This is a genomic window from Actinoplanes sp. NPDC051859 (assembly GCF_044452725.1).
Lineage (GTDB): Bacteria > Actinomycetota > Actinomycetes > Mycobacteriales > Micromonosporaceae > Actinoplanes.
The window spans coordinates 57,672-115,342 of sequence record NZ_JBITBX010000006.1 but is presented as its reverse complement, the minus strand read 5'-3'; the positions used below and the strand labels follow the sequence as shown (position 1 = coordinate 115,342).

44 protein-coding genes, 1 pseudogene and 1 riboswitch (2 of these 46 cut by a window edge) are annotated in these 57,671 nt (G+C 69.3%); of the genes and pseudogenes, 15 read left to right on the top strand and 30 right to left on the bottom strand.

Annotation, left to right across the window (positions count from 1 at the left end; translation table 11 throughout):
* On the top strand, nt 1-56 hold the 3' portion of the coding sequence (locus ACIA1L_RS17250; RefSeq protein ID WP_396073702.1) for an STAS domain-containing protein. 274 nt of this gene lie to the left of the window's left edge; the window shows 56 of its 330 coding nt (coding positions 275-330); its start codon lies off the left edge, out of view; its stop codon occupies nt 54-56.
* Here ACIA1L_RS17250 and ACIA1L_RS17245 read toward each other — a convergent pair.
* Complete coding sequence (locus ACIA1L_RS17245; protein WP_396073701.1) at nt 53-601, bottom strand: two-component system response regulator; 549 nt, start codon at nt 599-601, stop codon at nt 53-55. The genes ACIA1L_RS17250 and ACIA1L_RS17245 overlap by 4 nt on opposite strands.
* Nucleotides 594-4,997 carry a HAMP domain-containing protein gene (locus tag ACIA1L_RS17240; protein WP_396073700.1) on the bottom strand — a complete coding sequence of 1,468 codons (4,404 nt, stop codon included), beginning with the start codon at nt 4,995-4,997 and terminating at the stop codon, nt 594-596. Before ACIA1L_RS17240 ends, ACIA1L_RS17245 begins: the two co-directional genes overlap by 8 nt.
* 113 nt (nt 4,998-5,110) lie before the next feature.
* Here ACIA1L_RS17240 and ACIA1L_RS17235 point away from each other — a divergent pair, with 113 nt between their 5' ends.
* Complete coding sequence (locus tag ACIA1L_RS17235; protein WP_396073699.1) at nt 5,111-7,120, top strand: SpoIIE family protein phosphatase; 2,010 nt, start codon at nt 5,111-5,113, stop codon at nt 7,118-7,120.
* A 56-nt stretch (nt 7,121-7,176) separates the two neighbouring features.
* On the opposite strand, the gene ACIA1L_RS17230 is transcribed toward ACIA1L_RS17235, so the two are convergent.
* Entirely contained in the window at nt 7,177-7,434 is a 258-nt protein-coding gene (locus ACIA1L_RS17230) for a MafI family immunity protein (RefSeq protein ID WP_396073698.1), read from the bottom strand.
* A gap of 10 nt (nt 7,435-7,444) precedes the next feature.
* Nucleotides 7,445-11,611 (bottom strand): polymorphic toxin-type HINT domain-containing protein, encoded by a 4,167-nt coding sequence (locus ACIA1L_RS17225; RefSeq protein ID WP_396073697.1) that lies wholly within the window; start codon nt 11,609-11,611, stop codon nt 7,445-7,447.
* Between the two features lie 232 nt (nt 11,612-11,843).
* On the opposite strand from ACIA1L_RS17225, the gene ACIA1L_RS17220 reads away from it, so the two are divergent.
* The 3 genes from ACIA1L_RS17220 (at nt 11,844) to ACIA1L_RS17210 (ending at nt 14,577) form a co-directional block, all read left to right on the top strand.
* On the top strand, nt 11,844-12,350 hold the full coding sequence (locus ACIA1L_RS17220) for a hypothetical protein (RefSeq protein ID WP_396073696.1): 507 nt from the start codon (nt 11,844-11,846) through the stop codon (nt 12,348-12,350).
* 11 nt (nt 12,351-12,361) lie between these two features.
* Nucleotides 12,362-13,897, top strand: a complete 1,536-nt coding sequence (locus tag ACIA1L_RS17215; RefSeq protein WP_396073695.1) for an RICIN domain-containing protein — start codon at nt 12,362-12,364, stop codon at nt 13,895-13,897.
* A 98-nt stretch (nt 13,898-13,995) separates the two neighbouring features.
* On the top strand, nt 13,996-14,577 hold the full coding sequence (locus ACIA1L_RS17210) for a dihydrofolate reductase family protein (RefSeq protein WP_396073694.1): 582 nt from the start codon (nt 13,996-13,998) through the stop codon (nt 14,575-14,577).
* On the opposite strand, the gene ACIA1L_RS17205 is transcribed toward ACIA1L_RS17210, so the two are convergent.
* Nucleotides 14,549-15,301, bottom strand: a complete 753-nt coding sequence (locus ACIA1L_RS17205; RefSeq protein WP_396073693.1) for a poly-gamma-glutamate hydrolase family protein — start codon at nt 15,299-15,301, stop codon at nt 14,549-14,551. The genes ACIA1L_RS17210 and ACIA1L_RS17205 overlap by 29 nt on opposite strands.
* Before the next feature lie 86 nt (nt 15,302-15,387).
* On the opposite strand from ACIA1L_RS17205, the gene ACIA1L_RS17200 reads away from it, so the two are divergent.
* The gene (locus ACIA1L_RS17200) at nt 15,388-16,002 is read left to right on the top strand and encodes a dihydrofolate reductase family protein (protein ID WP_396073692.1); all 615 of its coding nucleotides are present in this window, start codon (nt 15,388-15,390) and stop codon (nt 16,000-16,002) included.
* Between the two features lie 4 nt (nt 16,003-16,006).
* Here ACIA1L_RS17200 and ACIA1L_RS17195 read toward each other — a convergent pair whose 3' ends face one another.
* Nucleotides 16,007-17,152 (bottom strand): FAD-binding oxidoreductase, encoded by a 1,146-nt coding sequence (locus tag ACIA1L_RS17195; RefSeq protein WP_396073691.1) that lies wholly within the window; start codon nt 17,150-17,152, stop codon nt 16,007-16,009.
* Between the two features lie 116 nt (nt 17,153-17,268).
* Between ACIA1L_RS17195 and ACIA1L_RS17190 the strand changes: the two genes are divergently transcribed.
* Entirely contained in the window at nt 17,269-19,341 is a 2,073-nt protein-coding gene (locus ACIA1L_RS17190) for a S9 family peptidase (RefSeq protein WP_396074065.1), read from the top strand.
* A gap of 43 nt (nt 19,342-19,384) precedes the next feature.
* Here ACIA1L_RS17190 and ACIA1L_RS17185 read toward each other — a convergent pair whose 3' ends face one another.
* Genes ACIA1L_RS17185 through ACIA1L_RS17140 form a run of 10 tightly spaced genes read right to left on the bottom strand, consistent with a single transcriptional unit; the run spans nt 19,385 to nt 28,124 of the window.
* Nucleotides 19,385-20,863 carry an FtsX-like permease family protein gene (locus ACIA1L_RS17185; protein ID WP_396073690.1) on the bottom strand — a complete coding sequence of 493 codons (1,479 nt, stop codon included), beginning with the start codon at nt 20,861-20,863 and terminating at the stop codon, nt 19,385-19,387.
* Entirely contained in the window at nt 20,860-21,522 is a 663-nt protein-coding gene (locus ACIA1L_RS17180) for an ABC transporter ATP-binding protein (RefSeq protein ID WP_396074064.1), read from the bottom strand. The genes ACIA1L_RS17185 and ACIA1L_RS17180 overlap by 4 nt, the downstream gene beginning before the upstream one ends.
* A 23-nt stretch (nt 21,523-21,545) precedes the next feature.
* Entirely contained in the window at nt 21,546-22,082 is a 537-nt protein-coding gene (locus ACIA1L_RS17175; protein ID WP_396073689.1) for a PadR family transcriptional regulator, read from the bottom strand.
* A gap of 44 nt (nt 22,083-22,126) precedes the next feature.
* Nucleotides 22,127-22,510 carry a VOC family protein gene (locus tag ACIA1L_RS17170; protein ID WP_396073688.1) on the bottom strand — a complete coding sequence of 128 codons (384 nt, stop codon included), beginning with the start codon at nt 22,508-22,510 and terminating at the stop codon, nt 22,127-22,129.
* Between the two features lie 13 nt (nt 22,511-22,523).
* The gene (locus ACIA1L_RS17165) at nt 22,524-24,068 is read right to left on the bottom strand and encodes a SpoIIE family protein phosphatase (protein ID WP_396073687.1); all 1,545 of its coding nucleotides are present in this window, start codon (nt 24,066-24,068) and stop codon (nt 22,524-22,526) included.
* The gene (locus ACIA1L_RS17160; RefSeq protein ID WP_396073686.1) at nt 24,065-25,408 is read right to left on the bottom strand and encodes a sensor histidine kinase; all 1,344 of its coding nucleotides are present in this window, start codon (nt 25,406-25,408) and stop codon (nt 24,065-24,067) included. The genes ACIA1L_RS17165 and ACIA1L_RS17160 overlap by 4 nt, the downstream gene beginning before the upstream one ends.
* Nucleotides 25,405-26,436 (bottom strand): ATP-binding SpoIIE family protein phosphatase, encoded by a 1,032-nt coding sequence (locus tag ACIA1L_RS17155; RefSeq protein WP_396073685.1) that lies wholly within the window; start codon nt 26,434-26,436, stop codon nt 25,405-25,407. The genes ACIA1L_RS17160 and ACIA1L_RS17155 overlap by 4 nt, the downstream gene beginning before the upstream one ends.
* On the bottom strand, nt 26,433-26,840 hold the full coding sequence (locus ACIA1L_RS17150; RefSeq protein ID WP_396073684.1) for an ATP-binding protein: 408 nt from the start codon (nt 26,838-26,840) through the stop codon (nt 26,433-26,435). Before ACIA1L_RS17150 ends, ACIA1L_RS17155 begins: the two co-directional genes overlap by 4 nt.
* A complete protein-coding gene (locus tag ACIA1L_RS17145; protein WP_396073683.1) occupies nt 26,837-27,253 on the bottom strand; it encodes an STAS domain-containing protein in 417 nt (138 codons plus the stop codon). Before ACIA1L_RS17145 ends, ACIA1L_RS17150 begins: the two co-directional genes overlap by 4 nt.
* A 4-nt stretch (nt 27,254-27,257) precedes the next feature.
* Nucleotides 27,258-28,124, bottom strand: a complete 867-nt coding sequence (locus ACIA1L_RS17140) for an STAS domain-containing protein (RefSeq protein WP_396073682.1) — start codon at nt 28,122-28,124, stop codon at nt 27,258-27,260.
* Nucleotides 28,125-28,310: 186 nt separating this feature from the next.
* Between ACIA1L_RS17140 and ACIA1L_RS17135 the strand changes: the two genes are divergently transcribed.
* The gene (locus ACIA1L_RS17135; RefSeq protein ID WP_106126981.1) at nt 28,311-28,664 is read left to right on the top strand and encodes an anti-sigma factor antagonist; all 354 of its coding nucleotides are present in this window, start codon (nt 28,311-28,313) and stop codon (nt 28,662-28,664) included.
* A 153-nt stretch (nt 28,665-28,817) separates the two neighbouring features.
* Nucleotides 28,818-29,261, top strand: a complete 444-nt coding sequence (gene mscL, locus ACIA1L_RS17130; RefSeq protein WP_396074062.1) for a large conductance mechanosensitive channel protein MscL — start codon at nt 28,818-28,820, stop codon at nt 29,259-29,261.
* Between the two features lie 230 nt (nt 29,262-29,491).
* Here the strand turns inward: mscL and ACIA1L_RS17125 are convergent, their stop codons facing one another.
* From ACIA1L_RS17125 to ACIA1L_RS17115, 3 genes are all read right to left on the bottom strand, one after another.
* Nucleotides 29,492-29,725 (bottom strand): hypothetical protein, encoded by a 234-nt coding sequence (locus ACIA1L_RS17125; RefSeq protein WP_396073681.1) that lies wholly within the window; start codon nt 29,723-29,725, stop codon nt 29,492-29,494.
* A gap of 316 nt (nt 29,726-30,041) precedes the next feature.
* A complete protein-coding gene (locus tag ACIA1L_RS17120) occupies nt 30,042-31,184 on the bottom strand; it encodes a zf-HC2 domain-containing protein (protein ID WP_396073680.1) in 1,143 nt (380 codons plus the stop codon).
* A 236-nt stretch (nt 31,185-31,420) separates the two neighbouring features.
* Entirely contained in the window at nt 31,421-32,050 is a 630-nt protein-coding gene (locus tag ACIA1L_RS17115) for a CGNR zinc finger domain-containing protein (RefSeq protein ID WP_396073679.1), read from the bottom strand.
* Nucleotides 32,051-32,158: 108 nt separating this feature from the next.
* On the opposite strand from ACIA1L_RS17115, the gene ACIA1L_RS17110 reads away from it, so the two are divergent.
* Nucleotides 32,159-33,037 (top strand): L,D-transpeptidase family protein, encoded by an 879-nt coding sequence (locus ACIA1L_RS17110; protein ID WP_396073678.1) that lies wholly within the window; start codon nt 32,159-32,161, stop codon nt 33,035-33,037.
* Here the strand turns inward: ACIA1L_RS17110 and rho are convergent.
* The 3 genes and pseudogenes from rho to ACIA1L_RS17095 all read right to left on the bottom strand — a co-directional run.
* Nucleotides 33,034-34,152 (bottom strand): annotated as a pseudogene (gene rho / locus ACIA1L_RS17105) (transcription termination factor Rho); the annotation flags it as partial. The gene ACIA1L_RS17110 and the pseudogene rho overlap by 4 nt on opposite strands.
* A 342-nt stretch (nt 34,153-34,494) precedes the next feature.
* Nucleotides 34,495-35,031 (bottom strand): TIGR03086 family metal-binding protein, encoded by a 537-nt coding sequence (locus ACIA1L_RS17100; RefSeq protein ID WP_396073677.1) that lies wholly within the window; start codon nt 35,029-35,031, stop codon nt 34,495-34,497.
* Nucleotides 35,032-35,152: 121 nt separating this feature from the next.
* The gene (locus ACIA1L_RS17095; protein WP_396073676.1) at nt 35,153-36,745 is read right to left on the bottom strand and encodes a diguanylate cyclase; all 1,593 of its coding nucleotides are present in this window, start codon (nt 36,743-36,745) and stop codon (nt 35,153-35,155) included.
* A gap of 332 nt (nt 36,746-37,077) precedes the next feature.
* Here ACIA1L_RS17095 and ACIA1L_RS17090 point away from each other — a divergent pair, with 332 nt between their 5' ends.
* The gene (locus ACIA1L_RS17090; protein WP_396073675.1) at nt 37,078-39,441 is read left to right on the top strand and encodes a SpoIIE family protein phosphatase; all 2,364 of its coding nucleotides are present in this window, start codon (nt 37,078-37,080) and stop codon (nt 39,439-39,441) included.
* On the opposite strand, the gene ACIA1L_RS17085 is transcribed toward ACIA1L_RS17090, so the two are convergent.
* Nucleotides 39,438-40,175: a response regulator transcription factor gene (locus tag ACIA1L_RS17085; protein WP_396073674.1), complete on the bottom strand. Its 738-nt coding sequence runs from the start codon at nt 40,173-40,175 to the stop codon at nt 39,438-39,440. The genes ACIA1L_RS17090 and ACIA1L_RS17085 overlap by 4 nt on opposite strands.
* Before the next feature lie 145 nt (nt 40,176-40,320).
* Here ACIA1L_RS17085 and ACIA1L_RS17080 point away from each other — a divergent pair, with 145 nt between their 5' ends.
* Nucleotides 40,321-43,962, top strand: a complete 3,642-nt coding sequence (locus tag ACIA1L_RS17080; RefSeq protein WP_396073673.1) for a BTAD domain-containing putative transcriptional regulator — start codon at nt 40,321-40,323, stop codon at nt 43,960-43,962.
* Here ACIA1L_RS17080 and ACIA1L_RS17075 read toward each other — a convergent pair.
* Nucleotides 43,959-44,954: a ribonucleotide-diphosphate reductase subunit beta gene (locus ACIA1L_RS17075; protein WP_396074060.1), complete on the bottom strand. Its 996-nt coding sequence runs from the start codon at nt 44,952-44,954 to the stop codon at nt 43,959-43,961. The genes ACIA1L_RS17080 and ACIA1L_RS17075 overlap by 4 nt on opposite strands.
* Before the next feature lie 56 nt (nt 44,955-45,010).
* Nucleotides 45,011-47,389, bottom strand: coding sequence for a ribonucleoside-diphosphate reductase subunit alpha (locus ACIA1L_RS17070; protein ID WP_396073672.1), 2,379 nt, complete (start codon nt 47,387-47,389; stop codon nt 45,011-45,013).
* A gap of 129 nt (nt 47,390-47,518) precedes the next feature.
* A riboswitch (cobalamin riboswitch) is annotated at nt 47,519-47,728 on the bottom strand.
* 153 nt (nt 47,729-47,881) lie between these two features.
* Here ACIA1L_RS17070 and ACIA1L_RS17065 point away from each other — a divergent pair.
* Nucleotides 47,882-48,697, top strand: coding sequence for a HEAT repeat domain-containing protein (locus tag ACIA1L_RS17065; protein ID WP_396073671.1), 816 nt, complete (start codon nt 47,882-47,884; stop codon nt 48,695-48,697).
* A gap of 117 nt (nt 48,698-48,814) precedes the next feature.
* Here the strand turns inward: ACIA1L_RS17065 and ACIA1L_RS17060 are convergent, their stop codons facing one another.
* From ACIA1L_RS17060 to ACIA1L_RS17050, 3 genes are all read right to left on the bottom strand, one after another.
* Complete coding sequence (locus ACIA1L_RS17060) at nt 48,815-49,003, bottom strand: DUF397 domain-containing protein (protein WP_396073670.1); 189 nt, start codon at nt 49,001-49,003, stop codon at nt 48,815-48,817.
* A gap of 169 nt (nt 49,004-49,172) precedes the next feature.
* Nucleotides 49,173-49,361 carry a DUF397 domain-containing protein gene (locus ACIA1L_RS17055; protein ID WP_396073669.1) on the bottom strand — a complete coding sequence of 63 codons (189 nt, stop codon included), beginning with the start codon at nt 49,359-49,361 and terminating at the stop codon, nt 49,173-49,175.
* Nucleotides 49,362-49,378: 17 nt separating this feature from the next.
* Nucleotides 49,379-50,248 carry a Scr1 family TA system antitoxin-like transcriptional regulator gene (locus ACIA1L_RS17050; protein WP_396073668.1) on the bottom strand — a complete coding sequence of 290 codons (870 nt, stop codon included), beginning with the start codon at nt 50,246-50,248 and terminating at the stop codon, nt 49,379-49,381.
* A gap of 272 nt (nt 50,249-50,520) precedes the next feature.
* On the opposite strand from ACIA1L_RS17050, the gene ACIA1L_RS17045 reads away from it, so the two are divergent.
* Nucleotides 50,521-50,685, top strand: coding sequence for a hypothetical protein (locus ACIA1L_RS17045; protein WP_396073667.1), 165 nt, complete (start codon nt 50,521-50,523; stop codon nt 50,683-50,685).
* A gap of 5 nt (nt 50,686-50,690) precedes the next feature.
* The gene (locus ACIA1L_RS17040; RefSeq protein ID WP_396073666.1) at nt 50,691-50,960 is read left to right on the top strand and encodes a hypothetical protein; all 270 of its coding nucleotides are present in this window, start codon (nt 50,691-50,693) and stop codon (nt 50,958-50,960) included.
* A gap of 541 nt (nt 50,961-51,501) precedes the next feature.
* On the opposite strand, the gene ACIA1L_RS17035 is transcribed toward ACIA1L_RS17040, so the two are convergent.
* Together ACIA1L_RS17035 and ACIA1L_RS17030 are read right to left on the bottom strand one after the other, a co-directional pair.
* A complete protein-coding gene (locus ACIA1L_RS17035; protein ID WP_396074059.1) occupies nt 51,502-51,846 on the bottom strand; it encodes a hypothetical protein in 345 nt (114 codons plus the stop codon).
* Nucleotides 51,847-51,973: 127 nt separating this feature from the next.
* Nucleotides 51,974-57,671, bottom strand: the 3' portion of a protein-coding gene (locus ACIA1L_RS17030) for an IPT/TIG domain-containing protein (RefSeq protein ID WP_396073665.1). 98 nt of this gene lie beyond the right edge of the window; 5,698 of the gene's 5,796 nt are visible here — the last part of the coding sequence; its start codon lies off the right edge, out of view; it ends in the stop codon at nt 51,974-51,976.

The window sequence follows — 57,671 nt, the reverse complement described above, 5'->3', positions numbered from 1 at the left end:
TTCTGGACATCACCGGGCTGCGGTCCGCATTGATGATTTCCTCGACCGCTTCCTAATTTCCCCAGCGCGCCTTCTCCAGCAGCTCCAGCGCTTCGGCGGGGGCTTCCGGGGCGCCCGCGCGCAGTTTGCGGGCCGCTTCGTCCACCAGGTCGGTCAGCCGCTGCCACTGGGCGTCGCGCTCGCGGGCGGTATCGGCCTGGGCCTTGAGCTGCTGCGTCTTGGTCCACAACTCGACGAAGATCGACACCTTGGCCCGGAGCACCCACGGGTCGAAGGGCTTGGTCAGGTAGTCCACCGCGCCGACCGCGTAGCCACGCAACGCCAGCTGGGCGTCCCGGTCCGCCGCGGTGAGAAACAGGATCGGGACGTGTCGGGTCCGCTCGCGGCGCTTGATGTGGCTGGCCGTCTCGAAGCCGTCCATGTTGGGCATCTGGGCGTCGAGCAGGATGACCGCGAAGTCATCGGTGAGGAGCTGCTTGAGGGCTGCCTCCCCGCTCTCCACCGCCACGGCCTGCACGGGCAGGCCCTGGAGGATGGCCTCCAGGGCCAGCAGGTTGTCGCGCCGGTCGTCGACCAGGAGGGCCTTCGCTCGGTCAGCCACGCTCACTCTCCGTTCCGGAGCTGTCGGACGCGTTCACCCAGCGGGCCATCAGCTCGATCAGCCGGTCCAGGTCCACCGGCTTGGTGATGTAGTCGCTCGCGCCCGCGGCCAGAGCCGACTCGCGGTCGCCGGGCATCGCCTTTGCCGTGAGGAACACTACCGGTAGGTCCTGGAAACGCTGATTGCGGCGGATTCCGCGGGTGGTCTCGTAGCCGTCCTGGTCCGGCATCATCGCGTCCATCAGCACGATGTCGACCTCGGGATGCTCGGCCAGCAGCCGCACCCCGTCGACGCCGTTGTCCGAATAGAGGACGTGCAGGCCGTGCATCTCCAGGGCGCTGGTCAGGGCGAACACGTTACGGACATCGTCGTCGACGATGAGCACCGTGGCACCGTCGAGCTGGCGGCTCGCCGGCGTCACCGAGTGCGGCTCCTCGACCTGCGTCGTCAGCAGCGGGAGGTCCAGCGAGTTGAGCGCCGGACGCGCGGGAAGCGCCGGAAGCGCCGCCTCCACCGGCAGCGGCGGCATCGGCAACTGCACCGAGTCGGGGACCAGCGCGTCCGGCATGTAGAGGGTGAACGTCGAGCCCTCCCCCGGCGCCGAGGCGACCACGATGGTGCCGCCGAGCAGGGCAGCGAACTCCCGGCTGATCGACAAGCCCAGGCCGGTGCCGCCGTACTTGCGGCTGGTCGTGCCGTCCGCCTGCTGGAACGCCTCGAAGATCAGGCTGAGCTTCTCGTCCGAGATGCCGATGCCGGTGTCGGTCACCGCGAGCGCCACCACCTGGTTGGCCGCGGACAGCGACGGGATGTCGAACTCGCTGTCCGGGGCAGCCGGGAAAATGCTCAGCGTGACCGAGCCGGTGTCGGTGAACTTGACCGCGTTGGAGAGCAGGTTGCGCAGGATCTGCTGGAGGCGCTGCGCGTCGGTGACGATCGACCGGGGCAGCTCGGGTGAGACGTCGACTCGGAACTCCAGGCCCTTCTCGTCCGCCTGTGGCCGGAACGCCTGCTCGACGTAACCGCGCACCTCCTCGAACTCGACCTGATCGGGCTCGACGTCCATCCGGCCCGCCTCGATCTTGCTGAGGTCCAGGATGTCGTCGATCAGCGACAGCAGGTCCGAGCCGGCGCTGTGGATCGTCCGGGCGAACTCGATCTGCTTGTCGGTCAGGTTCTTGTCCGAGTTCTCGGCGAGCAGCCGGGCCAGCAGCAGCAGCGAGTTCAGCGGCGTCCGCAGCTCGTGGCTCATGTTCGCCAGGAACTCCGTCTTGTACGCCGAGGCCCGGGACAGCTGCTGCGCCTTCTCCTCCAGCCCCAGCCGGGCCAGCTCGATCTCCCGGTTCTTCGTCTCGATGTTGCCCTTCTGCTCGCTGAGCAGCTGCGCCTTGTCCTCCAGCTCGGCGTTGGTGCGCTGCAACTCCGCCGACTGGTCCTGCATTTCGCGCGCGAGGCGCTGCGACTGGGCGAGCAGTTCTTCCGTACGCCGGTTGGCCTGGATGGTGTTGAGCGCGATGCCGATCGTGGCGACCAGTCGTTCGAGGAAGGTCAGGTGGAGTCCGCTGAACGCGGCAACGGACGCGAACTCGATGACGCCGAGCATCTCGCCCTCGAACAGCACCGGCAGCACGACGAGGTCGCCGGGCGGCATCGACATCAGGCCGGAGCGCATGGTCAACGCCCCGTCGTGGGTGGCGCGGACCCGGATGGTGCGCCGGGAGACCGCCGCCTGGCCGACCAGGCCTTCGCCGGGGCCGAACGTCACCTCGTGGTTGCGGGCGACGTAGCCGTACGAGGCGGCGAGGCGTAGGCGCATGACCGCTTCCTCGTTGTCGACCAGGAAGAACGCGCCGAGCTGGGCGTCGACCAGCGGGGTCACCTCGGTCATGATCATGCGGCAGACCTCGCCGAGGTCGCGCTGGCCCTGCAGCAGGCCACCGATCCGGGCCAGGTTGGAGTCCAGCCAGCCCTGCTCGGCGTTCGCCTTGGTGGTCTCGCGCAGGGTCACGATCATCTGGTTGATGTTGTCTTTGAGCTCCGCCACCTCGCCCTGGGCCTCGACGGCGACGCGCTGAGTGAGGTCGCCGCGGGTCACCGACGTGGACACCTCGGCGATGGCGCGGAGCTGGGTGGTGAGCGTGGAGGCGAGCTGGTTGACGTTGTCGGTGAGGTCTCGCCACGTACCCGAAACGCCCTTGACCTGGGCCTGGCCGCCCAGCTTGCCCTCGATGCCGACCTCGCGGCCGACCCGGGTGACCTCGGTCGCGAACGACGAGAGCTGGTCCACCATGGTGTTGACGGTGTCCTTCAGCTCCAGGATCTCGCCCCGGGCGTCGACGGTGATCTTCTGCGACAGGTCACCCTTCGCCACCGCGGTGGTGACCGAGGCGATGTTGCGGACCTGGGCGGTCAGGTTGGATGCCATGTAGTTGACGTTGTCGGTCAGGTCACGCCACGTACCCGCCACGCCGCGCACCTGGGCCTGACCGCCGAGCTTGCCCTCCGAGCCGACCTCGCGGGCCACTCGGGTGACCTCGTCGGCGAACGACGAGAGCTGATCCACCATGGTGTTCACGGTCGACTTCAGCTCCAGGATCTCGCCCTGGGCGTCGACGGTGATCTTCTGCGACAGGTCACCGCGGGCAACGGCGGTGGAGACCTGGGCGATGTTGCGAACCTGGGCGGTCAGGTTCGACGCCATCGAGTTGACGTTGTCGGTCAGGTCGCGCCACGTGCCGGCGACGCCGCGCACCTGCGCCTGACCGCCGAGCTTGCCCTCGGTGCCCACCTCGCGGGCCACCCGGGTGACCTCGTCGGCGAACGACGACAGCTGGTCCACCATCGTGTTCACCGTCGACTTCAGCTCCAGGATCTCGCCCCGGGCGTCGACGGTGATCTTCTGGGACAGGTCACCGAGGGCCACCGCGGTGGTGACGGAGGCGATGTTGCGGACCTGGCTGGTCAGGTTGGAGGCCATGTAGTTGACGTTGTCGGTGAGGTCTCGCCACGTACCCGAAACGCCCTTGACCTGGGCTTGGCCGCCCAGCTTGCCTTCCGAGCCGACCTCGCGGGCGACTCGGGTGACCTCGTCGGCGAACGACGAGAGCTGGTCCACCATGGTGTTCATCGTGTTCTTGAGCTGCGCGATCTCGCCGCGCGCGTCGACCGTGATCTTCTGCGACAGGTCGCCCTTCGCCACCGCCGTCGACACCTGCGAGATGTTCCGCACCTGGTCGGTCAGGTTGGCGGCGAGCTGGTTGACGTTCTCGGTGAGGTCGCGCCACGTACCCGAAACGCCTCGGACCTGGGCCTGACCACCCAGCCGGCCTTCCGTGCCCACCTCGCGGGCCACGCGGGTCACCTCGTCCGCGAACGACGAGAGCTGGTCCACCATGGTGTTGACGGTGTCCTTCAGCTCCAGGATCTCGCCCTGCGCGGCCACCGTGATCTTCTGCGACAGGTCGCCCTTCGCCACCGCCGTCGACACCTGGGCGATGTTGCGGACCTGACTGGTCAGGTTGGACGCCATCGAGTTCACCGAGTCGGTGAGGTCCTTCCAGGTGCCCGCCACGTTCGGCACGTCCGCCTGGCCGCCCAGCTTGCCCTCGGTGCCCACCTCGCGGGCCACCCGGGTCACCTGCTCGGCGAACAGCCGCAGCGTGTCCGTCACGCCGTTCATCGTGTCGGCCAGCTCGGCCACCTCGCCCTTGGCCGAGACGGTGATCTTCTGCGACAGGTCGCCGCGGGCCATCGCCGTCGCCACCTGGGAGATGGACCGCACCTGGTGGGTCAGGTTCGACGCCATCGTGTTCACCGAGTCGGTGAGGTCCTTCCAGGTGCCGGCGACGCCGCGGACGTCCGCCTGGCCGCCCAGCTCACCCTCGGTGCCCACCTCGCGGGCCACCCGGGTCACCTCGCTGGCGAACGACGACAACTGGTCCACCATCGTGTTCACCGTGCGGCCGATCCGCAGGAATTCACCCCGCAGGGGTCGCCCATCCATCTCCAAAGCCATGTGCTGCGAGAGGTCACCCTCCGCCACGGCAACGATGACCCGGGAGATCTCCGTGGTCGGCCGGCCCAGGTCGTCGATGAGAGCATTGACCGAGCGCACGGAGTCGGCCCACGCGCCGTCGAGGCCTTCCTCGTCGAGGCGATCGGTCAACCGCCCCTCCCGGCCGACCGTCCGGCTGATCCGCCGAAGATCCAGATTTTGTCGCTCTTGCAGGGAAACGACCTCGTTGAACGCGTCCACCAGCTCGCCGAACGAGCCGCCGCGCCGGGCCAGGCGCACCTTGAGATCGCCGCGCCGAACCCGACGCAGGGCCTCGGCGACCTCACCGAGCAGGGCAGTCTCGTCGGTCACGCCGACGCCGACCTCATTCGCCGCAGTCATGCTGTCCTCACTCGCTGTCCACCGGCCGGGGGCGTTCCATCATCTCTCGCCCGGCCGGGTCATTGCGAGTGATGGCTTTGTGCATATCGCCATCAACAGGAGAGGATGCATGCGTGTCGGTGGAGGCAGGAGGCGCGGCGGGCGCGCTCGTACGGCGGGTGCGGCTGCCCAACGACCGGCGGACGCCCGCTGCGGCCCGCGCGCTGGTGCGCTCCGTGCTGGAGGAAACCGGGCTGGATGCGCTGATCAACGAGGCGTTGCTGCTGACCACGGAGCTGTCCACCAACGCCGTGGTGCACGCCGGCACCGAGCTCGACATCGAGGTCTCCGCCGACCCGAGCGGACTCACGGTGACGGTCACCGACTTCGCGCCCGGACCGGTCGAAGAACTGGCAGTCGGTCCAAGAAATGATAAATCCGACATCGGCGAGGTCGCCGAGCGTGGCCGCGGACTGTTACTCGTGGACCACTTCGCCAGCCGCTGGGGCACCGTGCACGAAGGCTCCGGCAAGGGCGTCTGGTTCCGCCTGGAAATCCACACCACACCGGCCGCCGCCGCGCTGCCGGTAACCGAAGGCGAAGCAGCTCCCAGCGTCGGCGAACTCACCGCCCTGCTGCAGGCGGATCCCGAGCGGCACACCGACGAGGCGCTCGCCGACTTCGCCGCCGACCTGCTCGCCCGACTCGCCCGACTCACCGGCGCGACCGGCGGCATCCTCCGGCTCGACCGCGGCGACGGCGGCGGTCGGCAACTGCTGGCCCGGCACGGCCGCACCCCGCGCACGGACTCCGCGACCATCCGGGTGCCCCTCGCCGTGCAGCGACCGTACGTGGGCGAGCTCGAGTTGGACGCCTCCCCGGACGGCTACGCGCAACCGCTCGCCGCGATCGTCGCCGAACGGCTCTCGCTGCACCTCGAAAACGACCGGCTGCGGCGTACCGACCTGCGCCGGCAGACCTGGCTGACGTTCCTGGCCGAGGCGAGCGAACTCCTCGCCCAGTCGCTCGACGTCAACCTGACCATGGCGCTGATCCCGCAACTCGTCGTACCGCGGCTGGGCCAGTGGTGCGCGGTGCACACCACGGACACCTGGGGGCGGCTCCAGCTGTCCGCGGCGACCCACGCCGACGAGGCGGCCGTCTCCCAGCTGTACGGCACCCTGTCCGAGACCGGTCCCGACTCCATCCTGGCCCGGCTCGAAGAGGCCTCCCGGCTCGGTCAGCAGGTCATGTTCGGCTCCCCCTCCGAGGGCTTCGCGGTGCCGTTGGTGGCCCGCGGGCAGCGCCTCGGCACCCTCGCTGTCGGCCGGCACCTCAAGCACCGGCACGACGTGGACGAGGTGGCCGTCCTTGAGGACGTGGCCCGCCGGGCAGCGCTGGCCATCGACAATGCGCGCATCCACGACGAACGGCGGCGGGTGGCCCGTACGCTGCAGGCCTCGCTCCTGCCGCCCGCCCTCCCGCACGTGACCGGTGTGGGCTTCGCCGCCGAGTACGTCCCGACCGGCTCCGAGGTCGGCGGCGACTTCTACGACGTCGTACCCAACGACGAGGGCTGGATCGTGGTGGTCGGCGACGTCTCCGGCAAGGGGGTGCAGGCGGCCACGGTGACCGGGCTGGTCCGCGACGTCATCCGGATCCTGGTCGACGACGGCAAGCCGATGAAGGAAGTCCTGCACCGGGTCAACCGCACCCTGGTCCAGCGGGGCGGTGGCCGCTACTGCACGTTGGCGATGGCCTCGGTGACCCGCAACGGCACGGACCTCGACGTCTGCCTGCACCTGGCCGGCCACGACCGCGCGGTGCTGGTCCGGGCGGACGGCAAGGCGACCTTCGTGGGCGAGGGCGGCACAGCACTGGGGCTGCTGGAAACAATCGCCAGTCCGGATGCGGCGATAGCCCTGCACCCGGGCGACTCGCTCATCTTCTACACCGACGGCGTGACCGAGCGCCGGCGCGGCCGGGAGCTGTTCGGCACGACCCGCCTCCGCGACGCAGCGGCGCCGTTGGCCGGCTACCCGGCCGAAGTGATCGCCGCCCGGCTGCGGTCCACGACGATCAACTTCTCGGTCGAAGAACCGCGCGACGACATCGCCATCCTCGTCTTGCGCAACGACGCCTGATCGCGGACCTTCCGCACGAGAAAGGGACCGCCAACCGGCGGCCCCTTTCTTCGCACTCAGTCGCGGATCAGTTCGTCCAGACGATCCATCGGTTCCGGCATCTCGAGCTGCGCCGACAACGTGCTCAACCGCTGGTACAGCGCACGCGAGATAGGCAGCTCGTCCTCGTACAGCCACGAGCACAACGTGTCGAAAGCATGTCCGATCTCGCCGACCTGCACGAACTCGCGAACGTTGGCCACGACGGAGTCGCGCACGATCGGAGAGTCGCGCAGGACCGCAAGAATGTCGGCCTGTGCCTGCCGGAAGTCCAAGGGAACGCTCCTACTTACACGGGTATCCGGAGATGATGCGATCGCTCACCGGTTCGAAGATGGCACAGATCTTGATGCCCTCCACCATGTTCGTGATCTTCACCCGTGCGGGCTCCCCTGCGCGGGTGTGCGTGGATCCTTGGGCACCCTTGGTCCATTGCCAGTTGCTGGACGGGTTGGTCGCCACCTCGGCAACGGTGTCCAGAATCTTGTCCGTGTCCCAGTCCAACGGGAACAGGGTCTTTTCGGGCTGGCCCGGCCACTTGTGCCCACCTCCCGTCAGGTTGCCGGAGATGATGTGGAACTGGGCGTTACCGTCGATCAGCTCCCTGCCAGGCCCGCAGTTGTGCACCAAGAGCGGCGTTCTACCGGCAGCGACGTAGTAGGTGGGGACATCCCTGATCGTGAGGTTGTGCACCCGCGTCCGCACTGCGCGGGGGACGACCTTCTCGATCCGGACACGCTTCGCGCTGGGAGTACGGAGGAACTGCCCGGCCTTGAGGTTCTGCGCCGGCACCCATGAAGCGGTGTCCCATACCCAGAACGGGTGGTTGTAGGTGGACCTCACGGTAGCGGTCTTGGTACCGGCACGCCCGTCCACGTCGATCGTGAGGTCGACGAGCTCCTTGGCGCCAAAAGTGGTGATCGTGGCCTTCACTGGCTTGGCCACGGTCGTGTTGGTGGCCGGGTCGGTTGCGACGACCGAGTCGCCGATCTCGACGTCTTCGATCCTCTCGTACCGGCCGCCGGCCAGCAGCACCTTGGTGCCGGGCACGAAGCTACTGGTGCGTTTGCAGCCCTTGGCCAGGTCTTCGACAACATTCTTGATGGTCCGCAGCTTGTCGGCGTCCCGAGCCGTCTTCGCGCCCCGGGAGAGGCTGCCCGCTCCGGGGATCATGGCGCCCAGGGAGAGCAGCCCACCGGCCCAGTCGCCTCGTTTGAAGGAGATGGCCGCGTCGATTCCGTCGCATACCTCACCGGCCCCGGGGATGAGGCCGCACCCACCCAGGACGAACTGCAACATGTCCATGAGGACGTCGGGATTCTTCTTCGCGAAGTCCTTGAGGTCCTGCAGCATGGTGCAACCGGCGGAGTCCTTGTTCGCCGGCGAGCTGCACTTGGCCTGGTTCACCAACGCCCCGGCGAACTCCTTGTAGACGCTGACGCACTGCTCCGACACGTCGAAGTCGGTCAGGCAGCCCCACGTCTTGTGCTGCTCCATGGCCGTGCCTTTGCCACCGGTCCCGCTCCCTGGGGCGGTATTGCGCTGTTCGATCTCGAACTTCTTGAGTGCATCGAGGTAAATCTGCCCTGCCTCGGTCGCTGCCGCGTTGGCCGCCGCGGCATCCCGGCCCGCGGCGCGAGCGTCTGCGCGAGCCTGCCGCTTGGCCTCGAACGCGACCTCCGCCTCGAGACGTGCCCTGCGCGAGGCGGCGGTGGCGGTGGCGGCCGACCTGGCCGCGCTGTTCGCGCTCGCCTGAGCGGAGTTGGCGGCGTTGCGCGCCGTCTCCGCGGATTTCGCCGCCTGATCCGCCGACTTCTTGGCACTTTCGGCAGAGGCCTGAGCCGCCGCAGCCGACTCGCGGGCTTCCGCCGCGGAGTTCTGCGCCTGCTGGGCGTACTTGGCTGCCTCGGCCGCCTTGTTTGCCGCCAGCAGCGCCGATTCCCCGGCCTTAGCGGCATCCGCGAGGGCATCCTGCGCGTACTGCTGGGCCCTGGCGATCAAGGCCTGCACCGATGCGACGTGGGCTGCCTGCTCCTCGTCCCGCTGCTGAGCCTGGTGCCGGCCGGCGGCGAGGAAATACGAGATGTACGACGCCGGACCGGCGAGAGCGACCGTCCCGGCTGCCTTGACCTCGGGACCACCGGTCTCCATGATCCGGTAGACCTCGAGCCGCTCATCAGCGGTACGAGCCGCGTGCTGCCCGGAGCGCAAAAACGCGTGAACGTCCGAGGGAGTCCCGGCGAGAGCCTTCTCGCCGGCGGCCTTCACGGTCGGCCCCGCATCCTGCAGGACCGCGTAGGCCGCACGCCGATCGGCGGCCACCTTGCCGGAATAGTTACGGGTTCGCAGGAACTGCTGTACCGCCGCGTCGTCTCCGGCGAGCGCAGTCTGCGCCGCCTTCTTCTCGGTACCGTCCGGCAACGTGTCGACCAGGTGCCACACGCGCGCCCGGTCGTCCTGCGCGGCGGCGACCTTGCGGTCCGTGATCAACCACGACCGCAGCTGAATCTCGTCACCGGCGAGCGCTTCGTCGGCGGCGGCCTTGGACCACTCGCCGCCGGTGGCCCGCAGGGCCAAGGCGGCACGTCGGCCACGGTCCAGGACCTGCTCGGCGGATGCTCCCGGCGCTGTCGCATCGTTCAGCAGGGTCCGGGTGGAAGCTTCGACGCGGTCCTCCTCGGCCGTGTCCCAGGCCAGTTTGCGGTTCCAGGAGGCGAGCTCGCCCGCCACCGCCTTCGCGTCGTTCTCCTCGGCCAAGGCCTCCTGTGCAGCCAGGACTCCCTGGGCAGTCGCGTCTTCCAACCGGTCCGCGTCGTCCTGGCGAGCCAGTTTCTCCACTTCGGCGGCCAGCGTCGCCGCATTGACCGCAGTGTTCGCCGCAGCAACCGCCGCATCGGCGTGCTTTTTGGCCTCGACGGCCGCGGTGGCGGCGTTTCCGGCCGCGTTGGCCGCCGCGATCGCCGCAGCCGCAGCCCGGTCGGCATGGTCGGCCGCCTGCTTCGCGTACTCGAGGGCCTGGTCGGCGGCCTTGGCGGCGGCTTTCGCCAGCCGCAGTGCGCGGTCTGCGGCCCGAGCCGCTGCCGCGGCCTGCGCACGGGCTTGTTCGGCAGCGGCACGTGCCCGCTGCGCCTGCTGCTCCGAGACGCCGGCTTGGGCTCCCGCGTCGTCGGCCGCAGCCGCAGCCGCGTCGGCGTTGCTGCTGGCCCGCTTGGCTGCCTGACCGGCCGCCTCGGCCTCCGTGATCGCCCGGCTGTACTGGGTTCGAATTTGCTCCAGCTCGCGCGCCTTGGCCGCCGCATCGCGTGCCAACTCGGCGGCCTGCCGCGCCGCGGCAGCGTCGTTCTTGTTCCGCCGGGCCGCGGCCGCGGCCTGCTGTGCCCGCGAGGCCGCCTGAGCGGTCAGCGACGCAGCAGCCGTTGCCTTGCTTGCGGCGTCCGAGGCGATGCTTGCTGCCCGCATTGCGGCGTTCGACGCGCCGATGGCGTCGCGGGCGGCGTCGGCGGCACCCTTGGCGGCATCGGCTGCGCGCCCGGCGGCGGCATCCGCCTTCGCTGCGGAACCACCAGCGGCCCGCGCCTCGGCGGCAGCCACCTGCGCGTACTTCTTCGCCTCCTCAGCCGCGTTCGCCGCCCTCGTCGACGCCTGGGAGGCCGCCAGAGATTCCCGCGCCGTCGTCTCGCTCGCCTGCCGTGCCTGCTCGGTCAGGCTCTTGACCGAAGCCAGCTCCTTGTCCCTGGCACGGGCGACGTATTGTCCCGACTTCAGAAACTCGCGCAAGTCCTCGGCGGTGCCGGCAAGCGCCTTCTGGGCTGCCGCATGGAGCACCGGTCCGCTGTTGTTGGGGCCGCCGGTGAGCATCCGGGTCGCCGAGAGCCGATCGTCGGCGTGCTCCGCCGCCTGCCGCCCGGAGGAGAGGAAATCGTTCAGGTCCTGTTCGGTGCCGTCGAGCGCCTTCTGCGCCGCAGCCTTCACCGTCGGCCCGCCGGTCTCCATCAACCGGTACGCCCGAACGCGCTCGTCAGCGTCCCAGGACGCGTCGAAACCGCCCTTGATGAACGCCCGGACGTCAGCCGGCGACTTCGCGAGCGCCTGCAATGCGGCCGCACGCATGGCCGGACCGTCCATACCGGCCAGTACCTGTGCTGCGGCTCGCTCGTCAGCCTCGCGCGCGGCGGGCCAACCGGTGTCGATGAAGTCCCGGACAGTGTCCTCGGAACCCCGCAGCGCCGTCGCCGCCGCCCGCTGCACCGAGGGACCACCGGTCTGCAGTGCATAGACCGCGGCGGCGCGGTCGGAGTCCTCGAACGATTCCGCGGCCGATGCCGGCGACGGCGGTGCCAGCAGCGACCCGGCGAGCGCCAGGATCGCGAACCCCGAGAAGGAGCGGCGCCACCGCGCCGTACCCGGACCGTACCGCGATCGGCCAGCAACGTATTTCGACGGTCTCATCATCGCAATTCCCCCATGTCGGCGAACGGGAACACTCCTCAGCCACGCCTTGTACTCGGCGAACGCCGAGCACCCTACGGGCGGCGTGGATCGATGACCATCGGCGATGAGGTTGGCCACATCGAGCGCCTGAGGGACTATCGGGGTGGTGCCGGACCAGGGTCATCGATTAGATTCCGCCCGCCGCGGCGGGACTGATCGAGCCGGCCGCATCACCAACCGAAACGGGGAAAACTTGAAGAAGCTTGCCTGGGCGGCGGCGGGTGTTCTCACCCTCACCGCCGGTCTGACTTTCGTCAACGCCACCGGCGCGGCTGCCGAGAACGCGGCCGACGCCCCGTCCTCGCTGGTGGAGGACTTCTCGTACCCGGGCGCCGACACGATCCTGAAGGACTTCGGGTTGAAGGTCTTCAAGGGCGACGGGCACATCACCTTCACGACCCGTAAGTCGTACGACGACGGCCAGTGCGCCGCGAACGAGATCCAGGTCGAACGCTCCCTCGACGTCGAACCGTACGGCTACTACTACTGCTTCAAGACCGTCGGCACCACCGGCCTGCTGACGCTGGAGGTTCCGGGCACGTTCGGCGTCCGGGCCGGCAGCACCGACGTACAGGCGAAGGCCAAGCTGCCCGAAGGCACGAAGACGTTCGAGATTCCGGCCGGCAAACCCGTGCCGATCGACCCCGGTTCGGACAACGAGCTGCCCAAGGCCGTTCTCGTGGAACTTCGACTCTCGTGAGCCGGGGCCGGATGTTTTCCAGTGTGATGGTGGCCGTCCTCGCGGGCGGCTCAGCGACGATCGCCCTGGCCGCTCCGGCGGCTGCGGCGGACGCTTACCCGTTCGCCGCCCGGGTGACCGTGGGTGCGGCGGGTTCCGGGGCCGGCTGTTCGGGTGCGTTGGTGGACCCGCGGTGGGTTCTGACGGCAAAGCAGTGCTTCGTCGTCGACGGCCAGCCGGTGACTGCCGGACCCCCCAAGCGTGCGACGACGGTGACGCTCGGCGGCGTGGCGATGTCCGCGACGCATATCGCGCCACATCCGCAGCGTGACGTAGTCATGGTGCAGCTTGCCGCGGCAGTCGACACCGTGACACCAGTGCCGTTGGCGGCAAGTGGGCCGGTGCCCGGTGAGACGCTGCGGCTCGCGGGCTTCGGGCGTACCAAGACCGAGTGGGTGCCCGATGCACTGCACACCGGCGAGTTCACGGTGTCCGGCGTCGCCGGCGACCTGGTGCAGGTGGCCGGCAAGGACGCCGACCAGGTCGGCCCCTGCAAGGGCGACGCGGGCGGCCCTGGACTGCGGGTGACCGGCAACCGCGCGGAGCTGGTCGCCCTCACGGCGACCGGCGGCCAGGGCGGCTGCTTCGGCGGCCCCGCGGACGGCGGCAAGAGCGCGACGCAGACCCGCGTCGACGACCTGGGCGGCTGGGTTCGTGAGCAGGTGGCGGCGACCGAAATCGCCCTCATCGCCAACGAGAACAGCAAGAAGTGCCTGGGCATCGGCAGCGGCTCCACCGAGAACGCCGCACATGCCATTCAATGGCAGTGCAGCGGCGCGACCGACCAGGACTGGCGGCTCCACCTCCGCGCGGACGGTAAGTACGAGATCCGCAACGACAACAGCAACCAATGCCTGGGCATCGAGCGTGGCTCGAAGGAGAACTCCGCACACGCGATCCAGTGGCCGTGCCGCGATGCGACCCTGGACCAGAAGTGGTTGCTTGAGCGGACCGGCACCTCCACACGGCTGCGGAACGCCAACAGCAACCAGTGCCTGGCGATCGGCGGGGGCAACGTCGAGAACGGCGCCCACGCGTTGCAGTGGCCGTGCACCAGCAACCGCGACCAGTGGTGGACCGTCAAGACCCGCGTCCAGGGTCGGGACGTGCGCAACGAGCACAGCGGACTGTGCGTCAGCACCGTCGACTGGACCGGCAAGGGCTCGCATGCGGTGCAGGCGGCCTGCAGCAACGCCAACAGCGCCGAGTGGCAGATCCACGCCACTACCGACGGATACGCGCAGGTGCGCAACGACCGCAGCGGTCAGTGTCTGGCTATCGGCGACAGCTCGACCGCCGACGGCTGGCATGCCCTGCAGTGGCCATGCGCCGACACCAACAACGACCAGCAGTGGCGGGTCGACGTTGCCGCCAACGGTCTGACCCAGCTGCGGAACCGCAACAGCGGCAAGTGCCTGACGATCGACGGTGGCGTCAAGACCGCCGGCGCTCACCTGGTGCAGCAGCCCTGCAACAGCGCCAAGACGGACCAGTTCTGGCGCCTGTAAGCGGAAACGGAGAACGCACGGCACGGACCGGTGGTCCGAGCCGTGCGTTCTTCTTTCGGCTCCGGCATTCTGTCGCACCCCCGTGGCAGGGTGACTTCATGGCGAAAACGCAGTACTACACGGCGACCAGCATCGACGGTTTCATCGCCGATCAGCACCACTCGCTGGACTGGCTGTTCGAGGTCGGCGACGACCACGGCGACGGCGACAACCCGTTCGGCGCATTTTTCGCCGACGTGGGCGCCTTCGCGATGGGCGCCACCACCTATGAATGGGTCCTCGAGCACGACGCCCTGCTGGAGCAGCCCGTCAAGTGGGCCGAGTATTACGGCGACACCCCGGCGTGGGTGTTCACCCACCGCGAGTTGCCGCGCATCCCGGGCGCCAGCCTGACCTTTGTGCAGGGTGACGTGCGCCCGGTGCACGAGGCGATGACGGCAGCCGCCCAGGGCAAGAACCTGTGGATTGTCGGCGGCGGCGAGCTGGCCGGCGCGTTCGCCGACGCGGGCCTGCTCGACGAGCTCATCCTGGGCGTGGCACCGGTGACGCTGGGCGCGGGCGCTCCCCTGCTGCCGCGCCGGATCACCGCGGCTCAGCTGTCACTGACGTCGGTGCAGCAGCGGGGACCGTTCGCCTACCTGAGCTACGACCTCAGGAACCGTACACAGCACGCACAGTAGCGATGAAGACCTCGCCGCGGGGCGTCAGCTTTCCTTTGTCGAACAGCTCATCGCGCAGGCCCCTCGACAGTTCCAGCTGCACTCCGGCGCCGTCGGCGTCTTTGTTGACGAAGTTGTCGGGCGAGACACCGGCGATCTCCCCGGGTACGGACAGGGGGGCGCCGAATTCCTTGGCCTCCAGCGCCTTCCGCAACCGGGCGCCGGTGGTGGTGTCCCGGCCGCCGATGTAGACCTCTTTGCCGCTCCCCTTGACGCCGTGAATCGACAGGGCGTGGGTGCGCTGGCGGATCAGGATCAGGCATTCCTCGACGTCCCAGTGCTCACTGGTGACGTGCAGGCGGGAGTTTCCGGACTTCAGTTTCCCAGTGAACTGGCACAGGGTGTGTCTGTCGGCGACGACTTCGGCGGGGATGTCGTTGCCAGCGATACCGGCGGCGATTTCGCTGGTGCCTACTTCGATGTCACCGCCGTGCGGAGCGACGACGATCAGCGGCGAGTCGGTGACTGTCCAGCTGAGGTCGTAGGCGACGCCGCTCTTCTCCACCTTGCGGAGCGCTGTCATCGACGGGTACTCGGCGACCCCGGCAGCCGGGGCAGCTGCCTGCGGCACGGGGGCGGCCGCCTGCGGCGCCGGAGCGGGGCGGGTTCCCGCCAGGGCGTACCCGGCGGACAGCGCCACGGGAACGGCGAGAGCAGCGAGGACGGTCTGGTGGCGGCGGTTCATGGCGGTGATCCTGTCATAAGGCGGCGACCCCGAATCCTGGGCCGATCCGACCTTTTTGTCGGCTGCGTCATGGCAATGTGTTTCTCGTGGCGAAGACTCAGTACTACACGGCTACCAGCATCGACGGCTTCACCGCGGATCTGGACAATTCGCTCGACTGGCTGTTCGAGGTCGACGAGGGGACGGACAACCCGTTCGGGGCGTTCTTCTCGAACGTCGGCGCCTTCGCGATGGGCGCCACGACGTACGAGTGGGTGGTGGCGAACGACAACGTCATCGAGGAGCCCGAGAACTGGCACGACATGTACGGCGACGTGCCCTGCTGGGTTTTCACCCACCGCGAGCTGCCGCTGGTGCCGAACGCCAACATCTTCATGGTCAGCGGCGATGTCGCCCGGGTGCACGAGGCGATGACTGTCGCCGCCCAGGGCCGCAACGTGTGGCTGGCTGGTGGCGGCGACCTGGTGGGCGAGTTCGCCGATGCCGGGCTGCTGGACGAGATCATCCTGGCCGTGGCGCCGGTGATGCTCGGTTCCGGCACGCCGCTGCTGCCCCGGCGGCTCTCCGCGCAGCAGCTCGCGCTCACGAACGTCTCCCAGATGGGCCAGTTCGCCTACATGTCCTATGCGGTGGGCACGCTGGCGAACCTTGGGCGGCACATGGCCGCCGACGTGCTGTCCCGGACCTCGGTCAAGATCTGACCCGTCAGAACAGGTCGCGGCGGTTTGCCAGGTGCAGTGCCGCACCGAGGTGCGGTGGCGCGGCGATCGCCACGCAGCGGCCGCCGCGCGCCAGCAGGACGCCACGCACCGCATCGAGGATGCCCTCGGCGCGCTCCGGGCCGACGCTTCCCGGCAGAGCCGCGTGCACGATGCCGCGGCCGGCCGCACCACGCACCGGCACCGGCGCCCCCGCCACGTCCCGCAGGGCGAAGACTGCCGCCTGCAGCTCCTCCGGCGGGACCGCGATGCGCAGCGCCACGTCCGTCGGTCCGAAGGGGTAGCGCCCCCACCAGGACGGGGCCTCGGCGGTGGATTCAGCCCCGGCGTGCAGAGCTTGCTGCAGCCGGGTCGTCCGCTCGGCCACCTCCCGGGGGTCTCCTTCGATCAGGACGGCGAGTGCGGCCGGCGCCGGACCCACCGGGAGGTCGATCTCGACGGCGCTGGGCCGCACCTGTTGGGCAAGGGTCTCCTGGACGAGGTCGTGGATGTCGCGCGGAGCGGTCACCGGCGCCACCACCCAGCGCCGGGCGGCGGGCAGGGGTTCGAGGCGAACCCGGGCGGACACGATCACACCGGCGGCGTCGAGCGGGCCGGCACCGACGTGGTCACCCGAGCCGGTGGCATACGTGACGCTCTCGACCTGGCCCGCGGCCGTGCCGAACCGGTGGCGCAGCGGGCCGGTCTCGTTGAGAGCGAGCATCCCGCCGACGGTGGCGGTCGGCGAGGGTGGGTCGACTGCGAGGCGAAGGCCGTGCGGGGCCAGCGCCGCCCCGAGCGACCGGACCGGCATCCCAACACCGACCTCCGCTACGACCGTGGCCGTCGGATCGGCCGGGTCGACGCGGTGGATGCCGTCGAGGCGGTGGGTGTCGAGGATGAGGTCGGCGCCGAAGCCCGGGCAGCACCAGTCGATTTTGGAGCCGGAGCCACGCGGGGACACCGACAGACCCCGCTCGGCGGCGAGGCGCAGGGCGACCACCACCGCCCCCGTGGTCGGCGGTGCCGCGACGAACGCCGCGTGCCGCCCGCACACCGCATCGGACCGGCGGGCCAGTCGCGCATAGCCGGGACCGCACAGGTCAGTCAGGGCGCGGAGCAGCGGCTTCCGGGCGGGCAGGTCGTTCCCCATGGTTCTCCTCGGACTGACATCACCCCTGAGATCAGCGTCGCGGCTATCGTACACATGTTCTAATGGCCGAGGAGACCGGGTGTGTGGGCGGTAACGTGACAACCGTGACGACCGACATGCCGACCACCCCACCCGCCGTACGCCAGGTCCCCTCCGAGCGAACCTTCCACGGCGACACGATCACCGACGAGTTCGCCTGGCTCGCCGAGAAGGAGAACCCGGACACCGTCGCCTACCTGGAGGCGGAGAACGCGTGGACCCAGCGGGCCACCGCACACCTGGAAGAGCTCCGGAAGACGATCTTCAACGAGATCAAGGGTCGCACCCAGGAGACGGACCTGTCCGTGCCGCAGCGCAAGGGCGGCTACTGGTATTACACGCGGACAGTCGAGGGTAAGCAGTACGGCATCCAGTGCCGCGTCCCCGCCGGCCCGGAGGTCGACCCGCCCGCGACGGGCGCCGGCGCCCCGCTGCCGGGCGAGGAAGTGCTGCTGGACGGCAACGAGCTGGCCGAGGGCAAGGAGTTCTTCGCGCTCGGCACGTTCGACGTCACGCCGGACGGCACCCGCCTGGCGTACTCCGTGGACTTTGCCGGCGACGAACGGTTCACCCTCAAGGTCAAGGACCTGAGCACCGGTGAGTCACTGGCCGACGAGGTCCCGGACACCTTCTACGGCAGCGCCTGGTCGGCGGACGGTTCGACGCTGTTCTACATCACCGTCGACGAGGCGTGGCGGCCGAACCGGGTGTGGCGGCACGCGGTCGGGCAGCCCGCCGCCGACGACGTGGTCGTCTATGAGGAAGCCGACGAGCGGTACTGGGTCGGCGTCGAGCTGAGCCGCAGCGAGAAGTTCATCGTCATCGACGCGCACAGCAAGATCACTTCCGAGGTACGGGTCATCGCCGCCGACCGCCCCACGGCCGAGCCGGCCATCATCCGCGAGCGGGTCCAGGGCGTCGAGTATTCGATCGAGCACCACGGGCACCGGTTCCTGATCCTGCACAACGAGAACGCTGAGGACTTCGCGCTCTCGTACACCTCTGTGGACAATCCCGGCCCCTGGGTGGAGTTGATCGGTCACACGCCGGGCACTCGACTGGAGGGAGTCGACGCGTTCCAACGGCACGTGGTCGTCTCGCTGCGCCGCGACGGGCTCACCGGGCTGCGGGTCATCGCCGACGGCAGCACCGACTTCTACGACATGGCGTTCCCCGAGCCGCTGTACTGCGTCGGCCTCGCCGGAAACCCCGAGTACGACACCAACCTCGTGCGCATCTCGTACACGTCGATGGTCACGCCGGACTCGGTCTACGACGTCGACCTGATCAGCCGCGCGATGGTGCTGCGCAAGCAGAAGCCGGTGCTGGGCGGCTACGACCCCGAGCAGTACGAGCAGTTCCGTGAGTGGGCGGTCGGCGAGGACGGCACGAAGATCCCCGTCTCGGTGGTGGCGCGCAAGGGCACTCCGCGCAACGGGACGGCGCCGCTGCTGCTGTACGGCTACGGCTCGTACGAAATCAGTATGGAGCCGACCTTCTCCATCGCCCGACTCTCTTTGCTGGACCGGGGCATGGTCTATGCCGTGGCGCACGTGCGCGGTGGCGGCGAAATGGGCCGCCGCTGGTACGAAGAGGGCAAGATGCTGACGAAGCGGAACACCTTCACCGACTTCATCGCCTGCGCGCGGTCGCTGGCCCAGGCGCAGTGGACCAGCCCGGACCTCATCGTGGCGCGCGGTGGCTCGGCGGGTGGCCTGCTGATGGGCGCGGTCGCCAACCTGGCCCCGGACGCGTTCGCGGGCATCGTGGCGCAGGTGCCGTTCGTCGACCCGCTGACGTCCATCCTGGACCCGACGCTGCCGCTCACGGTGACAGAGTGGGAGGAGTGGGGCAACCCGCTGGAAAACGCCGACGTGTACGCGTACATGAAGGCATACAGCCCCTACGAGAACGTCCAGAAGCTGAAGTACCCGGCGATCCTCGCAGTGACCAGCCTCAACGACACCCGTGTGCTGTACCACGAGCCGGCCAAGTGGATCGCCCGGCTGCGTTCGACGGCGCCCGACGGCTCGTACCTGTTGAAGACCGAGATGGGCGCCGGGCACGGCGGCCCCAGCGGCCGCTACGACGCCTGGAAGGAAGAGGCGTTCGTGACTGCCTGGATCCTGGACACGGTTGGCCGCGCCTGACGTTTGGCGCGCAGACGGATCCGGCCGTGGCCGGGTCCGTCTGCTATCCGGCCCGAAGCTCTTCGAGGTCCGTGCTCGACCGCAACACCAACAACCCCAACCCGACGACCGCCAGCATGGCGAGCAGCGCACCGCCGCCCAGCCACGCCAGCATTTCCATCGGTACGGGCACAGCCAGCGTCACTGGCCCACCCGGCGTGGCCTGCGCGACCGCCTGCCCGCTGCCGGCCTGGCAGGCGGCGTCGCAGACGTACGCGACCGACCCGCCGACGGAAACTTCTGTTTCGAAGTGCCGAGCCAGGCTGACGCCGGCCGCCAACGCCAGCAGCACCGCGGGTGGCACGGGAGCGAGCGTGTGCCACAGCACCGCCTCGGACAGGGTCCGGCGCGGCACCCCGACTGCGGTCAGCGCGGCGTAGGTGCGGCGGCGCGCCACGATGTTTTCGGCGAGAGTGACCAGCACCCCGGCCGACGCGACCGCCATGGCGATGCCGACTCCCACCATGATCAGGTCGATGGTGTCGAAGATGAAGTCCCGGCTAGTCGCGAAGTCCGGCGAGGGTGGCTCGCTGAGCTGCTTCTCGTAGGCCGCTGATGCCCGGTTCTCGGTCTCGAACAACGCCCGTAAGCCCAGAGCGACGGCGCCCACGAGCACACTGGCGAGCAGCGCGGCCAGTGTCCGGCTGCCGGTCCACGGGTCGGCCAGGAGCTGCCGCCCGGCCAGCAACATCGCCGGACGTCGACCGTACCGATGCAGGAGCCGGCCGCAGGTGTGGGCGATCCAGCCGGTGCCGAGCACGACGCCGAGGGCCGACAGCACCGCTCCGCTGATCACCATGCTCCAGCCCACTTCGATGCTGAGTTCCGCCTGTCGCATCGGGAACGCGAACAGTGCCTGCCCGGCAATGATCAGGACCACCGGCCACGGCCGCGGACCCCGTTTCCGGGTCCGCCGGACCACGCCGAGCGGACTGATCACCACCCGGCGCAACAGGCCCGCGCCGATCAGGCCGGCGAGCAGCGGCACCGCCAGCAGGATCGCGGCAATGGTCGATGGCGCCGGGAGGACATCCGTCGGCAGCACGGGCAGGCCCTCGGCGTTCGTCCGGTGCACGCCGGATCGCGCCGCCAGGAAGCCGCCGAATCCGAGCACCGCACCGGCCAGGCCCGCCACCACCGTCTCGGCGCTCGCGATGAGCACGGCCTGCCCCGGTGTCGCCCCGGACAGCCGGATCGCGGCGAGCCGCCGGTCCCGGGCCGGCGCTCCCAGCCGAATGCACTGTCCGGCCAGCGCGAGGACCGGCAGCGACAACATGATCAGCGCGACGGTCACGCCGGGGCGCAGTCCCCGCTCGGCGATCAGCTTGCTCGCGTAGGCGACGTCTCCCTCGATCGAGCCGACAGTGGCCGCGGCCAGCAGCGCCACCGCGGCCAACCCGGAACTCAGGACCGTCAGCACCGTACGCAAATGGTCGATCCGGTTTCCGGCGACCGCGAGCCGGAGCAGCGTCGTCACCCTCACCCGGGCGTCCCGATGCCCAGTCCGGTCGGGTCGACCACGCCGTCCCGCAGCGTGATCTCGCGGTCCGCGTAGGCGGCGATCTGCGCTTCGTGGGTCACCAACACGACCGAGGTGCCCTGCTCGCGCACCACCTGCAGAATCTCGGCCAGGACCTGCTCGCCGGTGAGCACGTCCAGCGCACCGGTCGGCTCGTCGGCGAACAGCACCCGCGGCTCGGTGACCAGCGCCCGGGCGACTGCACAGCGCTGCTGCTGACCGCCGGCCAGCTCGCCGGGCACCTTCTCCGCCAGATCACCGACGCCCATCCGACCCAGCCACAGGGTCGCCGCCTTCCGCGCCGCCTTCCGGGTCGCCCCGCCCAGCAGCAACGGCAACGCCACGTTCTCGGCGGCGGTGAGCTCCGGCACCAATTGCCCAAACTGGAACAAAACCCCGAATTCCGTACGCCGCAACCGTGACCGTGCCGCCTCGGACCACCGGCTGATGTCCTCACCCCGGTAGTGCACCGCGCCCGCGTCGACGGTCAGCAGGCCGGCGAGGCAGTGCAGCAGCGTCGACTTACCGCAGCCGCTCGGACCGGTGACCGCGACGATCTCCCCCGCGTCGACCGCAATGTCGACGCCACGCAGCGCGGGAGTCGGCCCGTACGCCCGGTGCATCCCGGTCGCCCGGAGCAGCGCGGTCACGCGTTCACCTCCCGATGCAGCTCGCTCACGCGCAACAGCGTGGTCTGCAACCAGCGCAGGTCCGCGTCCAGATGGCCGATCGCGTAGTCGGCGGCGACGACATCCGCGACCGGCGAGGCCCGGTTCCGCTTGATCACGGTCAGCTCCCGGATCCGGGCGGCGTGCGCGGCCCGCTGGGCTGCCACGTAATCGGCGGTGGTGGCCGGATCCGCGGCAAGCAGGCAGATCATGACCTTGGCGAAGAGCGCGCTGGTGACGTACGGCGCGGGCGGCTCGACGGTGGTCAGCCACTCGGTGAGCCGGGCGCGACCCGTCTCGGTGAGCGCGTACGACGTCCGGTCGGGGCCGCCTTCCCGGTCCTGTCCGTGCTGCTCGACCAGCCCGTCCCGGACGAGCCGGCCGAGCGTCGCATAGACCTGGCCGTACGCCAGCGGCTTGGCTCGGGGCAGCCGCTCGTCGTGGGCGCGCTTGAGGTCGTAGCCGTGCCGCGGCCCGGCGGCCAGCAGCCCCATCAGCACGTGCGGCGTCGTCATAGCCGCCCACTATTCATCAAGCGAATAGCGGGAGTCAAGATCACTCAGAGTTGCTGGGGCTCGAGGAACTCCAACCGGTTCCCCACCGGGTCGTACGCGTAGAAGCGGCGGTGGCCGGGGAAATTGTCGTCCCACTCCACCTCGACCCCGGCGGCATCCAGCCGCTGGGCCAGCGCGTCGAGGCCGGCGACCAGCAAGCCGGGATGGGCCTTGCGGGCCGGGACGAAGTCCGCCTCGACACCGAAGTGCAGCTCCAGAGCGCCGCCGCGGAACCAGCAACCGCCGCGGGCCGCGAGCACCGGCGGCTTCTCGAGCTCCACCATGCCGAGAATGCCGCCGTAGAACGCCCGGATCCGGTCCTCGGCGCCCGGCGGGATGGCTAGCTGCGTGTGGTGCAGCCCGACAAAGTCGTACCCGTTGTCGATCATGACGACAAATCTCTCACCTGCGGCGCAGGGCGACCACCGCAATGTCGTCCGCTTGCTCACCCGCGCCGGCCAACTGCACCAACAGGCGCTGGCAGAACGCGTCCAGGCTGGGCTCGACCTCGTTCGCACACTGTGCCAAGGCGGTGAAGCCCTCATCGATGTCACTGTCGCGGCGTTCGATCAGGCCATCCGTGTAGAGCACCAAGGTCCCGCCGGGCGGGAGGACGAACTCCATGTCCGCCGGGCGGGGCGCGTTGATGCCCAGCAGTGGCCCGCTCGGCGTCAGGAAGGTGGCCCCGGCGCCGTCCACGTGCAGCAACGGCGGCAGGTGGCCGGCGCTGGCGAGACAGATGCGGCCCGTCGCCGGCTCCAGGGTGAACAGGCACAAAGTCGCCGATTCCATCGGCAGGACCGTGCGCATGAAACGGTTCACCAGATCCAGCACGGCCGCCGGATAATGCCCTTCCACCGCGTACGCACGAACCGCGTGGCGCACCTCCGCCATCACCGTCGCCGCGTGCAGGGAGTGCCCGGCCACGTCACCGATCGCCACCAGCAACCGGCCATCCAACATGGTCAGCTCGTAGAAGTCGCCGCCCACCTCGGTCTGCGCGCCAGCCGGCTCGTAGCGGACCGCGAGCTCCAAGCCGGGCACGTCGGGCAGGCGACTCTGCAACAGGCTGCGCTGCAAGGTCACAGCGATGCGATGTTCCTCGTCGTACGAGCGTTGGGCCTCCACCGCCGCCGCGACCGCCTGGGAGAGCTGCCGCAACACCGGGAACCCCGGAGTCTGCGACGCGGACGGGACGGCGACGTACACCGGGGGGCGGTCGCTGCGCAGCCGGGCAGCAGCCACGGCAACCTGCTCCTGCTCCGGCCAGGTGACCAGACTCCAGGCTTCCGGCGGCTCCGTCCGTACGGTGGAGCCGACCGCGGTCTCGTGGTGCTCGACCGCCCAGGGGCGCACCGTGGCAGCCTGACCGTTCGCCACCGCAGACAAGCCGTCACCGTCGGCGGTCTCGGCCACCACCACGACCGGACCGCCGAAAATTCCGTATGCGCCGTCCGCGGCCGCCTGCAGCAGGCCCGCCAGCGTCGACGCCGAGTTGATCGCCAGCGTGGTCTCGGCCAACTTGATCATTCGGTTGGCTAGAGACTCGGCGCGCTGCCGGGCCCGGTAGTACCGCAGCACCGCTTGCGCAGTCGCGATCAGCTCGTCCGGCTCGATCGGCTCCACCAGGTACGCGTCCGCGCCCCGGTTCAACCCCTGCGTCCGGTCGACCACGTCCACCGCATGCGCCGACACATGGATCACCGGCAGGATGCCGTACGCGGGATCGGTCTTGATCCGTTCGCAGACCTCGAAGCCGCTCAGATCCGGCAGCTTCACGTCCAGCACGACTAGGTCGATCCCGCCCTTGGCGGCGGCGAGCAGCTCCAGGGCGGCCCCGCCGGTCTCCGCCTCGACCACCGCAAAACCAGCCCGGGTCAGCCAGCTCACCAGCAGGTATCGCTTGGTGGCGCTGTCGTCGCAGACCAGCACGGTGGCCGGTGTCACGGCGACACCGGCAGGGAGACGGTGAAGACGCTGCCCTCACCCGGAGTGGAGGAAACTCGCATCGCGCCCCCGAGAATACCGACGAGACGGCGGGCGTAGGGCAGTCCGAGACCGGTTCCCTTGCCGCTGAGCGCGCGACTGCCGGGGACCTGGTAAAACTCCTCGAAGATCCGCTCGTGCAACTCGGCCGGAATGCCGGCGCCGGTGTCCGCGACGGTGAACTCCACGTTGTCCCCGACCTGAGCCACGCCGAGCCGCACCGAGCCTTCCGCCGTGAACTTGAGCGCGTTCGTCAGCAGGTTGCGCAGCACCTGGGCGAGCAGCACCTCGTCGGAGCGCAGCCGCGACACCGCCGGCTCCTCGACCACGAAGTCGACCGCGGGCTGGGTGGCGAGCGGCCGCAGCGTGCCGCGGAGCTGCCCGAACACCGCCTTGAGATCCACCTCGGACCAGTTCGCCTCGACCCGACCGGCCTCCGCCTTGGCAAGATCCAGCAGGTCGTTGACCAACGACAGCAGGTCGGTCGCCGAACCCCGGATCAGCTCGACCTGACGGGACTGCTCCGCGGTCAGCTCGTCGGAGGACTCGTCAGACAGCAGTCGCCCCAGGCCGATGATCGCGGTGACCGGGGCGCGCAGTTCGTGGCTGACGTTGGCCAGGAACCGGCTCTTCGCCTCGCTGGCCGTCCGCAGCTGCACCGACTTCTCGTCCAGCTCGGCGTACAGCGCGACGACACCCCGGTTGGTTTCCTCCAGCTCGTCGGACAGCTGGTGGTACAGGGCCATCACGCCCTTGTTGGTCTCCTCCAGCTCGGCATTGAGCCGGGCCAGGTCGTCGCGCTGCGCGCGTACCTCGTCCAGAGCGGCGATGAGCTGCTGATTCTGCTCCGACAACTCGTCCAGTGGGGTGCCTGGGACGAGGCCGGCCAGGCGCTCGCGGATCTCTTCCATCCGGTCGGGGTTCAGAGCCGGTGAGCTCGGCGGCAGACGTCGAGACATCCGCACGACCGTACCGGGCTCCGCATCCCCTACCTCCAACGTGTCGATCAGCCGGCTCACCTGGATCAGCTGCGGTCGCAGCCGGTCACCGTCGCCCGGGACCGGGTGAGTCAGTTCTACGAGAAGCGTAGGTACCCCGTCGGCCGTCGTTGTGAACACCACGTCCGAATCCCGGCCGGCGGCCACCAGCAGGCGGCCCACCTCGCTCAGCGCCGTCGCCAGCCGGGTCTGGTCCCGCACCTCGAAACCGACCTCGCGAGCCACCTCCCGGCCGAGCTGCCGGACCGCGAAGACGTCCTGCTCCACCCGGATCCGGGTCCGCATCAGCGGCTCGGAGCTCATGACAACCGGGCCACGAGAACGCCCGCATCGTCGCGGCGGGTGCCGGCATCCCGCAGCACCGTCGCGGCGATGGCCTGCGGCGACCGAGACAACAAGCCGGGATAGTCAGCCGGGTTCCACCGGTCCACCACGCCGTCGCTGTGCATGAGCACCACCGCGCCGGGCGGCAGCGGGTAGTCGTACTCGCGGATCTGCCGCCGCTGATGTCCCGTGATACCCGGCAGCGACACCATGCCGCGCCGTCCGCCGTCCGGCAGGAACACCGTGCCAGCGATGTTCCCCAGGCCCGCATATCGGACCAGTTGGGCTTCCGGATCGAGCTCGGCGACGGCAACCGCGGCCCCCCGGGTGTGACTCAGGGAGCGGTGCAACAGGTCAAGCAGCATGGCCGGCGGCGCCGCGGCGGCGGTCCGGAAAACCCGGACGGCCTCCTGCGCGGCCGCATGAGCCAACCGCCCGTGGCCGAGCCCGTCGCACACCATCAGCTGACGGCGGCCATCAACGTCCCGGAATGCGTACGCGTCACCGCTCACCGGCTCACCGGTCAACGGGCGGGTCAACCCGGCCGCCCACGCCGGCTCCGGCACCCGCTCGGACCAGAGCTGCGCGACCAGCACCGTGCCCTTGCCCGGCACCGAATGCAGATCGCTCCAGTTCGCCTGGCGCACGATCGCGCCCAGACCGATGCCCAGCGTGCCCGCGGTCGAATGCCCGTCGCCGAGCGCGTATGACACGTTCGCCATTCCCGGACCCTTGTCGATCACGACGATCTCCACGCCCGCCTGGTCGGCCGCCCGCACGGGGCGAACCAGCAACACGCCCTCATCGGCATGCTTCACCAGATTGCCGGCCGCCTCGGCAACCACGATCGACAGGTCGGCGATCCGACGTTCCGGCAGATCCAACTCGGCGGCGAGTTTCTCCGCGGTCCGGCGGACGGCAGCGGCTGTCCCGGCAGCCTCCACCCGGAACCAGACTCCCTGATCGAGAAGTCCCTCCGGCAGCGAAGCCACCGCGCCTCCGCTCATCGGCACCACTTGGTCACGGTGATGGTGGTTCCCCGCCCCACCGCGGTGTCAATCTCGAACTCGTCGACCAATCTCCGGGCACCACTGAGCCCCAGGCCCAGCCCGCCGCCGGTGGTGTAACCGTCCGTGAGCGCCAGGTCCAGGTCAGGAATGCCCGGCCCCTCGTCGGCGAAGACGATGCGGATGCCGGCCCGGCGACCGTTCTCCACCCGCGACACCTCGACCGTGCCACCGCCGCCGTAGACCAGCGTGTTGCGCGCCAACTCGCTGGCCGCGGTCACCAGCTTGGTCTGGTCCACCAGGGACAACTTCACCGACACCGCCACCGTACGCACGAGCTGGCGGACCCGGACCACATCCTGGTCGGAAGCGACCGCGATGCGCTCGGAGTCGCCGGGGTTCATGGCTGAGTGACCACAGAGTCGTCCGGATCGGTCAAGTCGACGTCGTCGTCCTCGTCCGCCGCGCGCTCCCGGGCCAGCAAGTCCATGCCCAGCTCGACGTTCAAAGCCGTCCGGATGCCCGGCAGCGACAGCCCCAGCTCCACGAGCGTGATGGCAACCGCCGGGCGCATGCCCACCACGACCGTCTCCGCATCCAAAACCCGAGAGATCGAAGCAATGGTCGCCAACGTACGGCCGACGAACGAGTCGACGATGTCCAGCGCGCTGATGTCGATGATCACCCCGTGGCAGCCGGTCGCCACGATCCGGTCGGCCAGATCCTCCTGCAGCTGCAGAGCGACCTGGTCCTCCATGTCGGTCTGGATGGAGACCAGAAGAATGTCGCCGATCTTCAGGACCGGCACGCGTTCCATCTCCTCAGCCCTCCCGGCGGGCGGGCTTCTGGACGGCCTTGTCGCCGGTCTTGCGCAACACGTGCCGCAAGGCGTCGGCCAGGGACGCCTTCGTCGCGATGTCGCCGAACTCGATCCCGAGCGCCACGATCGTCTGAGCGATCTGCGGGCGGATGCCGGAGATGATGCAGTCGGCGCCCATCAGCCGGGCAGCCACCACGGTCTTGAGGATGTGCTGGGCGACCTGGGTGTCCACCGCCGGCACACCGGTGATGTCGATGATCGCGTACGGCGAGCCGGTGTCGACCAGGGTCTGCAGCAGGCGCTCCATGACCACCTGCGCTCGGGCCGAGTCGAGCGTGCCGACCAGCGGCACCGCGACGACGCCCTCCCACAGCTTGACGACCGGGGTGGACAGCTCGAGCAGCTGCTCGGCCTGGTCGGCGATCAGCTCCTCGCGCGCGCGGGTGTAGGTATCGAAAGTGAACAGCGCGGCCCGGTCGACAAAAGCCGAGAAGGCGACATAGTCCCGCAAGGTGTCCGTGTCGGTGCCGGAGCCCGCCTCCAGAACCTTCAGCGCGGCGTCCTTCAACGCAAAGACGCTCACCGCCGTCTCCGTCGCGTTGAAACCCTGCCGCGCCCGACTGCCGGACAGCTCACTGAGCTGCGCCCGCAGCTCGGCGGCCGCGTCGTCGGTCAGCTCCTGGGCACCGCCGGCAAGCGCCGACTGGAAGCCTTTCTGCAGCTCAAGGACCTGCCGGCGAAGCTCGGCGTGACTCAACCGGCCCCGCAGATAGGCGCCGACCTCTTCCGCCCAGGACGCCGTGATGGCATCCTCGTGCCCCTGGAGAAGATCCGCGAAGCGACTTCCCTCGCCCGAACTCAACGCCACGTTTCCTCCTGTGACCTTCGCCGGACCAGCACCCGGCCGGTCGCGGGCAGCCCGGCCGGACTTTACCATCGAGGCCAGTTCTTACTTGTCGTCGGCTAACTAATATGCGGCGGTCGGCCCGTGTCCCCGTGCTGCATGTTCACAGGTGCGTGGAGTAACGTTCTGACCATAACCGGGAGGTCCTGAATGTCCCTGACGGTACAAACCGAGCAGCGCGGCGACGTGGTCGTCGTGTCGGTGGCGGGTGAGCTCGACATGGCGACCGCCCCCCAGCTCCAGGACCAGATCAGCGACCTGCTCGAAAAGGGCCGCACCCGCCTGGTCTTCGACCTGGCCGAGGTCTCGTTCTGCGACTCCACCGGGCTGTCGGTCTTCGTCCGCGCCAAGAACAGCACCGACGACGCCGGCGGCGTGGTGCGCCTGGCCGCACCCCAGCGGGGCGTGCTGCGCATCCTCGAGGTGTCCGGGCTGGTCGAGGTGCTGCACACCTACCCGACGGTCGACGAGGCCGTGACGGCCGAGGAGCCGGCGCTCGACTGAGCCCCGCCCCTCCCCCTGCCACACCAGCTCTTCATCTGACGCGCCCGCTCCTTCGCATGACGCGCGGTGGGGCGTAGTTTGTCGCGGACCGGTCGAGGGCAACGCTGCCCTCGAACCCCCTCGGCTCTCTTCGCAGGAGTGCGCGTGAAAAAGATGTTCCAAGGCTTCAAAGACTTCATCATGCGCGGCAACGTCGTCGACCTCGCGGTCGGCGTCGTCATCGGCGCCGCCTTCACCGCCGTGGTGACCGCCTTCACCAAGTCGTTCCTCGAGCCCTTGATCCGCTGGATCACCGGAGGATCGGGCACCGCGTCCGGCACTTGGTCGCCCGAGAAGGGCGTTGTCTTTGACTACGCCTCCTTCGTCAATGCGGTGATCACCTTCCTGATGACCGCCGCGGTGCTGTACTTCCTCGTCGTCTTTCCGCTGAACAAGCTGGCGGAGCGGCGCAAGCGAGGCGAAGAGCCGCCGCCAGCCGCGCCCAGCGAAGAGGTCAAGCTGCTCACCGAGATCCGGGATGCGCTGGTCCGCCAGCAGGTCGCCCCCGGCGCGGTCAACGACATCCTCGGCCGGCACCAGCAGCCGCCGTCGCACTGATCACACCGGGTTCAGCGCGCGGGGCGAACCGGCGTCGCTCGACAGCAAGGAGTCAGCGCGCGAGGGCCCTCCTCGGCCGCTTCCGAGCAGCTGCGCGGGTGTGAGAAGTCAGCGCGGGCGGGGGCAGAGTTCTCAGGTCGCCCCCGAACTGCCGCGCAGGTGCAGGAGGTCAGCGCGAGCGGGGGCAGCGTTCTCAGGTCGCCCCCGAACTGCTGCGCAGGTGCAGGAAGTCAGCGCGGGCGGGGACGGACGGACAGCTCACACCAGTCGTCCTCGCCGGTCAGCACGTCGCGGACCATGTCCAGGGCTGCGTCCTCGCTGTCGAACTCGAAGAAGTGCGAGACGCCGTCGGCGCCGCCCGCGCGCTGTTCCACGTACCACTGGTCGCCGCTCGTCCGCAGGTACACGTCCTTGCGGGCGACGCGTCCCCACCTGCCGTTCCACCAGTGCTTACGCTGTTCCATGCCGGCACTCTATCGAACACCTGTTCGAATACCGCCACGTGGGTGAGGATCTTTCTGGGTCGCGGTCGCCGAGGTCCTACGGGTGCCCTCGGTCTCGATGCGGAGCTCGGGGGAACTCGCGGGGCCGACGGGGCACTCACCGAGGCACCCGGGCGGCGCCTCGGACAACGGTCATCGCGGGATCCCCCCAACAGCGGCCCCCGCAGGAGTCGCGGATGGCGATCGCTCACCCCGCCCCACCAATGCCCGGCACGGTCACGGAAGGCGATCACCTGCGCGCGCGGCGATCCTCGGCACGGTCGTGGGAAGCGATTGCCTATGCTGCGCGGCGGCCTTGGGCGGGGTTGTGGGTGGCGGTGAGGGGGCCGGGGCGGACGAGCCGGAGGCGGGATGTGCGGGGTGCGTCGCTGCCCGGGTCGGGATCGTTTTGGGTGAGGTGCCAGCCGGTGCCGCGGCCGGCCCGGTTGCCGGGCGGCTGGGCCGAGTCGCTGGTGACTCGGGACAGTGCCACCACGATCAGGTAGCCGAGGATGACGAAGCCGTGGCTGACCAGCCGGGTCGCGTCGACCCGGGCGGCGGACAGGTCGTTGACCGACAGCAGCAGGAGCATCCCGACGAAGGCGGTCAGCATCGGGACCAGTCCGGTCGGCCGGTTGCGCCGCAGGGCGATGAAGAGGAAGCCGGCGCCGACTGCCACGTTCCAGGCTGCCGACTCGTGCCAGAGGTGGCCGGGGGTGGCGTCCATCCCGGTGTGCAGGTGGGAGCTGCCCACCCCACCGCCAACCTGGGTCAGGCCGAGAATGAGCTGCACCGCACCGACCACGGCCAGCGCCACATAGAGCCCCGCGGCAGCCCGCGACCGCCAGGAACGATCCGCTGCAGCGCGCACACCGCCCGCAGCCCGACGTGTGTCGCCCGCGGCCCGACGTGTGTCGCCCGCGGCCCGACGTGTGTCGCCCGCGGCCCGACGTGTGTCGCCCACGGCCCGGCGTGTGTCGCCCGCAGCCCGGCGTGTGTCGCCCACGGCCCGGTGCACATCGCCCGCCTGGTGCGCATCGCCCACGGCCTGGCGTGTGTCGCTCACGGCCCGGCGTGCATCGCTGCCGGCTTCGACCCGGGTGACCGCGAACCAGTCGCGGAACCGGGCGTTCCATCGGCCGCGGCCCACTCGCGACGTCGCTGCGGCGGGTGCGGCCGGATCAGCGGCTCGATGTGCGGCGGGTGCGGTCGAATCAGCGGCTCGGTCCGCGGCGAGGGCCGCGAGGATGGAGTCGGTGAGGTCGGGGACGTCCGCGACCAGGGCAGTACGGGTCAGCCGGTTGACCGCGGCCGCCCGATCCAGCCACTCCCGGCACCCGGCACAGCCGGTCAGATGCTCGTCTACTCGCACCCGGTCGGCCGGATCATCCTCGCCGTCCAGTTGCGCGGACAGCATTTCGCGCCAACGCTCACACGCCATGCATCCATAGTCGCGCGGAAGAGCTCGATGGTTCCCGGGTCGGGACCGAACTTTCACTGTCCGACCAGCTCAAGGCCGTCCGGCCCCAACAAAGCCTACGGCCGGTTCAGGGCCGACGGCCAACTCAAGGCCACCCAGCCGACCCAACGGCCAACTCAAGGCCACCCAGCCGACCCAACGGCCAACTCAAGGCCACCCAGCCGACCCAACGGCCAACTCAAGGCGGTCCGGCTAGATCACGGGGCGCCGATCGCGGGGTCGGATTGTCCGCCGGTGCCGCCTAGGAGGCGCTTGCGCTCGCGGAAGGCGCGCAGGTTGGCCGTGTTTCCGCAGGTGCTGACGTCGTGCCAGACGCCGCTGTTGTTGCGTGAGGTGTCGAAGAAGGCGGCTCGGCATTCGGAGTTGTGGCAGAGCTTCATGCGGGGCCACAGTCCGGCCTGCTGGGCCACCAGTGCTTCGGCCCAGAGCGCGGAGGCCAGCCAGCGGGTGCCGCGGCCGGAGGGCACGATGCGGACCCAGCCTTCCGCGTCGGGCACCAGTGTGACCGGCACGTCGGCGGGGGGCAGTGCGCCGTCGTGTGCGGGGCCGCGGCCGCTGCCGGCCAGGATGACGCCCTCGAAGGTGCTCCGTAGGCGGCGCAGTGAGCGCAGGTCGGTCGAGGACAGCAGGAGGACGGGAGCGGGGAGGGCGGCGACGCGGGACCACATGGCTAACGCGTCGCCCAGCCACCGTTGGGCATCGTCCGCGGTCGCCAGCAGGTCGGCGGCGTACGCCATGGTGGGTCGGGTGTTGATCAGATCTTGCACGAGGCCGAGTCCGGCGGGCGCATCCCGGACGCCGTGCCGGGCACTCGCCTTCCAAGACATAGGCGAAGGGTACTTGATTCTTTTTCCACCCCGCCTGGGCCTGGCGACCTTGGCCGAGCCGCCTCCATGAAAGGTATTCGCGTGTGATCATCGGGTACGGAGGGATGCATGGTGCGAAAGACACTGAGATACGCCATAGCGGTCGCCGCCGTCGCGGTGTGTGCCGCCGGGTGCGACTCGGGCGGCTCAGAGCAGGCCGCGCCGACGCCTCCCGCACCCGCCGCCTCGAGCGAAGCGCCGCCGGGGGCCGGCCCGTCAACGCCCGGAGGCGCACCTAACGAGCCCGGCGCACCTAACGAGGGCGCACCGCCGTCTGAGGGACCTGCACCATCGGCACCGTCCCCGTCATCCACAGCTTCATCCACAGCCCCGACGGACCCGGCGGCGCCGAAGAAGCTCAAGAGCGGCGCGAAGGGGGCGGAAGTCCTCGCGTTGCAGAACCGCCTGACCGAGCTGGGCTATTGGAACGGCAAGGCGGACGGCACCTTTGGCTCGCTCACCCAGCAGGCGGTCTTCGCGGTGCAGAAGGCGGCCGGCCTGACCCGCGACGGCGTGGCAGGGGCCAAGACCCAACAAGCCCTGACCGATGGCGTACGCCCGAAGGCGAAGAGTTCCAGCGGCCGCGTCATCGAGATCAACAAGAAGCGTCAGCTGCTCATGCTCGTCGACAACGGCGAAGTGACCAAGATCTTCAACACGTCGACCGGCTCGTACGAGCGCTATGCCACGGCGAGTGGCGGTACGGCCATCGCGGCCACCCCGAGCGGCAAGTACAAGGTGTCGCGGCAGATCGACGGCTGGCGGAACGCGCCGCTGGGCATGTTGTGGCGGCCGAAGTACTTCAACGGCGGGATTGCGGTGCATGGGGCGCCGAGCGTGCCGCCGTACCCGGCTTCGCATGGGTGTGCCCGGTTGTCGATCTCGGCGATGAACCATCTGTGGAAAAACGGCGAGATCCCGCTCAAGACGAGGGTCTGGGTGTACTAGCCGGCGACGGCCAACGAGCGGGCCACCCGGCGCAGGAATTCCAGGTTGGAGCCGGTGCCACGCAGCTGGTCGAGCAGCTGTTGCAGGCCCTCGCGGCCCTGGCCGTGCAGGGCGCGGCGGATTTGGGCGGCGACGGCCAACTCACCCGGCGCCAGCAGGTTGTCGTCGTGCCGGGTGCCGGAGGCGGCGAGGTCCACGGCCGGGAAGAGCCGGGCCTGCGCGAGTCCGCGGTCGAGTTTGAGCTCGGCGTTGCCGGTGCTTTTGAACTCCTCGAAGATGAACGTGTCCAGGGCGGACCCGGTTTCGACGAGCGCGGTGGCGATGACGGTCAGCGAGCCGCCGCCTTCGATGTTGCGGGCCGCGCCGAGGAAGCGCTTCGGTGGATGCAACGCGGTGGAGTCGAGGCCGCCGGAGAGCGTACGGCCCCGGCCCGGGGCGATCAGGTTGTAGGCCCGCCCGAGCCGGGTGATCGAGTCGAGCAGGACGACGACGTCTTCGCCGTACTCGACCAGGCGTTTGGCTCGTTCGATCGCCAGCTCGGCGAGCGCGGTGTGGTCCTGCGGCGGCCGGTCGAAGGTGGCCGCGATGACCTCGCCCTGCACCGAGCGCTGCAGGTCGGTGACCTCTTCAGGCCGTTCGTCGACGAGCACCACCATGAGGTGACACTCGGGATTGTTGCGGGCGATGGCGTTGGCGACGTCGTGCAGGACCGTGGTCTTGCCAGCCTTCGGCGGTGCCACGATCAGGGCACGCTGGCCTTTGCCGAGCGGCATCACGAGGTCGATGACGCGGGTGGTCAGCAGGTGCGGCTCGGTTTCCAGCCGGAGCCGTTCCTGCGGGTAGAGCGGAGTGAGCCGGGCGAAGTCGGCGCGGCGGCCCGGCTTGCGGCCGTTGACCGTGTCCACCCGTACGGTGGCAGGTTTGCGGCCGTCGATCCGGGCGGTGCCGGTGATCCGGTCGCCGCGGCGCAGGTCGAGCCGGCGGAGCTGCTCCATCGCCACGGCAATGTCGTCGGGGCTGGGCAGGTAGCCGTCGACGCGCAGCCAGGCGCGGTCGTCGGCGAGGTCGAGGAGGGCGTCGAAGGGTACGTCGATGCCAGGTTTACGGGACTGGTCCGTCATGGGGGTACTCCAAAGAGCGGGGAGAAACGCGCGTCATCGAGAAGCGCGACAAAAGAGAAGAAGATTGGCCGTTGTGGGCCTCTGGGGGCGGCATCCGCCGCCGGCATCCAGGGCACGGCTGCGGCAAAGGTAGCACGGTCATACCGCCGAGCGACATCCTCAATCCGAGGGCCGCCGACCACCGCCCAAGCGCGACGCAGGTCTTGCCGGCGCAGCCGCGAGCGGCGGCTTACCCGCGGCGCAAGTCTTGCCGGCTCAGCCGCGAACGGCGGCTTACCCGCGGCGCAAGTCTTGCCGGCTCAGCCGCGAACGGCTGCTTACCCGCGGCGCGCGGTCTTACTGGCGGCCGAGGGCGGCGGCGAGGCGGTCGAGGGCGGCGGCGTCCGAGGCGGGGCTGACCGCGGCGGCGAAGGGGCGGCTGGCAGGCGGCAGGGCGGCGAGCATCGGGGCCGTGTGTGCCAACTCCTGTTCCACGACGTCGGCGGCGAATCCGACCGGGCGGTGGAGCGCGCGGGCCAGATCCCAGCCGTGCACGAGCAGTTCGGTGAGGCGCAAGTGCAGGGCCAGCTCACCGGGGACCCGACCGAAGGGGACGTCCACGAGGCGGTCCAGCACGCCCGGCTTCTCGAAGGCTGTGATGAGGGTGTCCGCGCTCTCGTCGAACCCGGCACGTAGGTCGCTGCTGGTCATCGGCGCGGCCACGAGTGCCGAGGTCACCATGGCGTTGCCGAGGGCCAGGTGGCGGACCAGCGTCTGCACGTCCCACTCGGGGCAGGGCGTCGGCAGGTGCCAATGGGCGGGCTCGATGACGGCGATCAGACTGCCGACCCGCTCAATGATGTGCACGAGTTGTGCAACGGTCGCCGTGGCCACGAAAAGCACTTTATGGGTTGCCCGCACGTCCCCGGCCGTCCGGCGGAAAAGGGCAAGCCGCACGGCGCGTCATCGACGGCCCGAAGAAGAGCGGCCAGCTGAGCCCGGCGCGAGTTGGCGGTCAGGCGGCGCTGCGGGAGCTGAGTGCGAGGGCTTGTTCTTCGCCTACGCCGCCGACCACGCGGTCACGACCGGCACGCTTCGCGACGTACAGGTTGCGGTCGGCGGTGGCGAGGAGGCCGGGCTGGGTGCGGATCGCTGCCTCGCACAGCCCGGCGACGCCGATGCTGACCGTCACCGGCAGGTCCGCGCAGACGCCGGCCCAGGAGAAGGAGGCGACTGCGGCACGTACGTCTTCAAGCAGAACGGCAGCCGCGGCCGGCGGCGTGTGTGGCAGCACCACCAGGAATTCCTCGCCGCCCAGCCGGGCCACGAAGCCGTCCGGGCAGACCGCCGACAGCCTCGTGTCGAGGAGCCCGGCCACCTGCACGATGACCTGGTCGCCGACGTCGTGCGAGAGCTGGTCGTTGATCCGCTTGAAGTGGTCGAGGTCGACGATGGCTACGGTCAGGCGCGGGTCGGCGGCGATGAGGGCGGGCAGTTCCTCGTCGACGTACCGGCGGTTGCGCAGGCCGGTCAGCGGGTCGCGGCGGGCCTGCTCACGGAAGCGACGGGCCTCCTCGCGGGCTTCGGCGGTCTCGAAGATCGCCTGCCGGGTCCGGGCCTGTGCCTCCTGCTGCTGCGAGCGGAGCTGCTCGTACGCCTCGAAGAACTGCTTGTGCATGGCGAAGGCTTCGGCGAACTCGCCCCGGGCGGCGTGCAGTTCGGCCTGCTCGCGGCGGACGCGGACCAGGACTTCGTGCAGACCGCGCTGGCCGGCTTCCGCTTCGGAGGCGTCCAGGCTGCGCTGGGCCTGCTCGGTGTCGCCGAGGCCGCGCTGGGCTTGGGCCAGGGTGAGCAGGTATTCGGCCAGGGCGTCGGCGTCGTCGCGTTCGCCGGTCTCGTGCTGGGCGAGGCACACCTGCATGGTCTGTTCGGCGTCGGCGTACCGGCCGTTGGCGATGTGGATGGCGGCCACGGTGTCGAGGATGGCGGCGTCGACCTGGAAGCCGTGCTCCTCGGCGTGGTGCAGCAGGCGTTCCACGACCTCCTGGGCGCGCTCGGGGTTGCCGGCGATCTGCTCGTGGTAGGCGTGGTTGTTGAACACCTGCATGAGCAGGCGGGGAATGTGCAGGGCGAGGGCGATCTCCTCGGCCTGGGCGTACCGGACGCGGGCGTCGTCCATCGAGTCGGCGAAGGCGAGCGCGTCGGCCAGCTTGTTGACGTGCCACACCCGCATGTGGTCGGTGGCGTGCTCGTCCAGCAGTTCCACCGCGCTCAACGAGTGTTCCAGCGACTTGGCGGCGTCGCCGAGGAGGCGGTCGATGTTCGCCCACACCAGGTGCGTACGCGCGAGGAGCATGCCGTCGCCCTGCTCGGCGGCCCATTCGTGGATCTCGTGGATTTCCCGGTTGGCGACGGCCAACTCGCCCATCCGCAGACGCATGTTGGTCTTGCACAGCCGGGCCCGGACGACGAGGGTCTCCTCGCCCAGCTCGGTGGCGCGGTTCTCCAGCTCGGTGGCGGTACGGAAGGTGGCAGCGGCGTCCCACATCATGCGGTCCTCGATCGCCAACAGGGCGACCGAGAGCTGTTCCGCGTTCAGATGTTCCATAGCCAGCCCTCCTTCCGCGTGACTCATCGGCGCCTTCCCGCCGGGTTGAAGCGCTTTCTCGCCGGCTCGGCGGACCGCACCGTTCTGCACCCCACCGGCAACCTCAAGGGCACAGTGCCGTACTCCAGCAAGTCCGGCCACTCGACGGCCGAGCGTCCGCGACCCGCCAGGCCGCTGCCGGCGTTCGCCATCGACCATCGTCACCACGATCCTGCCACGCGCGTCACATGCGCAGCCGAACCAGCGCGGCTCACTCTGCCGCGGCAATGCCGGTTCGCCCGACATCGGGAGAAGATGGGAGCCGGCGACGTGCGCAGACGGAGGAGGTACGGGTGGACGCGCAGCTCCTCGCGTTGCTCGACGACGATCCCCAGGGCTGGGTCCTGGCGCGGGCCGTCCGCGAGCGCGGGGAAATCGTCGATTTCGAGCTGATCTACATCAACGACGTGGGTGCCCGGATGTCCGGCCGCGACCGCGCCGAGCTGATCGGCGGCCGGTACCGCGAGATGTGGCCGGAGACCGTGCATGACGGCACGCTGCCGCTGTACTGCCGGGTGGTGGAGACCCGGGAGCCGGTAACCCGCACGGTCTACTACGACCGGGCTTCGGTCGCCGGGCATTTCGAGCTGCGCATCGGGCCGTACGGTGACGGCTTCGGGATTCGGTTTGTCGATCTGCGCCAGGTGACCCTGGCGCCGCAGTCGGACGGCGGCAGCCGCCTGTACGACATGCTGGACGCCGCGTTCGACGGCTTCACCCTGCTCCGCGCGGTCCGCGACGACCACGGCGAGATCACCGACTTCATCTGCGAGTACGTGAACCAGCTCGGCGCGAAGCTGACCGGACGGGCGGCGGAGGACGTGATCGGCGGACGGCTCAGTGCCGTTTCCCCGTCGAGCTGGGCGGACGGGCTGTTCGACCGGTATTGCCGGGTGGCGGCGACCGGGGAGCAGTGCCGGGTGCGGCTGCCGTACCCGGAGATCGGGCAGGTGTGGGAGATCAACATGGGACGGGCGGGCGCCGGGTTCGTGGCCGTGTCCTTCCGGGAGATCACCGACCACGTCGATCAGCAGCTGGAACTCACCCGCAGCGTGGCTCGTGCCGAGCAGGCGGCGGCCCGGGCAGGGGCGTTGCAGAAGGTCACCACCGCGCTGGTCGCGGCCAGCACTACCGCCGAGGTGTATGCCGCTATCGGCGCGGTGTTGCGCCCGTCCGCCGGGGGCCAGGGCCTCGCTTTGCTGTTGCGGCACGACGACCACCTGCGGGTGGCCTACCACGCCGGGTACGAGCCGGACGTGGTGGAGCGGCTGCGCCGGTTGCCGCTCGATCATCCGTACCCGGCAACGGCGGTGGCCCGGACCGGTCGGCCGCGGTACCTGACGTCGACCGGTGAGTTCGAGGCCGCCCAGCCCGATCCGACCGTCCGGGTGCCCCGCGGCGGCCGACAGGCCTGGGCGTTTCTGCCGCTCGCGGTCGCTGGCGAGGTGCTCGGCACGCTGATCGTCGGGTACGGCCACCCCCGCGAGTTCGACGTCGAGGAGCGCGACGTGTTGACCGCGCTGGCCGGGCTCAGCGCGCAGGCGCTGCAACGGGCGCTGCTGTTCGAGACCCGGACGTCGATCGCGGCCGAGCTGCAGCGGGCGCTGCTGCCTGCTCGGCTGCCCGAGGTGCCCGGTCTGCGGCACGCCGCCCGCTACCTGCCGTGGACGCACGGCGTCGACGTCGGCGGCGACTGGTACGACCTCATCGCGCTCGGCAACGGCGTCGTCGGCGTCGTCATCGGCGACATTGCGGGGCACAGTGCCGCGGCGGCCGCCACGATGGGCCAGGTGCGCAGTGCGTTGCGGGCGTACGCGGCGGAGCGGCACACGCCGGCGGGGGTCCTGCATCACGCCAATCAACTCCTGCTCGACCTGCATCTCGACGCCATCGCGACGTGTTGCTATCTCGAGGTGCACCTGACCGAGGGGACGGTCACCGCGGTCCTGGCCGGGCATCCGCCGCCGGTGCTGCGTACGGATGACTCGGCGGCTCTGGTGGATCTGCGCCGCAGCGTGCCGCTCGGCGTCGCGCGGACGGCCGTCTTCGCGGAGACGACCTTCTTGCTGCCGCCGGCGGCCAATCTGGTGCTCTACACCGATGGCCTGGTGGAGGACCATCGGCATCCGATCGACCAGGGCTTCGGAGAGTTGTGCGCGGCGCTGCAGATCGCCCCGAGCCGTGACCCGGATGCGGTTCTTGATCACCTGCTGGACAGCCGGGTCGGGCCGCAGCCGCGCACCGACGATGTGGCGGTGCTGTGTCTGACCAACGACTCCCCCGCCCCGGGGCGCCGACGGGCCGCCCGCCGGTTCCGCGGTGAGCCGGTCAGCGCACCGTCGGCCCGGCGCTTCGCGGCGGACCTGCTCACCGCGTGGGGCCAGGAGCGGCTGTTGAACGATGCGTTGTTGCTGCTGGATGAGGTGGTCACCAACGCGATTCAGCACACCGGCGGGGACGTGCTGGTGGAGCTGCGGCTGGCGGACGGCGTGTGGGTCGAGGTCACCGATTCCAGCGACCGGCCACCAGCTCAGCAGGCCGCGGACGCGGACAGTGAGGGTGGCCGGGGGCTGCTGATCGTGGCGCGACTGGCCGAGGACTGGGGCACGGAGACGGTGCCGAGTGGCGGCAAGAAGGTGTGGTTCCACCTGCCTTAGGCGGTGGCGAGACCCAGCCAGCGGGCGATCGCCTCGGCACGGTTCGTCGCGCGCAGCTTGCGGTAGATGTGGTTGACGTGATTCTTGACCGTCTTCTCGCTGATGAATAGCCGCTGGGCGATGTCGGCGTTGCCGATCCCGCGGACCACATGTTCCATGATTTCCCCTTCGCGGCGGGAAAGCCCGAAGCGTAGGGCCGCCGCCGGCTGGCCCACCGCCCGATCGTGCGCGGTGTCCGGCCCGTCGATCGCTACGGCGAATCCGTTGCGCAGCGGCCGCGGCGGTGCCATCGTCCGGCCGGTAGCGATCCAGCGGACCGAGCCGGCCAGCTCCTCGACGGAGAATTCGCCGGGCACCAGCTGTCCGGCGGGGCCACGGCTGGGCTCCGGGGGCAGCGGCGTACGGTCGCCGATCAGCAGTACCGGCCCGTAGGCCCGTAGCGAGGCGCAGACGCGCTCGGCCCACCAGGGCGGCCCGTCGAGCAGGACGACGTCGGGGCGCCCGGCCCGCGCCTGACTCAGCGCAGCGGCCTCGTCGCAGGTCTCGCCGATGACGTCGATGCCATCGGACTGGCGCAGCAATGTGGACAGGCCGGCGCGGCGTACGAGGTCGGCGGCGACGACCAGGACGCGTACCTGCCGCGCACGGCGGGATCCCGTCGTGCAGGACATGCCTCGGCTGCGGACTACCGGGACGATCATCGGCGTACCGAGTCGCCGGCCGCGAACCACCATCTCAACTCTCCTGGATCACAAAGAGAATGCATCATCGATCACACCCAGTCAGCAGCTTGCTAGGCTCCGCTCCCGGCTCGCTCACATCTCGCTCACACGCGCCCGCCGGCTCGCAGGGCGTCTGCACAACCCGCTAGGAGATGACGTGCGGTTCGGTCTGTTGGGACCTTTGCTGGTCGAGGAGGCCGGCACCCGGATCCCGGTACGGGCTGCCCGGCAACGGGTTCTCCTCGCATCGCTGCTGCTCCGGGCCAATACAGTGGTCCCGGCCGACGAGCTGGCCGAGCTGATCTGGGACGGCCAGCCACCGCGCGGCGCCCGCGGCGCACTGCAGAACCACGTCATGCGGCTGCGCAAGAGTCTCGGCGACAAAGTGGGCGCACGACTGCGCACACAGCCACCCGGCTATCTGTTCGAGGTCATCGACGGAGAGCTAGATGTGCATCGCTTCGTCACCATGAGTGACGCAGGCCGGGCTGCCGCGCGGGCGTACGACTGGGCTGCGGCGAGCACGCTGATGCGGGACGCGCTGGCTCTCTGGCGCGGCGCCGCACTCGTCGACGTACCGTCCGAAGTGCTCCGCCGCGACGAGGGCGGGCGCCTCGCCGAGCTGCAGATCCAGGCCGTCGAGGCGCGCGTCGACGCGGACCTCCAGCTCGACCGGTACGACGAAGTCATTCCGGAGCTGCACCGGATGATCGCCGAGCACCCGCTGCGGGAACGGCTGCGCGGCCAGCTCATGCGCGCCCTGAACCTGTCCGGTCGACAGGCCGAGGCCCTGGCGATCTATCCGCGCTTCCGGGACGAACTGGTCGAAGAGCTCGGCGTGGATCCCGGCCCGGAGCTGCAACAGCTCCACCAGCGCATCCTGCGCTCCGCGCCGGCGCCGACCGAACCGCCGCCAGCCCCGGACCACCCCGTCGTCCGGGACCGGGCAGCCGAGCTCGCCACCCTGGAAAAAGCAGCAGACGCCGCCCGCGACGGCCGCCCCAGCCTGCTCTGCGTCGAAGGTCCGAGCGGCATCGGTAAGAGCACTCTGCTGCGCGAGTGGTCCACGATAGAGAGCGAGCGCGGCGTAACCGTACTGCGCGCCACCTGCGCAGAGTCCGAGCAGGACTGGGCGTTCGCCACGGTCCGGCAGTTGCTGCACCCGGTGCTGACCCGATCCGAGGCGGAGCGCGAGCTGCTGTTCGTGGGACAGGCCGCGCTCGCCCTGCGGGTGCTCGCGTACGACGTGCCCGCCCCCGCCGCGGCCGCCCAGCCGGTGCCGTCCGCCCTGCTGCTGCACGCGCTGTTCTGGCTGCTGGTCAACCTCACCGAGCGCGGTCCGGTGATCCTCGTGGTGGACGACCTGGACCGCATCGATCCACCGTCGCTGCGCTGGCTGGCCTACCTGAGCCGACGGCTGTCCGGGCTGCCGGTGCTGATCGTGCTGGCCCGCCGCTGCGGCGAAGGCGAACCTGACCCGGCACTCCACGAGTTGCTGTCCCGAGACTGCGGCAGGCTCGCCGTCGGCCCACTGGGCCGGACCGCCGTCGCCCGCATGGTCCGCGCCCGCCTCGGGGCAGCGGCCGACGACCGGTTCTGCGAGTCGTGTCGGGAAGCCTCCAGCGGCAACCCGCTCTTCCTTGCCGAGCTGCTGCGCACCATCGCCGAAAGCGGGCTGCGGCCGGTCGGGGACAACATCGACCAGGTTCATGAGTACGGCGCCCAGGCGCTCACCCGCGGCATCGTGGACCGACTGTCCCGCGAACCCGAACGGCCCCGGCTGGTCGCCCGCACGCTCGCCGTACTGGACGAGGACGTCGACCGGGCGACCCTGGCCGACGTGACCGAGCTGACCGACTTCGACCTGGCGAATCAGCTCCGCCGGCTGGAACTGCTCGGCGTCCTGGGCACGGTGGACCCGCCGCGGTTCCGGCACCGGCTGGTCCGCCCCGCCGTCCTCAGCACCATGACCGCTGCCGAGCTGACCGCCGCGCACGTCCGCGCCGCCCGGGTCCGCTACGACGGCGGCGCCCCGAGCGAGGTGGTCGCCGGGCACCTGATGCACAGCGACCTCATCGACGACCGGTGGCCGGCCGAGGTGTTGCAGGACGCGGCGCAGCTCGCCCGGGGTCGGGGCGCTCCCGACGTTGCCGTGCTGTTCCTGCGACGCGCGCTGCGGGAACCGCTCGACAAGGCGGCCCGCACTCAGGTCCTGGTGGCACTCGGCTCGGACCTGCTGTTCCACAATCCCGCCGGAGCGGCCCGGCATCTGCGCGAAGCGATGGCGTTGATGCTGAACGCCGAGCAGCGCGGCCGCACCGCCGGACTGCTCGCCAACGCGTTGCTGATGGCCCGGCGCGGCCCCGAGGCGGTGGCCGTGCTCGAAGAGGCGGTAGCCGAGCTGGGTGCCGCTGCCACGGGACCGCCGGGGCCGCGGCGGGAGCTGGCGCTGCTGCTGCAGGCGCAACTCATTCAGGTCGCGTACGAGAATGTGTCGACGATCCCGGTGGTGCGCAAGGTGCTGCATGACCTGGCCGAGGCGCCGCCGCGCGGTGACACTCCGGGGGAACGGGCGCTGCTCGCCGCGCTGTCACTCGACGGCGCTGCCGGGAACCTCAGCGCCGCACAGACCAGCGAATTGCTCGGCCGCGCCCTGCACGGCGGCCTGCACCTGCACGGCCCGGCCGGAGTGCTGTTTGCCCTGGCCGCGATAGGTCTGCTGGCCGCGGACCGGCTGCCCGAGGCGTCCGGGTGGTTTCGGGAGATAGGCGAGCAGGCGATCCACAGTGGCTCGCCGTACCTATCCATATTGTCGCGGTTCGGCACGTCCACGATTGCCAGCATCCGCGGCGACGTGCTGCCGTCCCTCGACATCGCGCAAACCGTCCTTGAGCTGATGCCGCTCGAGCTCGGCTACTCGGCGCTGCCGTTCGTGGCGCTCGCCGTGAACGCCCACATCGAGCTCGGCGATGTCGCCGCCGCGGAAGCAATCGTGCGCCGGCACGGTGCCACCCACGCCCCCGACGCAGCCTGGGACCGCGGCCGATTCCTGCTGATGCGGGGCCGGCTGCGTGTGGCCGCCGGCGACGTCGCCGGTGGACTGGCCGCGCTGCTGGAATGTGGCAGCACGCAGAACGCCGCCGGCATCGCCAGCCCGGCCATCGCCGCCTGGCGCTCGCAGGCCGCCCTCGCGTACGCCGCCCTGGGCCAAGCCGGCGCCGCCCGGGAACTCGCCGCCGAAGAACTGGAGCTGGCCCGGCGCTGGGGCACGCCGCGCAGCATCGGCGTCAGCATGCGCGCCCTGGGCGTGGTCACCGGCGGCGAAGCGGGCCTGGCCCTGCTCACCGACGCGGTCACCGAACTCCAGCGGTCACCGTCCCGCCTCGAAGAAGCCCGCGGCAGGTACGAGCTGGGCCGGTTCCAGCTCAGCTCCGGACAGCCGGCCGCCGGCATCGGCAATCTGCGCACCGCGGCCGACCTGGCACGGCGGTGTGGCGCTCGGGGACTGCTGGCCGGCGTACGGCAAAGTCTGGCACTGGCCGGAACCACCCCCGGGGCGGCACTGACCGACCGGCCCGCCGACCGCCTGGATCCGGTCGGACGGCACCTGGCCGGACTCGCGGCCGGCGGGCTGTCCGATGCGGAGATCGCGCAGTTGTTGTTCACCACGCCCCGCACGGTGCACAACCGGCTGGCCGCGGTGGGTAAGCAGCTGGGGGTGGACCGGTCCGGGCTGGTGTCGGCGCAGGTGACACCGGTCAGCGGGGACGGGTGTGCGCCCGCCCCCGCCGGCGACTAGAAGTCGTCGTCGAAGCTGACCGTGCCGGTGACGCCGACCTGGTAGGCGGAAACGCGCCGTTCGAAGAAGTTCGACAGCTCCTGGACGTCTTGCAGTTCCATGAACGCGAACGGGTTCTTGCTGCCGTACATGGGGGCGATACCGAGCACCGACAGCCGCCGGTCGGCGACGTGCTGCAGGTATTCGCGCATGTCGGCCAGGCTCATCCCGGACACGCCCTGCTCGAGCAGGTCGGCCGCGAACTGCACCTCACACTCGACAGCCTCGGCCAGCATCTCCTTGACCTGACGTTCCATCTCGTCGTCGAACAGGTCCGGCTCCTCGGCCCGCACCGTGTCGACCACATCGAACGCAAACGCCATGTGCATGGACTCGTCGCGGAACACCCAGTTCGTGCCCGACGCGAGACCGTGCAGCAAACCCCGCGAGCGCAGGAAATACACGTACGCGAAAGCGCCGTAGAAAAACAGGCCCTCGATGCACGCGGCGAAGCAGATCAGGTTGAGCAGGAACGCCCGCCGATCCGCCTTCGTTTCGAGCGACCGCAGCTCGAAGATCGAGTCGATCCACTTGAAACAGAACTCGGCCTTACGCGCGATCGACGGAATGTTCTCCACCGCGGCGAACGCCTCGAACCGTTCCTGCTCGTTCGGCACATACGTGTCGAGCAGGTTCAAATAGAACTGGACGTGCACCGCCTCTTCGAACAACTGCCGAGACAGATACAGCCGGCCCTCGGGCGAGTTGACGTGCTGGTACAGGTTGAGCACCAGGTTGTTCGCCACGATGGTGTCGCCGGTGGCGAAGAACGCGACCAGCCGCGACACCAGATGCTGCTCGGCCGCCGACAGCTTCGCCAGGTCGGCGAGGTCGGAATGCAGATCGACCTCCTCGACGGTCCAGGTGTTCTTGATCGCGTCCTTGAACCGGTCGAAGAAGTGCGGGTACCGCATCGGCCGCAGCGTCAGGTCCATGCCCGGGTCGAGCAACATCTGCCGCTGGGCCGGGGCGGGTGTGGTGTCGGTGGTGCGGGGTTCGGGAATGGTCGTCACTGGCAGGCCTCACAGCTTTCAGGATTTTCCAGGGAACAGGCCAGGGCTTCCTCGTCGGACACCGTCGGCAACGCAGCGACCGCCGGGAGCACCGAGGTGGTGGCCTGCTGAATGCGCGTCGCGGGCCGCGACCGCAGGTAGTACGACGTCTTCAGCCCGGCTTTCCAGCCGTAGAGATACATCGAGGAGAGCTTGCCGATGGTCGGCGCACTCAGGAACAGGTTCAGCGACTGCGACTGGTCGATGTAGGGCCCGCGGGCAACCGCGAGATCGATCAGGGCTTTCTGCGGCAACTCCCACGCCGTGCGGAACAACTCCCGCACTTCGGCCGGCAGCTCTGTGATGCCTTGCACCGAACCTTCGGCCCGCTTGATCTGGTCCCGGACCGGTGCCGTCCACAGCCCGCGCGCCTTCAGCTCCCGGACCAGGTAGGTGTTGATCTGCAGGAACTCGCCGGACATCGTCTCGCGCTTGAACAGGTTGGACACCTGCGGCTCGATGCACTCGTAACACCCGGCGATCGACGCGATGGTCGCGGTCGGCGCGATCGCGATCAACAGCGAGTTCCGCAACCCGTGCTCGGCGATCTGCGTCTTCAGCTCAGCCCACCGCGACGTCTGCTCCGGCGTGGCACCCCACAACTCGTGGTGCAGATCGCCCTTCGCCGCCCGAGTCTCCGAATACGCCGGGTGCGGACCGAACTGCTGCGCCAACGCCACGCTGGACTCCAACGCGGTCAGGAAAATCTCCTCCTGCACGCGCGTCGACAACTCCCTCGCCTGCGCCGAGTCGAACGGCAGCCGCAGCTGGAAGAACGCGTCCTGCAACCCCATCAGCCCGAGCCCGACCGGCCGCCACCGCGGGTTCGACGCAGCGGCCTGCTCCGACGGGTAGAAGTTGATGTCGATCACCCGGTCGAGGAACACCACCGCGGTCCGCACCGTGGCGCGCAGCTTCTCCCAGTCGACGCCGCCGTCGCTGATGTGCGCGCTCAGGTTGATCGACCCGAGGTTGCACACCGCGGTCTCGTCGTCGGCGTTTACCTCGAGGATCTCGGTGCACAGGTTCGACAGGTGAATCGTGTTACCCGGGGCGCCGGTCTGGTTCGACAGGCGGTTCGACGCGTCCTTGAACGTCATCCAGCCGTTGCCGGTCTGGGCCAGGGTACGCATCATCCGGCCGTACAAATCACGGGCCTTGACGGTCTTAACGGCCTTCTTCTCCGCCCGGCGGTAGGCCTCGTCGAAGGCCTCGCCGAACAGGTCGGGCAGCTCAGGGGCGTCGGACGGGTCGATCAGCGACCAGTCGGCGTCAGCCTCGACCCGACGCATGAACTCGTCCGGAATCCAGTTCGCCAGGTTCAGGTTGTGCGTGCGGCGCGACTCCTCGCCGGTGTTGTCGCGCAGCTCCAGGAACTCCTCGACGTCCGGGTGCCACGGCTCCAGATAGACACAGGCCGCACCCTTACGCCGGCCGCCCTGGTTGACCGCGGCGACACCCGCGTCGAGGGTCTTCAGGAACGGCACGATGCCGTTCGACTTGCCGTTCGTGCCCCGGATCAGCGCGCCCCGGCCGCGGACCCGCGACCAGGAGATGCCGATGCCGCCGGAGAACTTCGACAGCTTCGCCACCTGGTGATACCGCTCATAGATCGAGTCCAGCTCGTCCTTCGGCGAGTCCACCAGGAAACACGACGACATCTGCGTGTGCCGGGTCCCGGAGTTGAACAGCGTGGGTGAGCTGGGCAGATACGCCAGCGACGACATCAGCCGGTAGAAGCCGATCGCCTCACCAGGCTCGGTCGACAGGCCACACGCGACCCGCAGCAGCCAGTACTGCGGAGTCTCCACGACCTCCCGCGTCTCCGGGTGGCGCAGCAGGTAACGGTCCGCGACGGTCCGCAGGCCGAAGTACTCAAACCGCAGGTCACCATCGAGGTTGACGGCGTCATCAAGCTTGCGCGAATTCCGGGCGACGAACGCGGCGGTCTCGTCGCCGATCAGCCCCTGCTGGTGGGCATAACGGATGGACTGGCTGAAACTCGCCACACCCTGGTTACGGACTTCCTTGTCCACATAGGCAGCGAGCAACCGAGCGGCAAGCTTCGAATACTGCGGTTCCTCGCTGATCAGCTCAGCGGCGGTCTGGATCGACAGTTTGTCCAGCTCAGCGGTGGTAGCGCCGTCGTACAGGCCGCTGATCGTCTTGGTGGCGACCCGCAGCGGCTCCACCTCACCGAGGTCAGCCACCCACCGCTCGACCGCCTTGACGATCTTGTTGACGTCGACGGTCTCCAGGTCCCCGTTGCGCTTACGCACCTGCATCGCGTGCCGCCGCTGCTCCGGCACGGTGGTCTTCTCCGGTGTGAGCGTCATGCCCTCTCCTCGCGAGCCCATGGCCTTCGGGCACGCGGGGGCAGACACCACCAGCTCGCAGCTCACTGACCGCCGCAGAGCATCAGGGGCGTCGGCCGTCCCACGCGGCCTTCGACCGCCGCACACCCCAACGGTGCGCGGCGCGCTGGCAGGTCTTCGGACTCGCGGGCGTCGAACTCGATTCCTACTGGCCGTCGCTTCCCAGGCTTGGCGCCCAGTGCTGTGTGACGGCGGTCGTTCCCACTCACCGCTGCGGGGCAGTCCCGGATTTCCACCGGGTTCCCTCTTGCCTCGACCCCACCCTCACGGCACGGCCGAACCAGCTGCGGGCAACACCATATCTGGGTGGCCCCCGAAAACCACAACCCCACATGGTGTGTTCCCGAGATCGCCACCCGCGGTGAGTACACACTTGAGAGTGTGAGCGATGCCGCTATGCCTACGCCGGACGAACTGTCACTTGATGTGTTGTTGCGGCTAGCGCGGCGAGAGATGACAGACGATGACGGTGACGCTCCGCAGCCGGCATTCGTCGCCCTGCACCGGCGGCCGACCCGGGAGGTCTTCGACCGCGCCGCCGCACTGGCCTGCGACAGCGACGCCGAGCAGCGCGAACTGGGTGTGCGGATCTTGCGGGAGCTCGGCGATGAGCAGCCCGATGGACATCGGCCCTTCCGCGACGAGACGGTTGCGCTGATGCGTACCCGGCTTCGCGAAGAGACCGATCCTGCCGTGCTGCACTGGATCGTGTCGGCACTGGGCTATCACCACGACAAGGAAGCATTGCCGCAGGTCGTTGCCCTCGCGGATCACCCCGACGAGTGGGTGCGGTTTCACGTCGCGGCTGCCCTGCCAGGCCTGGTCAACCTCGACCAGGTGGAACCCGAAGCCGCCGATGCGCTGCTGCGGCTCTGCCACGACGACGACGCCGAAACCCGCTACTACGCCCTGTATGCGGTGACCCGCGACATCCCGAGCATGGACCTGCAGGCGGTCACTGAACTGGTTACGCAGCTGGCGAACGATCCCGACGATCAGGTCCGCGCCATGGCCGCCGGGCACCAGGAGGCAGTCCACGAAGTGCGTGAGCTCCTCACCGACGCCTTCGGTCCCGGCGGGTACGACTACCTGATCGGTCCTGTACTGGTCACACTCGACTGCGCAGGCAACGTCGCCGACGCCGGGGCGTGGCTAGACAAAGAAATCTGTCGGCATCTCGGCACCGCCGCAGACCGGTTCCCCACCTCGACCATTGCGGAACAACTCGTCACCTGGTGGGCGGACAAAGAAGAGCGCCGATGGGCCTGAAACAGTTGGCGCCGACCAGCGCTCACTAATCCGCCATCCGCTCAAGAGACGTGTGCAGGACGACACGCCTCGGCTGGACGATGCTGTCCCGCCGAGGCATGTCGCTGTAAGAGATCACTAGAGGTCGAACTCGCCGTCCCGCACACCACCGGTAAACGCCGCCCACTCACCGTGGGTGAAATGGTGCGCCGGCTTGCTCCGGTCCTTGGTGTCACGAACGAGAACTTCAAGGTCCGTAACCATGACCTCGACGCATTGGCCGCTTGCGCTGGACTTAGTGCTCTTACGCCATACGTTGCGTTCCATCGAGATTGCCCTCCTGACATGCACCTTCGCAGGCTTCCTGGTCCCATTCTCGCCCTGGAACTGGCTCGGTGCCGCACACGCGATGAGGTTAAAGTCAGTCCAGATAAGCAAAGCGGCCTCTAGCTGGGCATCATCCGCCTAGCTAGGGGCCGCTTTCGCGGGACGACCGTCAGAGGTCGAACTCACCCTCGCGCACACCGCCGGTGAACGCCGTCCATTCGCCGTGGGTGAAGCTGTGCGCCGGCTTGCTCCGATCCTTAGTGTCGCGAACCAGGACCTCAGTGTCCGTGACCATGACCTCGACACACTGGCCGCTGGAGCTCGACCTGGTGCTCTTACGCCAAACATTCCGTTCCATCTAAGCTTCCTCCTGCACTATGCAGCCTTCGCGGCTTCCTGGATCATCTTCTTGGACTGGGCCGGGCTTAGCGCCGCCTGCGCGATGAGGTCGAACGTCCGCGCGAAGCGTGCAACATCCTCCCCTGTTTCCAGGAAGGCGTCACCCGCAATCCCGTCGACGTAAACCAGTGGCGCGTCGAACGGATCAGCAAAGTCCATGATGACGAATGAGCCCGGCATGCCTGGATGTGCGCCAGCCTTGAACGGGACGACCTGCAAGCGGACATTGGGCAACGCACATGCATGGGCAAGGCGTTCGAGCTGCGCACGCATGATCTGCGCGCTGCCAACCTCTCGTCGGAGGGCAGCCTCGTCCACTACCGCGTGAAGCTGCATGGGCACTGGGCGGGTAAAGACGGATTGACGCTGCATACGCACGTCGACACGGCTATCCGCCGCGTCTGCGTCCAGACTTCTCCCGAGATCCGCGTCGACGATCACTGCTCGTGCGTATTCGGCGGTCTGGAGTAGGCCCGGGATAAAGAGACTCTCGTAGTTCTTGAGTGCCTCAGCTTCGTGCTCGAAGGCCACGTATGCCTGATATTGCTCGGGCAGGAACGGTTCGTGGACCTGGAACCAGCCGGTCTGACCGGACTCCTTCAGCCAACCCAGCAGGGTGGTTTGGCGGTCCTTCTCGACCTGGTAGAGCTGAAGCAGCGTGATCACCGTGCGGCGCTGAGGCTTGTTCAGGGCTCGCTCGATGCGGTAGAGCGAGGACTGATCCAGCCCGGTCTCTTTGGTCACCTTCTCGACCGTGAGCTTGGCCTCGACGCGCAGGCGACGCAGCTCAGAGGCCAGCCGCCTGAGTCGGATAGTTGGCGCCCTGCGTCCCGCCACTTCCGCCATCCCTTCCACTCCGTCCTGTCAGTGTGCACGGCCTCAGGCACAGGTGTGCACACGCCCTCGCGTAAGCGTGATCCGGAAATACAAGCCTTGCAAACCCGTGTGGGTGCGTGCAGTCTAGGTCACAGCACGTCTTGCACTGTTGATCACGGCAGGTGCCATCTGCGCACCCCGTCCGGTTAGCAAGGGGAGGTGATCGCGTGCACTACCCGCGTGCGCGTGGACGGTGGGGACGGCTTGCTTGGTGGCGCCCACGCCGCTGCCGATCCTGCGGCGTGCAATGGCCGTGCGACGAAGCCAAGCTGGAACGCATCCGGGCCGCCGCCGCGGCGCTCGACCGGACCGGCGCCTGGCCGAACTACAGCGCCGCCGCACAGATCGGGCACGCGGGCTACCTCAGCCGGCTCGGCGAGCACCGCGCCCTCGGCGGCAGGAAGTGACTACCGTGCAGGAGCTGACACACACCCCCACCCAGCCGAGCTTCGACTGCTCGGTCTGCGACGAGCCCTGGCCCTGCGCCCCGGCGAAAGTCGAACTCGCCGAGGAGTACCTGGGCCACGGCATAGCCCTCGCGATCTATATGAGCATCCACTTGGACAACGCCTTGCGGGAAGCAATCGCCGATCACGAATGGGGACGCGTCGACGACCTCTACGACCGCTTCCTCGGCTGGGTGCGGCGCGGCCCGAAAGCCGAAGATCCCCATGCCAGGTAGAGCATTGAACCGCCGAGTCCCCGGCGCGTCACTTCATCCCATAGTGAAGAACCGCGCGGTCGGCGTAGCCCGAGTGGTTTATCCGGGCGGCGTCGAGCTCGACAATCATCCGACGCTCGATGACTTGCGGCGCCTCGTCGCCGGCCTCCGCAGCATGGACCGATGGACTCAGCAATAAACGAGCCGGAGCGCGAAAAATGGACGTAGCACCCGCGGGGCCTCCTCCCGCAGGAACGGGAACCGTCTTCGTCACCCTGTACCCAGACGGCGACTGGCGGGCCATCTGGCAGGGCGATGGGGAGCACCACGCTTGCTATGAGGCGACGGAGGGAACCGAGGAAGACGTCCGCGCTTGGGCACGCTCGCGAGCAGCGGCAAAGCACCTGATCTTCGATCCTGAACTCGACTCCCACGTTCCTTTGCCACTAGAAGACAACTCTTAATGACTCCGCGGTAGCGAGATCACGTCAGCGGTGGCGGCCTGCTTCGGCAGGCCGTCATCACGTGGAGAAGATCGGCCGACCAGCGACGTTGCTTCTCATCACCGTTTCGCGGTCGTGGCGGGCGCCTTGATGACTGAGAGGGTGAGCGTCGCGGGCATCGGGGCGACGCCCGGGCCGCCCGCGCTGACCCAGTTGGCGATGTCGTCGACGATCGCGTCGTCGAGGACCAAGCCGAACCACACTGCCCGGGCGCCACGCCGTCGGGCCTCCCGCGTCGGATGGACGACCAGCACGTTCGACTGGGCGCAGGCGTCCAGGCACAGGCTGGTGCGTACCCGATGGGCTGCCGGCAGCGACTCCCGCAGCCGGTCGAGCTGGCCTTCGTGGTCCACCTCCGGGTGCTTGCGGCGGCTGCCGCAGCAGCAGTCCCGGCACACCGTCAGCGTGCATCCCTGAATGTTCTCCCCGATCTCCAGCACTGCCACACAGTACGGACGGAAGTGAACTCCGCAGAAGGAACCCCGGCCGGCTGCCAGTGTCGGCGGCCTGCCGGGGTGCGCGGGCGGACGGTCAGAAGCGGGCGGTGATGGTGACTCGGCGGTTGAGGCGTTGCTGGGCGACGCTGACCGGCTTGACGCCGCCGGCGCCGACTACCCGGATCGGGACCTTGACGCCGAGCGTACGGAGGTAGGCGCGGACCGCGACGGCCCGCTGCATTGCCAGTTTCCGGTTGGCGGCGCGGGCGGCCTTGGATTGGCGGCCGGTCTGGGTGTAGCCGGTGATGGTGATGACCTTGGCGCCGCGCATGGAGCTGACCGTGCCGCGGATGCTGCGCTTGGAGGCGAGCTTCAGGGTGGCCGACTGGTACGGGAAGATGAACGACCGCAGCTGCACCACATTGCTCTTCGGCCTTTCGCCGGAGCCGGTGGTCGCACCGCAGGTGTCGTTCAGGACGACCCAGTTGCTGTCGGTGACGGTGCTGCCATCGGGTGCCTTGCCGGTGAGCACCAGCCGGTGCATGCCACCGACGACGCAGGCCTTGCCCGGCATGGTGATCTGGGCCTTGAAGCCGCCCGCGGAGTTCGTCGTGCCGCTGGCGATGACGACCGGCTCGGAGTACATCGTCAGGACGTACGGCGACGCGGGTTGCAGCCCGCCGCCGGACAGGGTGGCCTCGGCGCCGACCAGTTTCTCGTTGGTTTTGAGGTCGAGTTCGAGGTTGAGCCGCACCGGCCCGGCCGGCGCAGGCGGGGTGGTGGGGGTCGGCGTAGGAGTAGGAGTAGGTGTCGGGTCTGACGGGCTCGGCGTGGGCGTGGGGGTGGGCGTCGGGTCCGACGGCGACGGGGACGGCGTCGGTGTGGGCTCGGGAGTCGGCTCAGGGGTCGGCGTCGGCGTCGGTGTCGGCTGAGGCGGGGCGGCGATGTAGCTGTACGTCGCGTCGCTTTCGGCTGTGCCCGCCACCAATGTGACGGAGACCGTCGTCGGTGACTTCACTGCGGGCGTACGGAAGGTCAGGCTGGTGCCGTCCTCATTGACCTTGAAGTCGGGCGCGCGCAGTGTCACGTCGCCGATGCGCAGCGACCGGACGGTCTGGAGCAGGGTGCCGGTGATGGTCACCTCGGTGTTGCCTTCGACCGTGCCGAGGGCCGGCGAGATCTGGGTGATGGTCGGCGGCTCGGGGGTGATGACCAGGGAGCCGGCAACGTATTGCAGCGCTGACGGGTTGGCGTACGCCGCGTTGTCGGTGGCGTTCAGGGTGCCGCCCTTCGGGACGACCTTGTAGGTGCCCGCGGTGGTCGGCGTGTTCTGCAGCAGGTTGGCGCCCTGGTAGTAGTCGTAGGCCACGCCGGACACGTCGTCGTTGCCGAAGAGGCCGCTGACCTGGACGGTCGGGTCGATCTGGGCGCCGACCGGGACGACGAGGTCGTCGGCGATGACGGCGAGCTGGGCCGGGGCGCCGAAGATCGGGAACTCGACGACCTCCGTCGTGCTGTCCGGGTCGGAGGCCGCGGTGGCGGCGTTGTAGTTGGCCGAAGACGCCTGGGTGCCGCTGATCCGGCAGGTGCCGGCGGCGACCGGGGTGACCGTCGTTCCGGAGATCGTGCAGATGCTGGTGTCGAGCGAGGTCAACGTGATCGGTGCCCCGCCGGACGTGGCAGCCAGGGTGCGGCGGCTGGTGGAGGTCGCGGTGACGGTGACCGGCGTGCCGGCGGAGAGCAGCACCGAGGTGGGGCTGACTGTCAGCGACAGGGTCACGTCGGCTTTCGCGATGGTGCCGGTGACCGTCGGCCGCAGGTTGGTCAGGGCGTAGTTGTTCTTGGCGGCACCGGCCAGGGCGACGTCGGTGGCGAGCGTGACCGGCTTGTTGGCGCCCGCGTTCGGGTCGGCGAACGTGCCCGAGCCGGAGGTTCCCTCCAGGGCGACGTCGTCGCCCGTGACCGCGCCGGTCAGCGTGAGCTTGCCGAGGATCGCCGCGTCGGTGTCGTCGTAGACCTTGTCGGCCCGTACTCCGGAGACGGTGAGGTTCTTGGGGTTGATCGTCACCCGGAGCGTGGGCCTGGTCGCGTCGTAGTAGATCGACCGGTCGGTGCCGGTGCTCTTCATCTCGAAGGATTTGACGCGTACGTCCCAGGCGGCTTGCGTGGTGCCGTCGCCGCCGCAGGTCTGCGACTGGATCGCGACGTTGCGGGGCAGGCCTTCGACCCAGCCGACGGTGTCCGGCTGTTGGTCGCAGGAGGAGTTGCGGTATTCCCACACGACCTTGGTGATCCGGTCGGTGGTGACACTCGGGGTGTAACTGAAGTCGGCGGGCGAGCCGGCGGTGCCGTCACCCAACTGGCCCCGGTAGGCGAAGCTCGCGCCGTTGGCCGAGACCGGGGTGATGGTGATCGGCGTGCCGGTGATGACCACCCGCACCGCCCCTTGATTGAGCTGCAGGTACCGCTCGGCGGCGTACGTGGCCCGGCTGAGCGCCACTCGCACCCAGTACTCGCCTGCGCCGACCGGGATACCGGCCTGTACGTTCGCGGCGAACACGGTGTTGGCATAGTCGGCGGCAGTCACGTACTCATAGCCGCCCGGGGCCGTGGCGACGAACGGGTTCGTGCCGATGAATCCGTTGGTGGTGTTGCCGATCGTGTAGGGAGTGCCGGCGGGCACCGTCAGGTCGTTGTTGCTGCCATTCGCGGTGGCGATGACGTCGGCCTCCAGGCCGCAGGTGAAGCTGACCCGCTGCGGCACCAGGGTGTTGTCGTCCGGGGTGATCAGGATCGACTTGCCGCCCCACGGGTTGCTCAGGTCGCCGGCCAGGTTCGCCATGTCGATGACCACCTGGTTGTCGGCGTAACTGGTCGGTGTGACCGCGACTCCGGCGACGGTCACCGTGCCGGACGCTCCGAACAGCGTCCCGGTGTTCTCGATGGTCACCACCGCCGGGTTCACGGTGAGGTTGCCGGTCGCCGACTGTGGAGTGCGCAGGCAGGATCCGAAGAATGGGCTCACGGTGATGCTTGCCCCGGCGACGAGGTAGAAGATGCCGTGGGTGGTCAGTGCCTGGCCGACGTCGGTGACGACGACGACCCGCTTCCAGTCCCCGGTGGCGAAGCCGCGCGGCGCGGCGAAGGTCAGCGACGTGTCGGTCACCGCCGTGGGCAGCACCGTCTGCGGGTTGTCGCCGTTCTCGTCCGAGACGATCACCCGGGTGGCGGCGGCCGACGTGCCGGCCAGGTTCGTGCCGGTGAGCAGGAACGAGTCGGACTGGTCGGCGGCCGGGTCGAACTCGTTGCGGAAGTTGTGCGAGAGGTCGATGGTCGAACCGATCCGCCCGATGGTGGGCAGGCCCACGGTCGCGAAGTAGCCCACCGCGGCTGCCCGCGTGGCCGACAGGGTGGAGCCGGTGGGGGTGACCGTCACCGGATAGTCCCCCGCGGCGTTTGCCGGGCTCTTGAAGACGATTGCGCCGTCCACCCAGGAGATGACGGTGCCGGTGGCGGTGCCGACCTTGACCGTGCCCGCCGAGCCGAACCCGCTGCCCTCGACGCGTACCACGCTGCCGCCGGTCGCCGGGATCAGCAGCTTGACGCCGCTCTTCTCGACCGCCGGGGTGGGGAACTGGAACGTGGCCTTGTACGGGTCCGGGCCCACGTAGGTGAGGACCGGGGCGGTGATCCGGACGGTGCCTCGCATCGGTGTGCTGGCCCCGGTCGGCGTCAGGGTGATGTCCAGGGGCCCGGCCGTCGGAGTCGGTACGGTCACACCGCTGATCAGCGTCCCGCCCGCGGTGGCCGTGTAGTTGGCGGCCAGAGCGGAACCCACCTTCACCTTGCCGCTCGTGCCGAAGCCGCTACCCGTGATGTCGATCTTCGCGGCGTTGCCGGTGGCGTACGACGGGACTGATCCCGGCGACACGGAGGTGATGCCGTCCTCGGCGAGCACGGTCAGCCCGCCCGCCTGCGTGGTGCGGCCGGTGACGGAGGCGACCACGACGTCCTTGGCGCCGGTGCTGTCCGTAGCCGGGACGTCGAACGTCAGGGAGTTGCCGCTGGACGCGGTCACTCGGGCGTACACGCCGTCGACGCTGACGCTTGCGGTGCCGGCGCTGCCGAATCCGGCGCCGGTGATGGTGACCGGGTCGCCGGTCTTGGCCGAGGTGGGGCTGAGCTGGCTGACGGTCGGTGCCGTGCCGGGCGCGGCGAGGGTGAGGGTGGCCGCGTCGGAGATCCCGCCGCCCTGCGCCGAGGAGACCTGCACGTTGACCGGGCCGGCGTTCAGGCCGGTGGGTACGACCGCGGTCAGCTTGGTGCTGCTGATCCGGGTCACCAGCGGCGATTTCGCGCCGCCGATGATGACCGAGGGCCGGCCGGTGGCGCCGAAGTCGGTGCCCTGGACGGTGATGACCGCACCACCGGATGCGGCGACCGTGGTGGGGGCGAGCGAGGTGATGGCCGGGCGGGCCACGTACGTGAAGGAGCCGGCGGAGGTTGCCGTGCCGTACTGGGACGTGGCGGTGATCTGCACCGGTCCGGGCGTCAGTGCGGGCGGGGTGTCGAACTCGAGGATGTCGTAGTTCTGCCGGTACTCGTCGAAGGTCTTGGCGCCCTTGGCGCGCTGGACGATGTTGGGCTTGCCGATCTCCTGGTCGCCGATCTTCAGCGTGAGATTGATGTCGCCGGAGGCCAGGAACCGGCCCTTGACGCGCACCTTCGTGCCGCCGGTGACGGGACCCACCGCGGGAGTCACGGACAAGTCGGCTGGCGCGGGTGCGACCCAGTTGATGGCCCGGGTCCAGAACGAGGTGCATTCCGGCTCGTAGCTGAGGACCTTGTCGGGGCAGACACCGGCGTGCAGGGTGCGCCGGCCGGAGCCCGCCCACGCGTCGCCGTCCGGATATTCGACGAAGATGGTGGCGTTGTCGTCGCCGGTCCAGCCGGACTTCCACCGATAGACGTCGGGGATGATCCGGCCCTGGGCGTCGGAGATCCAGTAGACGTACTCGGCCGGGCTGACCATGCCCGGGCCGCGCAGCACGATCTTGGAGGCGGCGGTAACCGGGGTGGGCACCTCCGCGCTGGTGACCGCGTAGTCGTCGAAGTAGGTGACGGCGCCCTTGATCGTCGTCCGGCCTTCCATGCCCATGTAGCCGCCGACGCTGCAGAACGAGCTCACTTCGAGGTCGGCGGGCCCGGGCTTGCGGCCGAGGGAGGGCCGAAGTTGCACCATGATCCGGGTGACCCCGGTCTCAGGATCGAGGTCGCGGCTGATCGTCGTCTTCTGCGACTGGCCGCCGATCCGCGTGCCGATCGAGGAACAGTACGGGTACTCGGGCAGGGTGCCGTCCCGCATGGAGATCGTCATCCGGGCGCCGCCCAGCACGGACGAGCGGGTCTGGGTCAGGGAGATGACCTTGGGTTCCGGGGACATGCCGAACCAGATCGCCACGTTATAGGTGGTGGTGGTGCTCGCGTCCGCCGACGTCACCTGGATGGCAGCCGCATTGCGACCACGGGTCAGCGACAGCGCGAAGGAACCGTCCTGCGCCGCGGCGACCGGCGCCCCGTCCAGGGTGAGCGCGATCGACGCGTTCGGGTCGGTCGCCACCGGCGCCAGCGTGACCGAGTCGCTCTCGGTGAGGAGCTGGTAGAAGCGGTTTCGCGAAGTAAACGTCGGACCGAAGTCGGAGATGTCACCGCCGGCCGACCGGGTGAGCGCGCTCAGCGTCGCGTCCGTCCCGGCCGTCGCCACGACGACCGGCGCGTCGGCCCCGGTCACC

Coding starts and splice junctions, on each gene's coding strand:
- ACIA1L_RS17240 (WP_396073700.1), bottom strand. CDS start 4,997: ATGACTGCGGCGAATGAGGTCGGCGTCGGCGTGACCGACGAGACTGCC.
- ACIA1L_RS17225 (WP_396073697.1), bottom strand. CDS start 11,611: ATGATGAGACCGTCGAAATACGTTGCTGGCCGATCGCGGTACGGTCCG.
- ACIA1L_RS17215 (WP_396073695.1), top strand. CDS start 12,362: ATGTTTTCCAGTGTGATGGTGGCCGTCCTCGCGGGCGGCTCAGCGACG.
- ACIA1L_RS17210 (WP_396073694.1), top strand. CDS start 13,996: ATGGCGAAAACGCAGTACTACACGGCGACCAGCATCGACGGTTTCATC.
- ACIA1L_RS17205 (WP_396073693.1), bottom strand. CDS start 15,301: ATGAACCGCCGCCACCAGACCGTCCTCGCTGCTCTCGCCGTTCCCGTG.
- ACIA1L_RS17195 (WP_396073691.1), bottom strand. CDS start 17,152: ATGGGGAACGACCTGCCCGCCCGGAAGCCGCTGCTCCGCGCCCTGACT.
- ACIA1L_RS17190 (WP_396074065.1), top strand. CDS start 17,269: ATGCCGACCACCCCACCCGCCGTACGCCAGGTCCCCTCCGAGCGAACC.
- ACIA1L_RS17180 (WP_396074064.1), bottom strand. CDS start 21,522: ATGCACCGGGCGTACGGGCCGACTCCCGCGCTGCGTGGCGTCGACATT.
- ACIA1L_RS17175 (WP_396073689.1), bottom strand. CDS start 22,082: ATGACGACGCCGCACGTGCTGATGGGGCTGCTGGCCGCCGGGCCGCGG.
- ACIA1L_RS17170 (WP_396073688.1), bottom strand. CDS start 22,510: ATGATCGACAACGGGTACGACTTTGTCGGGCTGCACCACACGCAGCTA.
- ACIA1L_RS17160 (WP_396073686.1), bottom strand. CDS start 25,408: ATGAGCTCCGAGCCGCTGATGCGGACCCGGATCCGGGTGGAGCAGGAC.
- ACIA1L_RS17155 (WP_396073685.1), bottom strand. CDS start 26,436: ATGAGCGGAGGCGCGGTGGCTTCGCTGCCGGAGGGACTTCTCGATCAG.
- ACIA1L_RS17150 (WP_396073684.1), bottom strand. CDS start 26,840: ATGAACCCCGGCGACTCCGAGCGCATCGCGGTCGCTTCCGACCAGGAT.
- ACIA1L_RS17145 (WP_396073683.1), bottom strand. CDS start 27,253: ATGGAACGCGTGCCGGTCCTGAAGATCGGCGACATTCTTCTGGTCTCC.
- ACIA1L_RS17135 (WP_106126981.1), top strand. CDS start 28,311: ATGTCCCTGACGGTACAAACCGAGCAGCGCGGCGACGTGGTCGTCGTG.
- mscL (WP_396074062.1), top strand. CDS start 28,818: ATGTTCCAAGGCTTCAAAGACTTCATCATGCGCGGCAACGTCGTCGAC.
- ACIA1L_RS17125 (WP_396073681.1), bottom strand. CDS start 29,725: ATGGAACAGCGTAAGCACTGGTGGAACGGCAGGTGGGGACGCGTCGCC.
- ACIA1L_RS17120 (WP_396073680.1), bottom strand. CDS start 31,184: ATGGCGTGTGAGCGTTGGCGCGAAATGCTGTCCGCGCAACTGGACGGC.
- ACIA1L_RS17115 (WP_396073679.1), bottom strand. CDS start 32,050: ATGTCTTGGAAGGCGAGTGCCCGGCACGGCGTCCGGGATGCGCCCGCC.
- ACIA1L_RS17110 (WP_396073678.1), top strand. CDS start 32,159: ATGGTGCGAAAGACACTGAGATACGCCATAGCGGTCGCCGCCGTCGCG.
- ACIA1L_RS17095 (WP_396073676.1), bottom strand. CDS start 36,745: ATGGAACATCTGAACGCGGAACAGCTCTCGGTCGCCCTGTTGGCGATC.
- ACIA1L_RS17085 (WP_396073674.1), bottom strand. CDS start 40,175: ATGGTGGTTCGCGGCCGGCGACTCGGTACGCCGATGATCGTCCCGGTA.
- ACIA1L_RS17075 (WP_396074060.1), bottom strand. CDS start 44,954: ATGTTGCTCGACCCGGGCATGGACCTGACGCTGCGGCCGATGCGGTAC.
- ACIA1L_RS17070 (WP_396073672.1), bottom strand. CDS start 47,389: ATGACGCTCACACCGGAGAAGACCACCGTGCCGGAGCAGCGGCGGCAC.
- ACIA1L_RS17065 (WP_396073671.1), top strand. CDS start 47,882: ATGACAGACGATGACGGTGACGCTCCGCAGCCGGCATTCGTCGCCCTG.
- ACIA1L_RS17060 (WP_396073670.1), bottom strand. CDS start 49,003: ATGGAACGCAACGTATGGCGTAAGAGCACTAAGTCCAGCGCAAGCGGC.
- ACIA1L_RS17055 (WP_396073669.1), bottom strand. CDS start 49,361: ATGGAACGGAATGTTTGGCGTAAGAGCACCAGGTCGAGCTCCAGCGGC.
- ACIA1L_RS17050 (WP_396073668.1), bottom strand. CDS start 50,248: ATGGCGGAAGTGGCGGGACGCAGGGCGCCAACTATCCGACTCAGGCGG.